The sequence below is a fragment of the Pantoea sp. EKM20T genome (genome assembly GCF_011800485.1).
GTDB classification, from domain to species: Bacteria; Pseudomonadota; Gammaproteobacteria; order Enterobacterales; family Enterobacteriaceae; genus Pantoea; species Pantoea agglomerans.
Map to the genome: position 1 here is coordinate 285,870 of NZ_JAALFW010000004.1, position 57,671 is coordinate 343,540.

Annotated in this window: 50 protein-coding genes (1 of these 50 only partly in view); 25 read left to right on the forward strand and 25 right to left on the reverse strand. The window is 53.3% G+C overall.

Going from position 1 to position 57,671, the window contains the following annotated elements; all coding sequences use genetic code 11:
- The 4 genes in view from HFD94_RS09630 to HFD94_RS09645 are tightly spaced (at most 47 nt apart) and all read left to right on the forward strand, a layout consistent with a single transcriptional unit that may run on beyond the window.
- A protein-coding gene (locus tag HFD94_RS09630; protein ID WP_022624300.1) for an amidohydrolase crosses the window boundary here: on the forward strand, positions 1–1,864 show its 3' portion. It extends 14 nt beyond the left edge of the window; 1,864 of the gene's 1,878 nt are visible here — the last part of the coding sequence; its start codon lies beyond the left edge, outside the window; its stop codon occupies positions 1,862–1,864.
- 2 nt (positions 1,865–1,866) lie between these two features.
- On the forward strand, positions 1,867–2,289 hold the full coding sequence (locus tag HFD94_RS09635) for a DoxX family protein (RefSeq protein WP_010670329.1): 423 nt from the start codon (positions 1,867–1,869) through the stop codon (positions 2,287–2,289).
- Positions 2,276–3,904, forward strand: coding sequence for an MFS transporter (locus HFD94_RS09640; protein WP_122889364.1), 1,629 nt, complete (start codon positions 2,276–2,278; stop codon positions 3,902–3,904). The genes HFD94_RS09635 and HFD94_RS09640 overlap by 14 nt, the downstream gene beginning before the upstream one ends.
- A 47-nt stretch (positions 3,905–3,951) precedes the next feature.
- Positions 3,952–4,773 (forward strand): alpha/beta fold hydrolase, encoded by an 822-nt coding sequence (locus tag HFD94_RS09645; RefSeq protein ID WP_010247190.1) that lies wholly within the window; start codon positions 3,952–3,954, stop codon positions 4,771–4,773.
- Between the two features lie 40 nt (positions 4,774–4,813).
- Here the strand turns inward: HFD94_RS09645 and HFD94_RS09650 are convergent, their stop codons facing one another.
- The 5 genes from HFD94_RS09650 to HFD94_RS09670 form a co-directional block, all read right to left on the reverse strand.
- The gene (locus HFD94_RS09650; RefSeq protein WP_031590637.1) at positions 4,814–5,539 is read right to left on the reverse strand and encodes a pirin family protein; all 726 of its coding nucleotides are present in this window, start codon (positions 5,537–5,539) and stop codon (positions 4,814–4,816) included.
- Positions 5,540–5,703: 164 nt separating this feature from the next.
- Positions 5,704–6,684, reverse strand: coding sequence for a LacI family DNA-binding transcriptional regulator (locus HFD94_RS09655; RefSeq protein ID WP_052271576.1), 981 nt, complete (start codon positions 6,682–6,684; stop codon positions 5,704–5,706).
- Positions 6,685–6,738: 54 nt separating this feature from the next.
- Positions 6,739–7,800 carry a sugar phosphate isomerase/epimerase gene (locus HFD94_RS09660; RefSeq protein WP_122889363.1) on the reverse strand — a complete coding sequence of 354 codons (1,062 nt, stop codon included), beginning with the start codon at positions 7,798–7,800 and terminating at the stop codon, positions 6,739–6,741.
- Positions 7,801–7,826: 26 nt separating this feature from the next.
- Positions 7,827–9,056: an MFS transporter gene (locus HFD94_RS09665; RefSeq protein WP_122889362.1), complete on the reverse strand. Its 1,230-nt coding sequence runs from the start codon at positions 9,054–9,056 to the stop codon at positions 7,827–7,829.
- Between the two features lie 144 nt (positions 9,057–9,200).
- Positions 9,201–10,112, reverse strand: a complete 912-nt coding sequence (locus HFD94_RS09670) for a DMT family transporter (protein ID WP_010247205.1) — start codon at positions 10,110–10,112, stop codon at positions 9,201–9,203.
- Between the two features lie 232 nt (positions 10,113–10,344).
- On the opposite strand from HFD94_RS09670, the gene HFD94_RS09675 reads away from it, so the two are divergent.
- Complete coding sequence (locus HFD94_RS09675; protein ID WP_010247208.1) at positions 10,345–11,361, forward strand: lipoate--protein ligase A; 1,017 nt, start codon at positions 10,345–10,347, stop codon at positions 11,359–11,361.
- 179 nt (positions 11,362–11,540) lie between these two features.
- Here the strand turns inward: HFD94_RS09675 and cspA are convergent, their stop codons facing one another.
- Positions 11,541–11,753 (reverse strand): RNA chaperone/antiterminator CspA, encoded by a 213-nt coding sequence (cspA, locus tag HFD94_RS09680; RefSeq protein WP_003855207.1) that lies wholly within the window; start codon positions 11,751–11,753, stop codon positions 11,541–11,543.
- Positions 11,754–12,177: 424 nt separating this feature from the next.
- Positions 12,178–13,374: an MFS transporter gene (locus HFD94_RS09685; RefSeq protein WP_122889361.1), complete on the reverse strand. Its 1,197-nt coding sequence runs from the start codon at positions 13,372–13,374 to the stop codon at positions 12,178–12,180.
- Between the two features lie 294 nt (positions 13,375–13,668).
- Between HFD94_RS09685 and HFD94_RS09690 the strand changes: the two genes are divergently transcribed.
- Positions 13,669–14,418, forward strand: coding sequence for an NAD(P)-dependent oxidoreductase (locus tag HFD94_RS09690; RefSeq protein WP_122889360.1), 750 nt, complete (start codon positions 13,669–13,671; stop codon positions 14,416–14,418).
- A gap of 139 nt (positions 14,419–14,557) precedes the next feature.
- Here the strand turns inward: HFD94_RS09690 and HFD94_RS09695 are convergent, their stop codons facing one another.
- On the reverse strand, positions 14,558–15,451 hold the full coding sequence (locus tag HFD94_RS09695) for an ABC transporter six-transmembrane domain-containing protein (protein ID WP_033773905.1): 894 nt from the start codon (positions 15,449–15,451) through the stop codon (positions 14,558–14,560).
- A gap of 104 nt (positions 15,452–15,555) precedes the next feature.
- Here HFD94_RS09695 and HFD94_RS09700 point away from each other — a divergent pair, with 104 nt between their 5' ends.
- The 3 genes from HFD94_RS09700 (at position 15,556) to HFD94_RS09710 (ending at position 19,470) form a co-directional block, all read left to right on the forward strand.
- The gene (locus HFD94_RS09700; protein ID WP_010670320.1) at positions 15,556–16,131 is read left to right on the forward strand and encodes a TetR/AcrR family transcriptional regulator; all 576 of its coding nucleotides are present in this window, start codon (positions 15,556–15,558) and stop codon (positions 16,129–16,131) included.
- A gap of 472 nt (positions 16,132–16,603) precedes the next feature.
- Entirely contained in the window at positions 16,604–17,989 is a 1,386-nt protein-coding gene (locus HFD94_RS09705; RefSeq protein ID WP_022624771.1) for a diaminobutyrate--2-oxoglutarate transaminase, read from the forward strand.
- A 14-nt stretch (positions 17,990–18,003) separates the two neighbouring features.
- A complete protein-coding gene (locus HFD94_RS09710) occupies positions 18,004–19,470 on the forward strand; it encodes an aspartate aminotransferase family protein (protein ID WP_167433079.1) in 1,467 nt (488 codons plus the stop codon).
- A gap of 143 nt (positions 19,471–19,613) precedes the next feature.
- Here the strand turns inward: HFD94_RS09710 and HFD94_RS09715 are convergent, their stop codons facing one another.
- Positions 19,614–20,489, reverse strand: a complete 876-nt coding sequence (locus HFD94_RS09715) for a LysR family transcriptional regulator (protein WP_124890558.1) — start codon at positions 20,487–20,489, stop codon at positions 19,614–19,616.
- 169 nt (positions 20,490–20,658) lie between these two features.
- On the opposite strand from HFD94_RS09715, the gene HFD94_RS09720 reads away from it, so the two are divergent.
- Positions 20,659–21,663 carry a nitronate monooxygenase family protein gene (locus HFD94_RS09720; RefSeq protein ID WP_167433080.1) on the forward strand — a complete coding sequence of 335 codons (1,005 nt, stop codon included), beginning with the start codon at positions 20,659–20,661 and terminating at the stop codon, positions 21,661–21,663.
- A 387-nt stretch (positions 21,664–22,050) separates the two neighbouring features.
- The gene (locus HFD94_RS23115; RefSeq protein ID WP_254920067.1) at positions 22,051–22,185 is read left to right on the forward strand and encodes a hypothetical protein; all 135 of its coding nucleotides are present in this window, start codon (positions 22,051–22,053) and stop codon (positions 22,183–22,185) included.
- A gap of 279 nt (positions 22,186–22,464) precedes the next feature.
- Here the strand turns inward: HFD94_RS23115 and HFD94_RS09725 are convergent, their stop codons facing one another.
- Positions 22,465–23,778: an MFS transporter gene (locus tag HFD94_RS09725; RefSeq protein WP_010247251.1), complete on the reverse strand. Its 1,314-nt coding sequence runs from the start codon at positions 23,776–23,778 to the stop codon at positions 22,465–22,467.
- Positions 23,779–23,985: 207 nt separating this feature from the next.
- Between HFD94_RS09725 and HFD94_RS09730 the strand changes: the two genes are divergently transcribed.
- On the forward strand, positions 23,986–24,297 hold the full coding sequence (locus HFD94_RS09730; protein WP_033761066.1) for a VF530 family DNA-binding protein: 312 nt from the start codon (positions 23,986–23,988) through the stop codon (positions 24,295–24,297).
- A gap of 73 nt (positions 24,298–24,370) precedes the next feature.
- On the opposite strand, the gene mqo is transcribed toward HFD94_RS09730, so the two are convergent.
- Complete coding sequence (mqo, locus tag HFD94_RS09735; protein WP_033760335.1) at positions 24,371–26,020, reverse strand: malate dehydrogenase (quinone); 1,650 nt, start codon at positions 26,018–26,020, stop codon at positions 24,371–24,373.
- A 351-nt stretch (positions 26,021–26,371) separates the two neighbouring features.
- Here mqo and dcuS point away from each other — a divergent pair, with 351 nt between their 5' ends.
- Together dcuS and dcuR are read left to right on the forward strand one after the other, a co-directional pair.
- Positions 26,372–27,961, forward strand: coding sequence for a DcuS/MalK family sensor histidine kinase (dcuS, locus tag HFD94_RS09740; protein WP_207712420.1), 1,590 nt, complete (start codon positions 26,372–26,374; stop codon positions 27,959–27,961).
- Positions 27,958–28,677: a two-component system response regulator DcuR gene (gene dcuR, locus HFD94_RS09745; RefSeq protein WP_009093030.1), complete on the forward strand. Its 720-nt coding sequence runs from the start codon at positions 27,958–27,960 to the stop codon at positions 28,675–28,677. The genes dcuS and dcuR overlap by 4 nt, the downstream gene beginning before the upstream one ends.
- Here dcuR and HFD94_RS09750 read toward each other — a convergent pair.
- Positions 28,671–29,633 carry an FAD:protein FMN transferase gene (locus HFD94_RS09750; RefSeq protein WP_167433082.1) on the reverse strand — a complete coding sequence of 321 codons (963 nt, stop codon included), beginning with the start codon at positions 29,631–29,633 and terminating at the stop codon, positions 28,671–28,673. The two genes, dcuR and HFD94_RS09750, sit on opposite strands and share 7 nt — an antisense overlap.
- A 63-nt stretch (positions 29,634–29,696) precedes the next feature.
- Positions 29,697–32,477, reverse strand: coding sequence for a flavocytochrome c (locus HFD94_RS09755; RefSeq protein ID WP_031592419.1), 2,781 nt, complete (start codon positions 32,475–32,477; stop codon positions 29,697–29,699).
- A gap of 589 nt (positions 32,478–33,066) precedes the next feature.
- Here HFD94_RS09755 and HFD94_RS09760 point away from each other — a divergent pair.
- Both HFD94_RS09760 and fumA read left to right on the forward strand, forming a co-directional pair.
- The gene (locus HFD94_RS09760) at positions 33,067–34,575 is read left to right on the forward strand and encodes an anion permease (RefSeq protein WP_010247273.1); all 1,509 of its coding nucleotides are present in this window, start codon (positions 33,067–33,069) and stop codon (positions 34,573–34,575) included.
- A gap of 156 nt (positions 34,576–34,731) precedes the next feature.
- Complete coding sequence (gene fumA, locus HFD94_RS09765; RefSeq protein ID WP_022624760.1) at positions 34,732–36,378, forward strand: class I fumarate hydratase FumA; 1,647 nt, start codon at positions 34,732–34,734, stop codon at positions 36,376–36,378.
- 154 nt (positions 36,379–36,532) lie between these two features.
- Here fumA and HFD94_RS09770 read toward each other — a convergent pair whose 3' ends face one another.
- The 5 genes from HFD94_RS09770 to HFD94_RS09790 form a co-directional block, all read right to left on the reverse strand.
- Complete coding sequence (locus tag HFD94_RS09770; RefSeq protein WP_235038343.1) at positions 36,533–36,964, reverse strand: Shiga toxin A subunit; 432 nt, start codon at positions 36,962–36,964, stop codon at positions 36,533–36,535.
- On the reverse strand, positions 36,961–37,329 hold the full coding sequence (locus tag HFD94_RS09775) for a DUF2778 domain-containing protein (RefSeq protein WP_062759225.1): 369 nt from the start codon (positions 37,327–37,329) through the stop codon (positions 36,961–36,963). The genes HFD94_RS09770 and HFD94_RS09775 overlap by 4 nt, the downstream gene beginning before the upstream one ends.
- Positions 37,330–37,339: 10 nt before the next feature.
- The gene (gene tssD / locus HFD94_RS09780) at positions 37,340–37,831 is read right to left on the reverse strand and encodes a type VI secretion system tube protein TssD (protein ID WP_159226783.1); all 492 of its coding nucleotides are present in this window, start codon (positions 37,829–37,831) and stop codon (positions 37,340–37,342) included.
- A gap of 997 nt (positions 37,832–38,828) precedes the next feature.
- On the reverse strand, positions 38,829–39,485 hold the full coding sequence (locus HFD94_RS09785) for an SDR family oxidoreductase (RefSeq protein ID WP_159226782.1): 657 nt from the start codon (positions 39,483–39,485) through the stop codon (positions 38,829–38,831).
- Positions 39,486–39,573: 88 nt separating this feature from the next.
- Positions 39,574–40,641: an SDR family oxidoreductase gene (locus tag HFD94_RS09790; RefSeq protein WP_167433083.1), complete on the reverse strand. Its 1,068-nt coding sequence runs from the start codon at positions 40,639–40,641 to the stop codon at positions 39,574–39,576.
- 100 nt (positions 40,642–40,741) lie between these two features.
- Here HFD94_RS09790 and HFD94_RS09795 point away from each other — a divergent pair, with 100 nt between their 5' ends.
- From HFD94_RS09795 to HFD94_RS09810, 4 genes are all read left to right on the forward strand, one after another.
- On the forward strand, positions 40,742–41,644 hold the full coding sequence (locus HFD94_RS09795; protein ID WP_010247278.1) for a LysR family transcriptional regulator: 903 nt from the start codon (positions 40,742–40,744) through the stop codon (positions 41,642–41,644).
- Between the two features lie 321 nt (positions 41,645–41,965).
- Positions 41,966–43,414: a sugar porter family MFS transporter gene (locus tag HFD94_RS09800; RefSeq protein WP_010670306.1), complete on the forward strand. Its 1,449-nt coding sequence runs from the start codon at positions 41,966–41,968 to the stop codon at positions 43,412–43,414.
- A gap of 98 nt (positions 43,415–43,512) precedes the next feature.
- Entirely contained in the window at positions 43,513–44,340 is an 828-nt protein-coding gene (locus HFD94_RS09805; RefSeq protein WP_305848818.1) for a TIM barrel protein, read from the forward strand.
- 9 nt (positions 44,341–44,349) lie between these two features.
- Positions 44,350–45,360 (forward strand): Gfo/Idh/MocA family protein, encoded by a 1,011-nt coding sequence (locus HFD94_RS09810; RefSeq protein ID WP_010670304.1) that lies wholly within the window; start codon positions 44,350–44,352, stop codon positions 45,358–45,360.
- Between the two features lie 158 nt (positions 45,361–45,518).
- Here the strand turns inward: HFD94_RS09810 and HFD94_RS09815 are convergent, their stop codons facing one another.
- From HFD94_RS09815 to HFD94_RS09830, 4 genes are all read right to left on the reverse strand, one after another.
- Positions 45,519–45,992: an OmpA family protein gene (locus tag HFD94_RS09815; protein WP_010670303.1), complete on the reverse strand. Its 474-nt coding sequence runs from the start codon at positions 45,990–45,992 to the stop codon at positions 45,519–45,521.
- A gap of 2 nt (positions 45,993–45,994) precedes the next feature.
- Entirely contained in the window at positions 45,995–47,203 is a 1,209-nt protein-coding gene (locus tag HFD94_RS09820; protein ID WP_010247285.1) for a diguanylate cyclase domain-containing protein, read from the reverse strand.
- 1 nt (position 47,204) lies between these two features.
- Positions 47,205–47,765: a YfiR family protein gene (locus HFD94_RS09825; RefSeq protein ID WP_033768499.1), complete on the reverse strand. Its 561-nt coding sequence runs from the start codon at positions 47,763–47,765 to the stop codon at positions 47,205–47,207.
- 147 nt (positions 47,766–47,912) lie between these two features.
- Complete coding sequence (locus tag HFD94_RS09830; protein ID WP_045140139.1) at positions 47,913–48,818, reverse strand: LysR family transcriptional regulator; 906 nt, start codon at positions 48,816–48,818, stop codon at positions 47,913–47,915.
- A gap of 400 nt (positions 48,819–49,218) precedes the next feature.
- Here HFD94_RS09830 and HFD94_RS09835 point away from each other — a divergent pair, with 400 nt between their 5' ends.
- Positions 49,219–49,512 carry a DUF1330 domain-containing protein gene (locus tag HFD94_RS09835; protein ID WP_010670299.1) on the forward strand — a complete coding sequence of 98 codons (294 nt, stop codon included), beginning with the start codon at positions 49,219–49,221 and terminating at the stop codon, positions 49,510–49,512.
- 263 nt (positions 49,513–49,775) lie between these two features.
- On the opposite strand, the gene HFD94_RS09840 is transcribed toward HFD94_RS09835, so the two are convergent.
- Both HFD94_RS09840 and hprR read right to left on the reverse strand, forming a co-directional pair.
- Entirely contained in the window at positions 49,776–51,134 is a 1,359-nt protein-coding gene (locus tag HFD94_RS09840; protein ID WP_045140140.1) for a heavy metal sensor histidine kinase, read from the reverse strand.
- Positions 51,127–51,807 carry a response regulator transcription factor HprR gene (hprR, locus tag HFD94_RS09845; protein WP_022624753.1) on the reverse strand — a complete coding sequence of 227 codons (681 nt, stop codon included), beginning with the start codon at positions 51,805–51,807 and terminating at the stop codon, positions 51,127–51,129. Before hprR ends, HFD94_RS09840 begins: the two co-directional genes overlap by 8 nt.
- A gap of 136 nt (positions 51,808–51,943) precedes the next feature.
- On the opposite strand from hprR, the gene uraH reads away from it, so the two are divergent.
- Positions 51,944–52,354 (forward strand): hydroxyisourate hydrolase, encoded by a 411-nt coding sequence (gene uraH, locus HFD94_RS09850; RefSeq protein ID WP_010247303.1) that lies wholly within the window; start codon positions 51,944–51,946, stop codon positions 52,352–52,354.
- 5 nt (positions 52,355–52,359) lie between these two features.
- Positions 52,360–52,851 carry a heme-binding protein gene (locus HFD94_RS09855; protein WP_010247306.1) on the forward strand — a complete coding sequence of 164 codons (492 nt, stop codon included), beginning with the start codon at positions 52,360–52,362 and terminating at the stop codon, positions 52,849–52,851.
- 188 nt (positions 52,852–53,039) lie between these two features.
- On the opposite strand, the gene HFD94_RS09860 is transcribed toward HFD94_RS09855, so the two are convergent.
- Positions 53,040–53,957 (reverse strand): AraC family transcriptional regulator, encoded by a 918-nt coding sequence (locus HFD94_RS09860; protein ID WP_010670295.1) that lies wholly within the window; start codon positions 53,955–53,957, stop codon positions 53,040–53,042.
- A gap of 98 nt (positions 53,958–54,055) precedes the next feature.
- On the opposite strand from HFD94_RS09860, the gene HFD94_RS09865 reads away from it, so the two are divergent.
- Together HFD94_RS09865 and HFD94_RS09870 are read left to right on the forward strand one after the other, a co-directional pair.
- Positions 54,056–55,123, forward strand: coding sequence for an aldo/keto reductase (locus HFD94_RS09865; protein WP_033760287.1), 1,068 nt, complete (start codon positions 54,056–54,058; stop codon positions 55,121–55,123).
- A 709-nt stretch (positions 55,124–55,832) separates the two neighbouring features.
- On the forward strand, positions 55,833–56,852 hold the full coding sequence (locus tag HFD94_RS09870) for a LacI family DNA-binding transcriptional regulator (RefSeq protein ID WP_167433084.1): 1,020 nt from the start codon (positions 55,833–55,835) through the stop codon (positions 56,850–56,852).
- Positions 56,853–57,671: the final 819 nt, after the last annotated feature.

A 57,671-nucleotide genomic window follows, 5' to 3' on the forward strand; every position in this document is an offset into this window, starting at 1 on the left:
TAAAGCAGAACTGATACTGACCCATGGCAAATTTCATACTGTTGACCGCAGCAATCCGGTGGCAGAAGCGGTTGCGATTCGTGATGGCAAATTCGTTGCGGTAGGCACACTGGCAGAGGCGATGGAGTATCACTGCGACGGCACCAAAGTGATCGATCTTAAAGGTCACACCGCCGTGCCGGGCCTGAACGATTCCCACCTGCACCTGATACGTGGTGGTCTGAACTACAACCTTGAGCTGCGCTGGGAAGGGGTTCCGTCGGTTGCCGATGCGCTGCGGATGCTGAAAGAGCAGGCGCTGCGCACGCCGTCACCGCAGTGGGTGCGTGTGGTAGGCGGCTGGACCGAGTTCCAGTTTGCCGAGCGCCGGATGCCGACGCTGGATGAGATCAACGAGGCGGCCCCCGACACGCCGGTCTTCGTGCTGCATCTTTATGACCGCGCCCTGCTCAACCGCGCAGCGCTGAAAGTCGTCGGCTACACCAAAGAGACACCGAACCCGCCGGGTGGCGAAATCCAGCGCGACAGCAACGGCAATCCCACCGGTCTGCTGATCGCCCGTCCCAATGCGATGATCCTCTACGCCACCCTGGCCAAAGGACCGAAACTGCCGCTGGAACAGCAGATCAACTCGACCCGTCAGTTTATGCGCGAGCTGAATCGACTGGGTCTGACCAGCGCCATTGATGCGGGCGGCGGCTTCCAGAACTATCCCGAAGATTACGAAGTGATCGCTGAACTGCATCAGAAAAAGCAGATGACGCTGCGTATCGCCTACAACCTCTTCACTCAGCGTCCGGGTCATGAACTGGAAGATTTTGAGAAGTGGACGGACATGCTGACGCCAGGCCAGGGCAGCGACTATTTCCGTCACAACGGCGCAGGCGAAATGCTGGTGTTCTCTGCCGCCGACTTCGAAGATTTCCTGGAGCCACGTCCGGACTTAGCGCCTGGCATGGAGGATGAGCTGGAGCGCGTGGTGCGTCATCTGGTGGAACATCGCTGGCCTTTCCGTCTGCATGCAACCTATGACGAGTCGATCAGCCGGATGCTGGATGTCTTTGAAAAGGTCAACCGCGATATTCCGTTTAATGGTCTGCACTGGTTCTTTGACCACGCGGAAACCGTTACTCAGCGCAATATCGATCGTATCAAAGAACTGGGCGGTGGCATTGCGGTGCAGCATCGCATGGCATTCCAGGGCGAATACTTTGCTGAACGCTACGGCATTGAAGCCACCCGCCATACCCCACCAGTTCAGAAAATGCTGGAAACCGGCGTTCCGGTCGGACTCGGCACCGATGCAACCCGCGTCGCCAGTTATAACCCCTGGACCGCGCTCTACTGGCTGGTTTCCGGTCGCACCGTGGGCGGCATGCAGATGTATGACGTCAATGCCCGCCTTGACCGCGAAACGGCGCTGATGCTCTGGACTCAGGGCAGCGCCTGGTTCTCCAGCGAACAAAATAAAAAAGGTCGGATTCAGGTAGGTCTTCTGGCGGATCTGGCCGTGCTGAGCAAAGATTTCTTCAGCGTGCCGGAAGAGGAAATTAAAGGCATTGAGTCAGTGCTGACGGTGGTGGATGGCAATATTGTCTATGCCGCCGGATCGTTCAGCGCGGATGCGCCGCCCGCTATTCCGGTTCTGCCTGAGTGGTCGCCGGTGGTGAATGTGCCAGGTCACTATCGGAGCGCTCCGCCGGTTGCGCAGAGCCGTGCGGGTATGATGCCCGCCGTGCATCACTGCAGCGGCCCCTGCGGTGTTCATCGCCACTCGCATGAGATCGCCCGTGGTTCCAGCGTTCCGGTCGCCGAAGATAACGCCTTCTGGGGCGCGCTCGGCTGCAGCTGCTTCGCGTTTTAATCATGAATAACGCTATCACTCAATCGCCCCGCATCAACGCGGGGCTGTTCTTCCTGCGCCTGACCGGCAGTCTTCTGCTGTTACAGGTGCATGGACTGCCGAAAATTCTGCATTTCAGCGAAGAACTGACGCGTATAGAAGACCCGTTTGGTCTGGGACCGATGATGAGCCTGCTGCCAGCGATAGTGGCAGAAGTCATCTGCCCGATCTTTATTATTCTCGGCTGGGGTAGCCGGATTGCCTGCCTGCCGATCATCGCGGTGCTGCTGGTCGCGATGCTGGTGGTACACCCTGGCTGGTCACTGGCGGAAGGCCAGTTCGGCTGGCTGCTGCTGATTATCTTTACCACGCTGGCGCTGACCGGGCCTGGCGGCTGGCGAATCGGCGCGGTGAAACATCAGGGGGTTCGTCATGGCGCAGGTTAATGATATCCACCAGCTGGAGCAGGAGCAGCCTGAGGTCCAGGCCGCTGGCGAGATTTCGCCGTTACAGCCGCTACGCAGGCCGGTGTTCCGCATGCTGTGGATCGCCACCGTCGTCTCCAATATCGGTTCATGGATGAACGATGTGGGTGTGAACTGGAGCATGCTGACGCTGAGTGCCGATCCGCTGGCCGTGGCGCTGGTGCAGGCGGCCAGCAGCCTGCCGATGTTCCTGTTCGCGCTGCCATCAGGCGTGATGGCGGATATCGTTGACCGCCGCAAATATCTGCTGTTTTCCCAGCTATGGACCTTTATCGCCGCCTGTGGACTGACGGTGCTCGCCTGGACCGGCCATGTCACTCCCGAGGTGCTGCTGGTGGCAGCCTTCTTGCTGAGCGCCGGTGCCGCCATGAGTTCACCGCCATTTCAGGCGGTAGTGCCGGATCTGGTGTCGAAACCGGAGCTGGGCGCGGCCATTGCCCTTAACTCACTCGGTATTAATATCAGTCGTGCCATCGGCCCGGCGCTGGGTGGCCTGATCCTCTCGTTCACTGGTCCCTGGATGGTCTTCCTGCTGAATGCGCTCTCAGTGCTGGGCGTCGCCTGGGTGCTCTGGCGCTGGAAGGCGGAGCCGAGCGTGCAGCGCCTCCCGCCCGAACACTTCTTTCCGGCGGTTCGTGCCGGACTGCGCTACGTTCACGCGGCACCGGTGTTGCGTAATGTGCTGGTGCGAACCTTTGCCTTCTTCCTGTTTGGCAGTGCGGGCTGGGCATTGCTGCCGCTGGTGGCGCGTCGTGAACTCGGCCTGGGCCCTGGCGGCTACGGCATCATGCTGGCCTGTATCGGTGTTGGCGCGATTACCGGCGCGGTGCTGTTGCCACGCCTGCGTCGTCGCCTGAGCTCCGATCGCCTGATGGTACTCGCCAGTCTTGTTTTCGCCATGACCATGCTGGCGCTGGCTTTTGTACGCCACTTCTGGCTACTGAATGCGTTTGAATTTTTTACCGGATTTGCCTGGATTGCCGTGCTCTCGACGCTGAATCTCGGCGCACAGCGCAGCGCCGCGAAATGGGTAAAAGCCCGCGCGCTGGCGGTCTATCTGACGGTGTTCTTCGGCTCCATGACCGCTGGCAGCGCACTCTGGGGACAGCTCGCCTCGCACTTCAGCATTCCGCTGTCGCTCTGCATCGCCGCACTGGGCATGGTGCTGGCCAGCAGCACCGTCTGGCGCTGGCGGCTCGACCAGGATCCCGACCTCAATCTCGATATGATTGGTGATGGCGTTAACGCGCCCGCACTGGATATTCGTCACGAACGCGGCCCGGTGATGGTGAATTACGAATACCGGATTACTATTAATGATGCACATGCCTTTACCGTCTGCATGCAGGATATGCGGCGGGTCAGGCGTCGCGGTGGCGCCATCAACTGGTCACTGTATGAAGATATTCTGCAGCCCGGCATTTTCGTTGAGACCTTTGTCGTCGGCTCCTGGGTCGAGCATCTGCGTCAGAAAGAGCGCTACACCATCAACGACAAAAAGATAGAGCGACGGGTTTTCGCTTTTCATCAGGGTGAACATTCACCCGAGGTTCGCTATCTGGTGGCGCCAGCATGACTGGCACACCATCTTTTCATCCATCACGTCATACAGAGGGCAATACCATGAGCACCTTTAAAACGACCGACGGCACACAGATCTACTTTAAAGACTGGGGCACCGGTAAGCCGGTTCTGTTCAGCCACGGCTGGCCGCTGGATGCCGATATGTGGGACAGCCAGATGAACTTCCTGGCGGAGCACGGTTATCGGGTTATCGCCTTTGACCGTCGTGGATTTGGTCGTTCTGATCAGCCCTGGACCGGTAATAACTACGATACCTTTGCTTCTGACATCAACGATTTAATCACCCATCTCGACCTGCAGAATGTGACGCTGGTGGGTTTCTCAATGGGTGGCGGCGACGTCACACGCTATATCGGCAGCTATGGCAGCGATCGCGTCGCGGCACTGGTGCTTCTCGGTGCCGTCACGCCAATCTTTGGCAAAACGGCAGACTACCCGCAGGGTGTCGATATGTCGGTGTTTGAAGGGATTCGTGATGGCCTGCTTAAGGATCGCGCGCAGTTTATCAAAGAGTTCGCTACGCCGTTTTATGGTACCAATGCCGGACAGACCGTTTCTGATGGCGTCATGACGCAGACGCTGAACATCGCGCTGCTCGCTTCGCTGAAGAGCACTGTTGATTGCGTCACCGCTTTTGCTGAGACCGATTTCCGTGCTGACGTAGCGAAAGTGAATGTGCCGACGCTGGTGATTCATGGCAGCAACGACCAGATCGTTCCGTTTGAATCCACCGGCAAAGTGGCGGCGGAGATGATAGAAGGTGCTGAACTCAAGGTTTATGACAATGCGCCGCACGGTTTTGCGGTGACACATCAGGATCAACTGAATCAGGATCTGCTGGCGTTTCTTAACGCGCAGTGATGCAAAAAAACTGCGCGGTGACAGCCGCGCAGTTTTCATTTTAACGGGTTGGATGATTCACTTCGTTGGGACGCAGATCGAATAACAACACCTCCGCTCCTTCACCGTGACTGAACGACAGGGTTTTCTCATTGCGAACCCGCGCACCGTCTCCGGCATTAAATTGCAGGCCATTTACCCTGACACTGCCGCGCGCCACATGAATATACGCATAGCGGTCGTCCGGCAGAGTGATTGTCTGCTGCTCATCCCCCTGGAACAGTCCCGCATAGATGCGAATATCCTGGCGCACCCGCAATGCCCCGTTTTCACCTTCCGGCGAAATAATCAGTCGCAGATTACCGCGTTTATCCGCTTCGCTGACGGAGACCTGCTGGTAGCCTGGCGGACTATTTTTCTCTGCCGGCACCACCCAGATTTGCAGAAAGTGAACACCCTCGGTGCCCGAGTGGTTGAACTCACTGTGAGTTACACCGCTACCGGCACTCATCAGCTGCACATCCCCGGGAACAATCACAGAGCCGGTGCCCATGGAGTCTTTATGCTCCAGCGCGCCCTCCAGGACATAGGAGATAATCTCCATGTTGCTGTGAGGATGGGCGCCAAAACCGCGACCTTTGGCTACCCGATCATCATTGATCACCAGCAGATCTGAAAAGCCCGCCTGCTTTGGATCCCAGTAATTTGCAAAAGAGAAGGTGTGACGTGAATTCAGCCAGCCGTGATCGCCCACGCCGCGTTGCTCTGACAATCTTTGCTCAATCATATTCTGCCCCTTCGTTGATTCGGGAAGTGCGAATGCCCTTCGATGGAAACAGCATATAAGTAAACCAGGTAGTCACACAATGGCGTGAACTGGCAATGACTGTCGCGTTTTAGTAGACAATAAAGACGAGGTTATGGCGGGGCCAGGTTTTGCGGATTAATCCTTCAGCTACTGGCTCGTACCACCAGCTCACCCTGCATGATCACACATTGTGGCGGAGAGTCGGGCCGGATGATTTTTTGCAGCACCAGCTCACAGGCACGACGGCCAATCTCCCTGGAGGGCTGAGCCAGAGTCGTCAGCGGCGGCGATACCATGTCGGCCAGTTCACTGCCGTCAAAACCCACCACGGCAATGTCCTGAGGTATCCGCAGACCCGCCTGCTGTATCGCCGCCATGGCACCCGCTGCCAGCGTATCTGAAACCGCAAACACGGCGTCAGGTCGTGTCTCGCCCGCCAGCAGCTGATTCATCGCGGCTTTTCCGGCGCTGAAGCTTAACTCACTGGCGTAAGCGATGGCCTGCCATGCCAGTTGTTGCTCTTTGAGTTGATGTGCGTAGCCCTGCTGACGCAGGCGGGCATATCGGTAGCGGAGGTCGTGATTGATCAGCGCAATGCGCTGACGTCCCTGTCCGGCCAGATAGTGCACCACTGACTGCGCAGCGACGTCATCATCAATCCCGACGCAGGAGATCTGGCCATTATCATCATGTTCGGCGCACTGAACCCAGGGTGCCTTGCCTATCAGCTGGCTCAGCTCCGGCAGCTTGCTGAAAGCATCCATGGTGATAATGCCATCCACCATCTTGCCGGAGAGCAGTTGCAGGCTGGATCGCGAACGGGCAATATCCGCGCCCGAGTTACACAACAGGATGCGATAGCCATTTTTCTCCGCCTGCTCCTCAATGCCTTTGACCACCTCTGCGCAAAACGGGTTAGAGATATCGGAAACCAGTACCAGAATCATCGAGCTGCGCGCCGTACGCAGCTGGCGCGCCAGCAGGTTAGGCTGATAGTTGCTCTCTTCGATTGCCTCAAGGACTTTCTGCCGGTTAGCCGGTTTTACGCTGTCGCTGTTATTCAACACCCGGGAAACGGTGGCAACCGAAACACCCGCCATCCGGGCGATTTTCTGAATAGACATAGCGATCCCTCTGTTTTTAACTTACCCGAAGAAAACTTTTGAATCCATGCCGCCTCAGACGTCGCGATCCAGACCCAGTTGATGGCGCACCGAAGGGGCGTTCTCTGATAAAGCAAAATCATCAAAAGCGCGGTCAGCCACCGGGATGATATGCCGGCGGATGAATTCTGCCCCTTCACGCGCCCCGGTCTCGCCATCCTTCAGACAGCACTCCCACTCCAGCACCGCCCAGCCGTCATAGTCGTACTGGGCAAGTTTGCTGAAAATGCGGCTGAAGTCGATCTGGCCATCGCCCGGCGAGCGGAAGCGTCCGGCGCGCGCCAGCCACGGCTGATAACCGCCATATACTCCGCTGCGTCCATTTAACTGGTACTCCGCATCCTTAACGTGAAAGGCTTTGATACGCGGATGATAGAGGTCGATGAACTGCAGATAGTCGATGTGTTGCAGAAGAAGATGGCTGGGATCGAACAGGATATTGCAGCGCGGGTGGTGATTCACCTCTGACAAAAAGCGCTCAAACGTGACACCGTCATGCAGGTCTTCGCCGGGATGTATCTCATAGCAGAGGTCCACACCGTGATGGTCAAAACTATCCAGCACCGGCAGCCAGCGGCGCGCCAGCTCAGCAAACGCCTCATCAAACAGGGCTTCGTGGTGTGGCGGCCAGGGATAGAACCAGGGCCAGGCGAGCGAGCCGGAAAAGGTGGCATGTGCGCGCAGGCCGAGTTTTTCAGAAGCAGCAGCCGCACGCTTTAGCGTAGCGATGGCCCAGTCGGTACGCCGGGCGGGATCGCCTCGCAGCGCGGCAGGCGCAAAATTATCAAAAGCGAGATCATAGGCGGGGTTCACGGCAACCAGTTGCCCTTCCAGATGCGTTGAAAGCTCACTGATCTCCAGTCCGAAACCGGCCAGTGTTCCCCGCACCTCGTCGCAGTAAGTCTGGCTGACCGCTGCCTGCTTAAGGTCGAAAATAGCGGGCTGGTGGCAGGGGATCTGCAGTGCCCGGTATCCCAGTCCGGCGGCCCACTCCGCCAGCCCCGCCAGTGAGCTAAAAGGCGGCTGGGTGGTAATGAATTGAGACAGGAAGATGCCGGGTCCCTTAACTGTTTTCATCTGTGACTCCTGATTTCAGTTACCGCTTAATCACGGTATTTGAATGAGAAGAAGAAAATAATCGCAATCACCGCAGCCGCCACGGCAGGGATCCACCAGAATATCGCCCAGCTCTCTGCGCTGGCGTTACCCGCCACCAGCTGATTGTAGAGCGCACCGGAGATTTGCGATCCCAGCAGCATGCCGATGCCGTAGGTGAACATCACCACCATGCTCTGCGCCTGCCCCTTGACCTTTTCACCGGCGATCCGATCGGTGTAGATGAATCCCACCACAAAGAAGAAGTCATAGCAGACGCCATGCAGCAGAATGCCAATGTAAATCAGCGTGCGCGTCTCATCACTCATGCCCAGCGCAAACAGTGCATAGCGGACAAACCACGCTGTCATCCCAATCAGCAGCATGACTTTCACGCCAAGACGGCGGAACAGCAGTGGAATGATCAGCATGAAAACAATTTCAGACATCTGACCCAGTGACATCAGGGTGCTGACTTCCCGAATGCCGGCATCCGCCAGCCAGGAGGCGGTAAAGGCGTAGTAGGTGCCGAGCGGAATAGAGATCAGGGTGGCACATACAGCAAAGACCAGGAAATGACGCAATCGCAGCAGTGCGAAGGCATCGGCGCAGAAGAGATCGCGGACTTTTAACGGCAATCCTTTGGCTGGTGCCGGCGTATGTGGCAGCGTCAGGCTGTAGATCGCCAGCAGTACCGAACAGAGCGCCGCCAGCTGGAACACTGCCACGCTGTCAGCAATGCCGGTTACGCCGATAAAGATCCCCGCCACGATCCAGCCGATGGTGCCGAAGACTCTGACGATGGGAAAGCTTTTCTCGCTGCTGGCGAGGCTGTGAAAGGCGATGTTATTTGAAAGCGCCAGCGTCGGCATAAAGCAGAGCGTATAGCCAAACAACAGTGCGATCAGCTGCGCCCCATTCTCCGCGATTAGCGCCTGGGGCACGAACCAGAGAATCGCTGCGCCCGCCAGGTTCATCACCGCCATTACTTTCTGTGAGGGAAAAAAGCGATCCACCAGCATGCCGAGCACAAACGGCGAGAGAATCGAGGCGATGGGCCCGGCCGAAAACGCATCCCCAATCAGCAACGGCATGTTGTGACGAGTCATTACCAGCCCCAGCGTCACCGACCAGCTGCCCCAGATAAAGAACTGCATAAACATCATCAGAGAGAGGCGCGGCACCAGCAGCTTATGCTGCATCTGCTGGCCTGCTCTCTCCTGCACTGTTGCAATCATGGGAACCTCACGAATAAGTAATCGATTACATTCTGATTGCTCACAACGTAAACGAATGCAGCCGACTGTTCCTTCGCCGCGATCACAAATTATTAACTCTGCGTTATCACTCTGTAAATAACAAGGCGATGCCGGGCGGGCCGATCAGCGACTGGCATTAACTATCCGCGCTTTACGGAAGCGGTAACGCTCATACAGCACCGAGTAAAGGCCGCCTGCCACCACCAGAATCGCACCCATCACCGTGGTGGAGGTTGGCAGATTGCCGAGCAGCAGATAACCCACCGCCACTGACCAGATTAAGGTGGTGTAGTCGAACGGGGCCAGCAACGACGCTTCAGCATAGCGCAGGCTCAGAGTCATCAGAATCTGAGTAATACCGCCCAGCAGCCCACATCCCACCAGTAATGCCAGCTGATTGCCATGCGGCACTTTCCAGCCGCCTGGCAGCGTGACCAGCGATGTTAAGGCCGTGGTAATAGCGAACCAGAAAGCGATGGCGCCCGGCTTCTCTTTGCCGTTAAGAAAGCGGATCTGCACCAGCGCACAGGCGGTACAGAAGGCCGCCATCAACGCCAGCAGAATACCCGCCGATGCAGAAAGGGAAAATGTTGCCTGACGTGTCAGTGTGAGATGCCCGGAGAACATCACCAGAATGCCACTGAAACCGGTAAAGACCGCGACCCAGCGATGGTGACGCACTTTTTCGCGCAGAAATAGCGCCGCCAGCAGCACGGTAAACAGCGGCGCGGCATAGTTGATAGCCGTGGCGTCGGTCAGAGAAATGTAGAGCAGCGACAGATAACTGAAATAGAGTCCACCGGTTCCGGCCAGCCCGCGCACAAAATGCCCCCGGATATTGCGGGTGCGAATGCCGTCCAGCACGCTGCCCTGCAAGCGCAGCCAGATTAACAGCGGCACCAGTGCCAGCAGCGAGCGAAAAAATATGACTTCGCCGACCGGTATCGCCCCATCGAGTTCTTTTACACAGGCCAGCATCAGCGTGCTACTTAATGCAGCGGTGATCTTCATCGCTATGCCAGCGGAAGCGTTCATACGATTTTTGTTCTCTCAAAAGGGAAAATAAGCAGGGGAATCAGCACACTCCTTATCCATATTGTCATAATGTTGTTCTCCAATCTGCCGCGATTACTCTGCAGACGGCATTTTATCTTTTTTTGCCGCAGCATCACGGCATGAAGAGGCATGTAGTCCCGTTTCCCGGCTGATACACTCTGCCTTCTGCCCTGCTTTATGGGCCTCTTCTCTTAAGGAACGGGAGTGACCGATGTCCACGCTGCGTTTACTGTTATCTGAATCCAACGATCCCTGGTTTAACCTGGCGGTAGAAGAGTGCATTTTCCGCCAGATGCCGGCCACCCAGCGGGTGCTGTTTTTGTGGCGTAATGCGGAAACGGTGGTGATCGGGCGGGCACAGAATCCGTGGAAAGAGTGCAATACCCGACGCATGGCGGAAGATGGCATCCGGCTGGCACGTCGCAGCAGCGGCGGTGGCGCGGTGTTTCACGATCTCGGCAATTGCTGTTTTACCTTTATGGCCGGCAAGCCGGAGTATGATAAAAGCGTCTCGACTGAGATCATCCTGCGCGCACTGACTTCGCTTGGCGTACCCGCGGAGGCTTCTGGCCGTAATGACTTAGTGGTGAACACCGCTGACGGGCTGCGCAAAATATCCGGTTCAGCCTACCGTGAAACGCCGGATCGCGGTTTCCATCACGGCACTATTCTGATGGATGCCGACCTCTCTCGCCTGGCGGATTACCTTAATCCGGATGTGAAGAAATTGCAGGCGAAGGGAATTACCTCAGTGCGCGCCAGAGTGACCAATCTGGCGGAGTTAACGCCGGGTATCAGCTATCAGGCGATCTGCTCCGCGGTGACGGACGCATTTTTCAACTATTACGGTGAGCGCTGTGAGCCAGAGAGGATCTCTCCCGACGCCCTGCCCGATCTGCCGGGTTTCAGAGAGCAGTTCGCAAAGCAGAGTAGCTGGGAGTGGAATTTCGGTCAGGCACCCGATTTCTCGCATCTGCTGGACCAGCGTTTTGTCTGGGGTGGTGTGGAGATTCATTTCGATGTAGAACGCGGCGTGATCAGCCGCTGTCAGATTTTCAGCGACAGCCTCAACCCTGCGCCGCTGGAAGCGCTGGCGCAGCGGTTGCAGGGTGTGACCTATCGGCCCGATGCCCTTGAACCGGTGCTGAATCAGCTTATTGCGGATTTTCCGGAGCAACGCGCGGAGCTGACAGAATTGCAGCAGTGGCTGGTCGCCAGCGTGCGCTGAACATTTTTTTACTGGCCCGCGCGGATATCTGGCGCGGGCAAAAAACATCGCGTAAGCATCTGGCAAACCATAAACGCAAAAAACCCGCACAAGGCGGGTTTTAATTAATTATCAATATCAGGCTTATCTGCTCAGGCTATTGCCATCACGCGTTGATAAGCACCATTGATAATTAAGGCTTACATAGGGACAACGTTTGCCGCTGAAGGACCTTTAGCGCCGTTTTCAATAGTGAATTCGACCTGCTGACCTTCGTCCAGAGTTTTATAATCGTTGCTCTGAATTGCAGAGAAATGTACGAATACATCTTTGCTGCCATCCTGAGGAGAGATAAAACCGAAACCTTTACCAGCGTCAAACCATTTTACTAAACCAGTCATTTTATTAGACATCGATAATTCCTTAATTTATGAGCCACAAAGTGGCGAAGATGGCCTGTCTTTCAGAAGGTAACTTACCAGGCTTTTAGGAGGAGACTCATGAATAAGGGTATCTTGTGATATCGCTTGCACTGAGGACTGCTTTACTAAAACTGCTTTGATAAGGTCTGTGTTCCAAACCGATGACGCTATTAAGCCACGCCTCACCGACATTAGCAAACATTATTTTAATTTACTTTTAACATCCAGACGTCCGGAGCGCCCTTGTTGATTTCCCGAGCATTTTGAAACTTCAGGGCTGGCAGAATGATAATTTTCACTGAACGGTCAGAGAGTCAATAATAGTGCGGTTAATCATTGCTGAAAAATTATACGGCGGCCATGTAGCGATAAAGCGCAGCGATAAACAGTATCGCTGCGCCCTGCTTTATAGAACTCAGGCCAGTTGAGTCTGCTGACGGGCAGCATGTCGCGCCGTGAGCACAAAGACCATCAGACCGGCCACGCCCAGCGCAACACCCACCCACGCTGTTGAGATCCAGCCATAGCCCAGCGACACCGTCAGGCCCCCAAGATACGCGCCCATCGCATTGGCAATGTTCAACGCCGAGTGATTCATCGCAGCCGCCAGGGTTTGCGACTCATTGGCGACATCCATCAGGCGAATCTGCAACGACGGCAGCAGCACTGAGCAGGTGCCGATCAGGAACGTGGCCAGCAGGCCGGTTGCCACATGCTGAACCAGCACCGGGAAGGCCAGCATCACCAGCACGTTCCATAACAGCGTCCAGCCAATAATATTCAGCACCGGGCCATCAGCCAGACGGCCACCCACCAGATTACCGATGATCATTCCCAGCCCAAACGCCACCATCGCCCAGGGGATCAGCGAGGGGGAGATGCCAGCAATGTTAATCAGCGTCGGCGCGATATAACTGAAGATAGCGAACATCCCGCCAAATCCTACCGCCCCCACCAGCAGGGTCAGCAGCACCTGCGCGTTTTTCAGCGCGCCCAGTTCCCGCAGCGGATGCGCATCCACATCGCCAGGCGTGTAAGGAACATAGCGGCCAATCAGCAGGCAGGTTAGCAGTCCTATTGCGCCCACAAAGGTGAACACCACGTGCCAGCTAAATAACTGCCCTATCCAGGAGCCCAGCGGCACACCAATCAGGGTCGCCACCGTCAGTCCCAGCATCAGTGACGCCAGCGCGCGGCCACGACGTTCAATCGGCACCAGCGAGGCGGCTACCAGCGATGCCACACCAAAGTAGGCGCCGTGAGGCAGCCCGGTCAGAAAACGCGCCACGAGCAGGCCGTGATAGCTTTCGGCCATCGCGCTGGCAACATTACCGATGCTGAACAGCGCCATCAGGATCAGCAGCAGCGATTTACGTGCCATTCGCGCCGCCAGCACCGCAATAAACGGCGCACCGACCACCACGCCCAGTGCGTAACTGGCGATGGCGTTGCCCGCCTGCGGCTCGGTAATCGCAAGGGAGCGTGAAACATCTGGCAGCAGGCCCATCATGATGAACTCACCGGTACCGATGCCAAAGCCGCCCAGCGCGAGGGCCAGTAATGCCCAGCGGACAAAACCGGCATCGTCGGTTTTATGATTTTTTCTTAACAAAATTGATTCCCAATGGCCAGAACTGAAAAAACTGAAGTGAGCCGGAGAGAGAAAGCAGAGCGTGTTCCCGTCCGGGTGAAGCGGGCAGACTATAAAAAGTCAGGCTGCGCTTAGCAACCCATTTATGTGATCTGGCGCACAGTGAAGGCTGCGGTAACGTAGGTCTTTATCCGTGCCACTCTGGCGCATAGCGACCTGTTTAAGATCACAATCCGGAAAGCTACGCAGGCCCGAGTCGGGAATCTCTGTTTAACTGACCTCTCAGCGCTTCTTTTGCATAACAGGAATGACCAGATGACGACCAGAGTTATCCTTCTTACCGGTGCCAGCGGGCGCATCGGGCGCACTTTCTTTGCGGCCAGCCAGAACAACTACCGTTTTATCCTGACCGATTTATGTGAGCCGGATTACACGATACTCGCACCCCATCGTTTTATTGTGGCGGATCTGTCACAACCTGGTGCGGCGGAGAAATTACTGGCTGAAGAGCCTGTCGATACCGTCATCCACCTCGCCGGTATCCCGGATGCGCAGGCCAGTTTCGACGAACTGCTGCCCGCCAATATTCTCTCTACGACCTGGATACTCAAGGCAGCAGCTGAGCACCGCTGTCGTCGTCTGGTCTTTGCCAGCAGTGCGCAGACCATTGAGGGCTACCCGGCGGATGTCCAGATACATCCCGGCATGGCCGTCTCTCCCGCGAATCTGTATGGCGTCACCAAATGTTATGGTGAAGCACTTTGCGCCTTCTATGCCAGCCAGCACGGGTTGAGCTGTGTGGCGCTGAGAATCGGGGCGTTTGAACCTGCACTGGATAACAGCCTGCATAATGCGAGGGATTACAGCGCATGGCTGAGTCCGGAAGATGCCGTCAGATTGCTGACTGGCGCCGTCGAGGCAGAGAAGATCACCTTCTTTATTGGCTACGGCATTTCCGATAACCGCTTTAAGCGCTTTGATCTGACACAGACGCGAGAAGTGCTGGGCTATACGCCGTCTGATAACGCATTCAGGGCATTTGCGCCAGGTGAACTGGATTATTAGCCCCTCCCTGAGCCGTAACCGCTTCCAGTCCCGAGTCGGCTCGTTATTCTTCATCTCCGTGCCGCCGGCTGGTCCGGCGGCTGCTTCAGCCCTCAACTGAGACAACGCCGAAAAGAAGGCAGCGGCTGAATCGGCCAAATCAGTGCGTGCCGGTATTTACCCGGCGACCTATGTCTTTCAGCTGGGAATATTTTTCCAGCAGCTGTGGGCCATCATCCAGGCTCATGGCAAACATCCACATATAGGTCATCACCGAATAGATGTGACCCGCATTGGTCCCGCCACGGTTCGACATTACCGCAATGGTGACAGCAAATAGCAGCGCTGCCACGCTACCGATGGCCAGATAACCCCAGGCTTCCCGATCGGAGAGACGGATCCGCAGGCTGGCCAGCACGCCATAATGACGGTCCAGTGACGCAGCGTTAGCGTTGCTGACAAAGCTCACCTCTTTCTCCAGCCGGTTATTCAGACGACCAAACAGCACATCGTTTTTGCGGGTAAATCCCGGCAGGAAACAGGCGAAGAACAGCAGGATCGCCAGACAGCCCGCGCCGGTCCAGAACTCGATAGCCAGCAGCATCACCGCGGCGCCGGTCATAGAGGCCAGCGAGGTAATCAGCACCGGCAGATGTTTCTCAAAAAAGTCGACAAACTCGCGTGACAAGGCCACCCGCGCGGCAATGGTGGAAGCGCTCTGGTTTTCGTTACGCTGTGCCACAATCACCGGCACGGCCAGCCCGGCGTAAATACGGGCAAAGGTGCGGGTATCGACGCTGCGTCGTGCCGCTCCGATGGCCCACATGGTAAACACCATCACCGCATAGAGCACCGCATGCCAGGTCCTGCCGGAGAGAATCGCATTAATAGCGAAGCCCGCCAGCAGCGGATAGAGGAGATACATGACATTTTCAGCCACCACCAGCAGCAGCGTGAGGAACAGCTTGCGGCTATGGCGACGGCCGAGCATTTTTAATGTCAGAATAGCGCTGCGGGGTTTTGCTACCGGCAGGATCGTTTTTGAGGAATGCATAGTTTCTGTTTCTGATATCATGAGTCTTGAGCGGTTGCTCAAGAACGAAAAGCAGTCTATTTGAGCAGTTGCTCAAAGTCAACGTGACACTCATTGAGAGAGAGATGAAAGAGTCAGCTGAAGCACTGAGAACCAAAATCCTGGATGCCGCGATAGTGTTATTTATCGAGAAAGGGATCGAAAAAGTGACCACTCGGGAACTCACTGAGTCGGTGGGCATTTCACGCAGTCATATTTATCACTATTTCAGCAACTGGCAGACGCTCTGCCTGGCAGCGCTTGAACGCTTTATGCACGTGGATTTAGAAAATTTTGCTGACTCCCTGACTCTACTCACACCCCGCCAGAGGTTGCTGACGCTGTTCGAAAGTCATCTGCCGAGCGCACCGGATGCAACCTGGCAACTTTATGCTTCATTCTGGCAGATGGCTGCGCATCACGAAGCCTATGCCGCGCTGGCAGAACAAATGACGGCAGCGTGGCAGGCGCTGGTGGAGGAGATAATTCGTGACGGCGTCACAGATGGAACGCTGCGTTGTGCCGATATACCGCGCACCGCCCGGCAAATCAGTGCGATGCTTAACGGCTATGCCGATTTGCTGACCATCAATCCGTCGGAGAAAAAGGCAAGCGAAGGGATGGCTGACTTAACGCAGTTTATTGATCATCTCCTGTCGTAACGTGGATCTGACGCGTTATAAAGGCTTTAACAACGCCAGATTTTAATTAAATGTTAATAAAAGGTTTATTATTTTAATTGGTCTGCGCTTTTAACCCGCTATAAATGCAGCTTCTTCAGTCAAACTGACTTATGCTTTTTCCATCTGAAAAGGCCCCTTTTTGATAGCGTTTTGCCCCGGAAACAGCTATTTACACAGATTATTATCATTGACTTAGCACGCCCCGCGCAGGGTAAGCTGGTGTTTTTACGCCACTTATTAACAACGGACTAGCGAAGCGGCAATAATGTATACGTTCACAAACTCACCAAATGATTGATTCCTATAGCAAAGAATCTGTTATCTGCCGATAAAATTAAACATTGAGTCGGACCTTAAAAACACCTATATTGGCCGCGCTTAAAACACATACCCCAATTTAAATACATTTATTCAACTGCGACGCTACGCCCGTCCCGGTTGTAGGAGAGATATGATGACGGATAAAGTCCGTATTGATAGTTTGAATGCACAGAACTTAAACGCAACCAATGAAACCTATTTAGCCCGTCAGGCTGAATTTGAATCAAACGTTCGAAGTTATCCTCGCAAATTGCCGTTCGCGATTGCGAAAGCACAGGGTGTCTGGATCACAGACGTCGAGAATAATCAGTATCTCGACTGTCTTGCAGGTGCCGGAACGCTGGCATTGGGTCATAACCATCCAGACGTTCTGCAGAGCATTCAAAATGTCATTACCAGCGGCTTGCCGTTACATACTCTTGATTTAACCACGCCGTTAAAAGATGCGTTTTCTGAGTACCTGCTCTCGTTATTACCGGGTCAGGGCAAAGAGTACTGCCTGCAGTTTACCGGCCCGTCGGGCGCGGATGCCGTTGAAGCGGCGCTGAAACTGGCGAAAAAACACACCGGTCGTTCCGGCATCATCAGCTTCTCTGGTGCGTATCACGGCATGACCCACGGCGCGCTTTCGGTTACCGGCAACCTGTCACCGAAAGAAGCCGTCGACGGCTTGATGCCGGAAGTGCAGTTCATGCCTTATCCGCACCTCTACCGCTGCCCGCTGGGCATTGGCGGTGAAGCGGGCGTGAAAGCGCTGACCTACTACTTCGAAAACCTGATCAACGACGTTGAGAGCGGCGTTCGCAAACCGGCAGCCGTCATTCTGGAAGCGGTTCAGGGCGAAGGCGGTGTTAACCCGGCTCCGGCTGAGTGGCTGCAGCGCATCCGTAAAGTGACCAAAGAGCATGGCATTCTGCTGATCATCGACGAAGTGCAGGCGGGCATAGCCCGTACCGGTAAATTCTTCGCCTTTGAGCACGCCGGTATTGAGCCAGACATCATCGTGATGTCAAAAGCGGTCGGCGGCGGTCTGCCACTGGCGGTACTGGGCATTAAGAAAGAGTTCGACGCCTGGTCTCCTGGCCACCACACCGGCACCTTCCGTGGCAACCAGCTCGCAATGGCGACCGGCCTGACTACGCTGAAACTGCTGAAAGATAACAACATCGCTGACAAAGTTGCTGCACAGGGCGAATGGCTGAAAGGCAAACTGGGCGAGCTGCAGCAGCGCTACCCGGTAATCGGCAACGTGCGTGGTCTGGGTCTGATGATCGGCATTGAGCTGGTGAAACCTGACGAAGCCGCTGATCACATGGGCAGCTTCCCGGCAGACGGCGAGCTCTCCGCGCTGGTACAGAAAAAATGTTTTGAGAACGGCCTGATTCTGGAGCGTGGCGGACGTCACGGCAGCGTATTACGTCTGCTGCCTTCCCTGCTGATCACAGATGCAGAACTGGACGTGTTTATGGATAAATTTGAAAACGCCCTGCTGTCAGCTGGCGTGAAACCAGTTTGAGTGGAGTGAATGCAATGTCCCGGTTAAACCCGATTCTGGCGGCCTCAGCACAGAGTACCGAGGCCTACCAGCAGGCGATTGCCCAGAGTAGCGCGGCCGTCGTGAAGTGGCTGGAACAACCTGAGATGTATCAGGGAAAAACCGTCGCAGAGCTGCGCGAGCGCATTAAGCTGGACTTCAATCCTCAGGGCCTGGGCAACCAGGCCGCGATTGAACGCGCCATTGAGTACTTCCTCAAAGACAGCCTGTCGGTTCATCACCCGCAGTGTGTGGCGCATCTGCACTGCCCGAGCCTGGTTATCAGCCAGGCGGCGGAAGTCCTGATTAATGCCACCAACCAGAGTATGGATTCGTGGGACCAGGCACCTTCAGCCACCCTGATTGAGATGAAGCTGATCGAGTGGCTGCGCATCCAGGTCGGTTATCAGTCCGGCGACGCGGGTGTCTTTACCAGCGGCGGCACCCAGAGCAACCTGATGGGTCTGATGCTGGCGCGTGACGCCTGGTTTGCCCGTCAGGGTCATTCTGTTCAGCAGGATGGTTTAACCGGCGATCTGAAGAAGATTAAAGTCTTCTGTTCAGAGAATGCGCACTTCTCGGTTCAGAAGAATATGGCGCTGCTGGGTCTGGGCTATCAATCCGTGACGCAGGTGAAATGCGATCGCTTTGCCCGCATGGATATGGATGACCTGCGCCACAAACTGGCAGCCTCCAAAGCCAACGGTGAAAACATTCTGGCGATTGTTGCCACGGCGGGTACTACCGATGCTGGTGCGATCGATCCCCTGCGCGAAATCGCGGCGCTGGCGGCCGAAGAGAACATCTGGGTGCACGTCGATGCGGCCTGGGGCGGCGCGCTGCTGCTCTCAGAAAAGTATCGTGACTATCTGGATGGCATTGAGCTGGTCGATTCCATTACCCTGGACTTCCATAAGCAGTTCTTCCAGACCATCAGCTGTGGTGCTTTCCTGCTGAAGGAAGCGCGCCACTATGAGCTGATGCGCTACCAGGCGGCCTATCTGAACTCTGAGTTTGATGAAGCGCAGGGTGTGCCGAATCTGGTATCCAAATCCCTTCAGACCACCCGCCGTTTCGATGCACTGAAACTGTGGATGGGCCTGGAAGCGCTGGGTCAGAAACAGTATGCCGAAATCATCGATCACGGTGTGACGCTGGCACAGCAGGTTGCACAGTACGTTGATGAGCAGCCTGCGCTGGAGCTGGTGATGAAACCGCAGCTGGCCAGCGTGCTGTTCCGCTATCGTCCGGCGCATCTGGCGCACTTCAGCAGTGCGGATATTGCGTTGCTGAATCAGCGTATCGGTGATGCCCTGCTGGAATCGGGCCGCGCCAACGTTGGTGTGACCGAGTTCGATGGCGTGACCTGCCTGAAGATGACCCTGCTGAATCCGACAGTGACGCTGGAAGATATCAAAGTGTTGCTGACATTGGTGGAAACCACGGCACAGCAGCTGGTGTAAATAGTGGCGTCAGGGTTACTATCAGAGGCGCCTCAGGGCGCCTTTTCTTTTTCTGTGTTTATCCCTTTCATTCATCGGTGAGGCCACAGCGCCTGTGCGCTGGTTTGCCGGACACCTCCGCCTCTGCCCCTTTTGTGTAGCCCCTAGCCGATCTTGTATTGACTTACCCATTCAGCACAAAAATCCAGATACGCGAGTGTGATGGCTGAAGGATGTTTGTGCCTGACATAGACCAGATGTAAAGGCATCGAGTGAGTCGGATAATCGGACAACAACCGCACCAGCTTCCCGCTCTCCACATCAGGTTTCACTAAAAAATCAAACAACAGCGATACTCCGGCACCGCTCAGTGCGTAATGGCGCAGGCCCTGCGTGTTGTTGGAGGAAAAAAACGGCTCAAACTTTACCTTCTCGTCTCCGGATACCCACTCAAAGGAACCACTGTTAAGCCCTTCCCAGCTGGCTATCGGACACGTCGCCAGCGCCGCCAGCGTCTGCGGATGTCCAAAGCGTTCAGCCAGTTCAGGCGTGGCAACAAACCATGCCTCGACATTCATAACCGGTTTCGCAATTACATCCTCGGTATGCAACTCGCCCAGCCTGAGTGCCACGTCAATGCCATCTTCAAACAGATCCACCACTCTTTCCCCTGAGTGGCAAAACACTTTGATATCAGGATAGCGTTGCTGAAACGCATGCAGTAACTCCCACCAGATAGTGAAGTCAGGCGGCACCGATATTCGCAGTTTGCCCGCCAGTTTGTGCGCAGACCTGACCGTTTTGGTGGCCTCTTCCAGCAATTCCAGGCCAGGTCGCGATTGCTCAAAGAACTGTTGTCCTTTGTAGGTCGGCCTGACCCCTTTCTTTGATCGCTCCAGTAACTGCACACCCAGTGCCCGCTCCAGCTCGTTCACTTTCCGCACCAGCGTAGAGATGGGGATAGCCGTTCTCTCACTTGCCGCTGAAAAGCTGCCTGCCTGAACGACTGCAATAAAGAGTTTTGTCGCGTTGAGATCCATTATCTTTCCATATCTGGCAAACACGTACCCAATTCTGACCGTTTACTTCTTATTTTCAACTATTAAACTCCCTGTTTTGGCTAAGAGAATAAAAATAAAACGGCCCGTAAAAAATTCTTATTTCTAACGAATAAGTCTGGCTACACAGTATCCGGATAAGGAAAAAGCGATGAAAAACCGTGTGACAGAAATTCTGAATATTCGCTATCCCATTATTCAGGCACCCATGTATTTTCTGACCAATGCAACGTTTGTTGCTGCGGTATCCAACGCAGGCGGATTAGGCGTAATTGGCCCCAACGCCGGGCAGGATACATTGCCGGACTCTCGTTTCATGGCGCTGGAGCGCATGCGTGAGCAAATCAGAAAAACCAAACAGCTGACGGATAAACCTTTTGGGGCAACCCTGATCAATGGGCCGGATATGAGTTTCTGGCGGCCAACAGCTGAAATGTTTGTTGAAGAGAAGGTAGAGGTCGTTTTAGTTAATGAAGTGCTTGATGCCGAAATATTCGATTTTCTGAAACAACATCGCATCAAAATCCTTTATCGTGCGCTGACGCCTGACGTAGCGAATTCTCAGCAGGCTGAAAAGCTTGGCGCCGATATCATTGTCGCCACCGGATTTGATGAAGGCGGCACCGTGCCATCACGCATTATCGGAACGTTCAGCATCGTGCCTATGATCGCTGACAGTGTGAAAATTCCGGTGCTGGCGGCAGGCGGGATTGGGGATGTGCGTGGCGTGCGTGCAGCCATGGCGTTAGGTGCAGAAGGCGTCTGGATAGGCAGCCTGTTTTTAACCGCGCAGGAGAACCCGGCGGATGAGAAGGTCAAGCAGCTGATTGTTTCATCGAGCGCAGAAGATCTGCTACTTTTTCGCACCCTGCCCGCTTATTACCGTACATTGCCCACGCCGCTCAGCCCCAGGCTGGCAGAACTTGATGCGCACGGCGCTGACCGTGAAACCCTGTTCACTGCAATGAATGGCTACCACTCTTTATGGCAGGCGATGCGACTGGGCAATTTTGACAAAGGCGTCGTTTCGACAGGCACCGGCATCTCGATGATCAAATCGGTGCGAACCGTTGCAGCCATCGTCGCCGATCTGGCACAGGATTTCATCACTCAGCCGGAGAAACAGAAATCTGACGACACCGTTCTCAGTCTGTAATCTGTTTAAAGTTAGTGATGACTGCCGCCACCCTCGGGATCCGGTTGTCGGATGAGTCCGGACCGGGTCCAGCGTGCTGCCCGCAGTGTTCAATTGTGGGCCGTTATTCAGCTTTTTATCTTCGCAGCCTGCTGCCATACAGATTCAACCCTTTTCAGTCAAACAGACACAAGATAAAATAACAGCTTTTATTCCCTCATTTAGATTTCGTTTATTTAAGAATTTGCATGACGGCTTTATTTCAGCAGAGTCTGGAAAACCGCATCGCGATCAATGAATAAAGATTTTACTTCAGCCATAATTAATCAACACTCACGTTAAGTCACTGATAAAAATGAATAACATATTACAGATAAGAATAGTTTAATTTCACAGGAATTAACGCTTATGCTCCTGCGTAAAATAGTTATCATTCTTCTCGGTATGATTATGGCTGCTGTCATCATTATTGCCGACAACCATGCTCATAAAGTTAATTGCCGTGATCAGGTTTTCAGTTTGCCATCATCGCAAAGTGAATGACCTTGTCTGAATCCTTCTCTCCAGCATCCTCTTTGGCTTCAGATCTGTTGGCGGTGTTGATGACGCGAGAAGGTCAGTGACGTTGATCCGGCTGAATCGCTTACGGAATAAAACCCTGTTACATCGGCCTGAACAGAGCGACACGTTACGCCAGTGATATTACAGCTGCATTTCTGATAAGCAGGCTTGTTTGTTGCCCTTCCCGGCAGACCTGTCAGTAAAAAAGGCTGCATAACACTTATGCAGCCTGAATTTCCCGCTCAGCTTGCTTGCCGACACTTAGCGCGACGGTGGCTCATCCAGTAGCCGCAGATGATCATCTTTGTTCAGGGTCATCAACGCAACAATACTGACCAGCGCAGTCGCCATCACATACCAGGCGGGGATATCGGGATTACCGGTCTGTTTAATCAACCCGGTGATGATCAATCCGGCACAGCCAGAAAACACCGCGTTAGAAAGCGAATAGGCCAGACCCAGTCCGGTATAACGCACCCGCGTCGGGAACATCTCTGCCAGCATTGCAGGCCCCGGTCCGGCCAGCAACCCGACTACTCCGCCCGCGATAAACACCACCAGCGCTTTCAGCAGCAGCCCGGTGCTCTCTGCCTGAAGTATGTTAAGCAGCGGCAGAGAGAGCACCAGCAGCAATACCGCCGCTGTCACCATCACCGCACGGCGGCCAATCCTGTCACTCAGCATGCCGGCCGGGATGATGGTGGCAGCAAAGCCCAGGTTCGATATCACCGCAATCAGCAACGCCTGGTTAAAGCCGGTGTGCAGCGATGCCTGCAGGTACGTCGGCATAATCACCAGCCAGGTGTAACCGGCCGCCGACCAGACCATCAGCCGACAGATACCGAGCAGGATCGTTTTCAGCGTATCGCCAAGGCTGGCGTCAACTTTTACAACGGGTTTTGCCTGCTGCTGAATAAACGCCGGGGTCTCCTCCATCTGAACCCGCAGCCAGAGCGCGATGACACCCAGCGGCAGGGCAATGAAGAACGGGATGCGCCAGCCCCAGCTCAGCATCTGCTCCGGCGACAGCAGCAGTGAGAGCAGCGCTACGATGCCCGCGCCAGCCAGTAATCCCAGCGCCACAGTAAAAGATTGCCACGCCCCATAAAGGCCCCGCTTACCGCGCGGTGCAAACTCGGTCATCAGCGATACCGCCCCGCCATACTCACCCCCCGCGAACAGCCCCTGCAGAATACGCAGACCGGTCACGATCAGCGGCGCCAGGATGCCCAACTGGGCATAGGTGGGTACCAGGCCGATAGCCGCCGTCGCCAGCGTCATCATGATTAATACAAAAATCAGCGTGGGTTTGCGCCCGATGCGATCACCCATCCGGCCGAAAATGATTGCTCCGAGTGGACGGAAGAAAAAGGCGATGGCAAATGACGCATAGGTCAGCAGAAGCCCGGTCAGCGCTGACTCCCCTTCCAGCCGGAAAAAGTTCTGCGCTATCACGGTGGCAAGAAAGCCATAGACGGCAAACTCATACCATTCAATGAAATTACCTACCGAACCGGCTATCAGAGCACGTTTACGGCTGGCGGAGCTGAGCAGATTATCGACGGGCACAGACATGGCAGGGGATCCTTTTTGAGCATCATCAGTCGCTTATGATTAGCACAATCGCCGCACGCCTGCGCACTCTTCTGCCTGTCACGTTAACTCAGACACAGAAATCTGCGCTTAACGCGCCACGGCACGCCCTTTTTCACCTTCACGCCTTGCACAACGGCTTTACGATTGTCAGGATGTGCGGCATTGAATGAATCAGGCGGATAGATGATGAACGCACAAACCTCAAAAGATCCTCTGCATGGCGTAACGCTGGAGATGCAGATAAACAGTTTAGTCGCGCAGTATGGCTGGGCGGAGCTGGGAAAACGGATCAACATTAACTGCTTTAAAAGCGATCCGAGTGTTAAATCAAGCCTGAAGTTTTTGCGGCGCACGCCCTGGGCGCGGGCTGAAGTCGAAGCGCTTTATCTCGCCTCGTTAAAAGAGAAACCGGCCTCCCGCGAAGCACCGTCTGAAGAGGCGGATCAAGCACCCGCAGAAGATCCCTGGGGCAACTGGCGCGGTAACCAGCCGGAGTAACGGGCAGACAACGCGGCAATAAAAAAGCCCGCGCAGGATAACCTGTGCGGGCTTTTTTTACGTCAGGTCGCTGTTACAGCGCCATGTCGTGCTTCGCTGAAGGCGCTGCCTGCTCAGGCTGTGCTGCTGGCGCCTCGGCTGCTTTGCCATCCATGTTGATAACCGGCGGTGTGGTCAGCTGCAGAGTCGCAGCGGTGTCATTCCATACCTGCTGGAGCATCGGCACGTTGTCATTCAGTTTCTGACCGTAGCCTGGGATCATCTTGTGGATTTTTGCCTGCCATTCCGCTGACTTAAACTCTTCCGGGAACAGTTTCTGCATCACGCTTAACGCGATAGGCGCAGCGGTCGATGCACCAGGAGAAGCACCCAGCAGTGCCGCCACGGTTTTCTGCTGATCGGTCACAATTTCTGTACCCAGTTTCAGCACGCCACCTTTGTCAGCATCTTTCTTGATGATCTGTACGCGCTGACCGGCCTGAATCAGTTTCCAGTCCTCTTTCTTCGCGTCCGGGTAGTACTCTTTCAGCGCTTCGAAGCGATCTTCTTCTGTCAGCATCACCTGGCCAACCAGGTATTTCACCAGGTCGAAGTTATCCATACCCACGTCGGTCATTGGCACGATGTTATGGGTAGTGGTGGTGCTCAGCAGATCAAACAGTGAACCATTTTTCAGGAACTTGGTTGAGAAGGTCGCGAACGGTCCAAACAGCACGACGCGTTTGCCATCCAGATAACGAGTATCCAGATGCGGAACGGACATCGGTGGTGCACCGGTAGACGCCTGACCGTAGACTTTCGCCAGGTGACGATCGGCAATCGCCTTGTTTTCGGTTACCAGGAATGAACCACCCACCGGGAAGCCTGCATAGTTTTCCGCTTCCGGGATGCCGGTTTTCTGCAGTAATTTCAGCGCGCCGCCGCCAGCACCAATAAAGACATATTTCGCGTCAACCGCACGCTCGTTGCCGTTTTTGGCATCTTTAATGGTGACGTGCCATGAGTTATCACCGTTACGTTTGAAATCGGTGACTTCAGACGAGGTTTCCAGACGGAAGTTGTCATTCTTCTTCAGGCTGCCGATTAGCTGACGGGTAATTTCACCGTAGTTTACGTCGGTGCCAACCGGCGTCCAGGTTGCGGCCACTTTCTGCTGGGGATCACGACCTTCCATCACCAGCGGTGCCCACTGCTCGATCTGCTTGTGATCGGTAGAGAACTTCATGCCCTGGAACAGCGCGGTTTTCTGTAACGCCGCATAGCGTTTAGTCAGGAAGTCGACGTTGTCGCCCCAGACGAAGCTCATGTGTGGCGTTGAGTTGATGAAAGAGCGCGGATCGTGCATCACGCCCTCTTTGACCTGCGAACTCCAGAACTGGCGTGAAACCATGAAAGCTTCGTTGATTTCCAACGCTTTCGTCACGTCGATCGAGCCGTCTTTACGCTCAGGCGTATAGTTCAGCTCCATATTGGCAGAGTGACCGGTACCGGCGTTGTTCCAGCCGTTAGAGGATTCCAGTGCCACACCATCCAGCTTCTCAACCATGATCTGTTTCCAGCCAGGCTGCAGCTCTTCCAGCATGGTGCCCATTGAGGCGCTCATGATGCCGCCACCAATTAACAGGACGTCGGTTTTTTCTGGTGAAGTTTCAGCATGCAGTGCTGAAGAAACTAACAAGGCCGCGAGGGAAAGAGTGGGAATAACTTTCTTTGAATTCATCATTTTAATCTACAGCTCAGACGGTACTGGTTAAAAAAAGTCCTTAAAGTTTAAAATAATGTTATTTGTGAGTTAATGTGAAAATAGTTATAAAATTAAAAATAGCAATTTAGCCTTAATTTAATTACAAAAGGCTTACCGAATTGCTCACATATTTTAACCACACATTAAGGGTGTCCTTTGAATTATACAATCCCCTAACACAAATATTGTTCTCCGGCGATTGCCCGCGCGAAGACCGCTAAAACTGTACTGATGCGGTCAGTTAGCGTATGTTTCCGGGCGATCTCCCACCCGTGCTGAACGCCAATGACAAGCCAACCACAGAACCGACATGCCGTGACTAAACGACCCATGAAACTCAGTACCCTGACCACCCTGATGATGACCGCGGTTATCGTCACCGTGCTGCTCGCTGTCCATCTGCTCTATTTTGTGCAGATCGATAACTTTGCTCAGTCGCATCTTAAAGATAAGGCGATGGCAGTGGCACGCACTCTGGCAGACAGCCCTGAAGTGCAGCGTGGGTTACTGTTACCGGACGGCAGCAGCCAGATTCAGCCACTGGCTGAAGCCGCGCGCAAACGCAACGGCCTGCTGTTTGTGGTGGTGACGGATATGCGTGGCATTCGCTTTTCACACCCGAACGCGGCGGTGATTGGCAAACATTTTGTCGGCAACGATATCTATCCGGCCCTCAGCGGGCGGGAAAATGTGGCGGTAAATCACGGCGTGCTGGTAGAGGCACTGCGGGTATTTACCCCGGTTTATAACGCAGATCATCAGCAGATTGGTGTGGTGGCGATCGGCATTGCGCTGAATGATGTGGCGGCGCAGATTGCCAAAAGCCGCTGGAACATCGTCTGGACTGTCTTATTTGGCGGCCTGGTTGGCCTGCTGGGGATTCTTATTCTGGTCAGGCGCCTTAAGAGCATATTGCTCGGGCTGGAGCCGCACGAAATTTCCAGCCTGTTCGAGCAGCGTCAGGCGATCCTCAATTCTATTAAAGAGGGTGTGATTGCGGTAGATGATGAGTCACGCGTCAGCCTGATTAACCACGCGGCGCAGCAGCTGCTGCATGAGACTACCCGCAAGATGCCGTTAAGCGGCGATCTGATTGCTGAAGAGAGCGTAATGCACCGCCATCAGCAGGATGCGCTGCATGCGGGTAAAGCCTGGCACGATCAGGAGCTGACGCTGGGTAATCGCATCCTGATCAGCAATACCGTGCCGGTTCGCAGTCGTGACCGCATTATCGGCGCGGTGACCACCTTCAGGGACAAGACCGAGATCAGCCAGCTGATGCAGCGTCTGGACGGCATGGTAAACTATGTAGACGCGTTACGTGAACGTTCCCATGAGTTCATGAACAAGCTGCATGTCATTCTGGGCCTGCTGCATATGAAAAACTATGCGCAGATGGAAGAGTACATCCTGAAAACCGCCAACGCCTATCAGACGGAGATTGGTTCGCTGCTGCAAAAGATCAAATCGCCCATCATTGCGGGTTTCCTGCTCAGCAAAATCAACCGGGTGACCGATGAAGGCCATCAGCTGATTATCGATGAGGCGAGTTTTCTGCCCGACTGCGGCAGCGAGGAGCAGAGCGCGGTACTGATTACGGTGCTGGGCAATTTAATTGAAAATGCGCTTGAGGCGCTGGACCCGGAAACCGAAGGGGAGATCCACCTCATGCTGCATTATCAGAATGGCTGGTTAGCCTGTGAAGTGAGTGATGACGGACCCGGGATCGACGGTACGCAGCTCAGCGCCATTTTTGAGCGTGGCGTCTCGTCAAAAGGCGAAGATCGCGGTGTCGGATTGTTTCTGGTTAAGCAGCAGACCGAAAGCCTGGGCGGCAGTGTCAGTGCCGAGTCGGAACCGGGTGTATTCACCCAATTCTTAGTACAACTTCCGTGGGAGAGAGGAATGATTACCCAATGATCAATGTGTTAGTTGTCGATGATGACGCCATGGTAGCCGAGCTGAATCGCTGTTATATCGGGCAGATCCCAGGCTTTACCTGCTGCGGCACCGCCTCAACCTTACAGCAGGCCAAAGAGCGGCTGGCGCAGGCCGAACCTCAGGTTGATCTGATCCTGCTGGATATCTATATGCAGCAGGAGAACGGTCTCGACCTGTTGCCGGAACTGCGCAGCGCAGGACGTCCGGTTGACGTGATTATTATCTCGTCAGCAGCAGATGCCGCCACCATCAAAACCTCACTCAACTACGGTGTGGTGGATTATCTGATCAAGCCTTTCCAGTTTGCCCGCTTTGAAGAGGCGCTGACTGGCTGGCGACAGAAAAAATCGCTGATGGATAATCATCAGTTCTATCAGCAGTCGGACGTTGATCAGTTGTTGCATGGCAATCCGCCGGGGGCCAGCGAGCAGAAGCGACTGCCGAAAGGATTAACACCGCAGACCCTGCGCACCCTGTGTCTGTGGATCGACGCCCACCCGGGTACCGAGTTCTCCACCGACGAACTGGCAACCGAGGTGAATATCTCCCGCGTCTCCTGCCGCAAGTATCTGATTTGGCTGGCGCAGATTAATATCCTGTTCACCAGCATTCATTATGGGGTCACGGGCCGTCCGGTTTATCGCTATCGCCTGCAGCCGGAGTATCACACTTTACTCAAACAATATTGTCAGTGAACCAGCCGATAATCGGTGTCCAGTAACTGAAAAGAAAAGTGACGTTGTGACGAGCAGATCACCTGCCTGTCACGGGTCACAAATATCGCTTCAATGCCCGGTTGCTCTGCCAGGCAGGCAATGCCCTGTTCAACGCCGAGGCCGTAAAGCAGTGTGGTGTAGATGTCGCCATCCAGTGACCGGTCAGAGATCACAGTGACGCTCAGCAGGTCATTATCCAGCGGATAACCGCTACGCGGGTCGAGGATGTGGTGATAACAGACGCCATCCAGCTCGAAATAACGCTCATAGATACCGGATGTCACCACCGAGCGATTATTCACCCCGATCACCCCGATCAGCTCATCGGCCTCACCAAACGGTTTTTTCAGGCCGATTGCCCAGCCCGCCTCTTCTGGCGGCGCACCCACTGTCTGCACATTTCCGCCCAGATTAATCAGCGCACTGCTGACCTGCTGCTGGCGCAAGAATGCCTGCACAACATCGGCGATATAGCCTTTGGCGATGGCGCCCAGGTCAATCTCCATCCCCGGCTGGGCCAGCATGACACTGCGGCTTGCGTCATCAAGAATAACATCATGCGGATTCGTCAGCGCCATGCGCGCCTGAAGTTCTGTCTCTGATGGAACACGGTGGCCCTGAAAGCCGATTTTCCAGCACTTCACCAGCGGGCCGATAGCCAGATTAAACAGGCTGTCGGGCAGCAGGCTCACCGCATGCGCGCAGGCGATCAGGTCAAACACCGGCTGACTGACGACCACCGGATGCTGCCCTGCCGCGTGATTAATCGCCATCACTTCCGACGCCGCGCGGTTAACCGTGAAGAGATTCTCCTGCTGTTTAATCAGGCGGAAGACCTGTCCGGCCAGGGTCTGATTATCGTCGAAGAGTTTGAGCAGGATGGGTGAACCCATTAAGACAGCGGAGTAAGCATAGACACGCGCATCAGTTAACATAGGCGACTCTGCTTTAAAAAGAAAAGAGCGGCATCCGCAGAGCGCGGATGCCGGAGACGACCCTTAACGTCGGGCGTAAGCGGCGGCGTTACCACCGGCCAGAATGCCGAAGATAATGATATCGGCGACTGCGTTACCGCCGATGCGGTTCGCGCCGTGAATGCCGCCAACCACCTCGCCACAGGCCCAGGCGCCGTTAATCACCTGTTTCTGGCTGTCCAGCACCGCGGTGGTGGTGTCGATGGTGACGCCGCCCATGGTGTGGTGTACGCCCGGTGCAACACGAATCGCGTAGAACGGTGCTTCACTCAGAGGATGACGCAGCGCGGTCTGACGACCGAAGTCTTCATCTTTCTGCATGATAACGAAGTTGTTGTAACGGGCCAGCGTGGCTTCCAGCGTATGATGCTCACTCATGTTGAGTTTCACCGCCAGTTCTGCCACGGTTGGCGCGCTGACCACAAAGCCTTTGGCGATATATTCGTCAGCCGCTTTGTTATTCATCCGCACCTGCTCGTCAAACACAATCCAGGCACTCTTCTCTGGCAAGGCGATAATCTGCGCCGAGACTTTATCGCGGGTTTCCATTTCGTTGTAGAAGCGCTCACCCGCCTGACTGACCAGGATAGCACCGCCGCCACGAATGGATTCGGAGACCAGATAAGAGGTGGTCTGTTCAACCGTTGGGTGAATCTGGATTTCGCCCATATCCACGGTACCGGCACCAATTTTTTCCAGCATGGCAATACCGCTGCCGGTGGCACCTTTGTGGTTGGTGGTGACAAAGCCATCGAGTTCAGGGCGATATTTCACTACCAGTTCACGGTTCGCACTGAATCCGCCGGTCGCCACAATCACGCTTTTCGCGTTCAGGATACGGCTGTCGTTGTACTCATCGACCACTCTCACACCCGCTACCGCGCCGTTCTCATAAAGGATTTCTGAGACTGAGGTTTCCAGCAGGACTTCGATGTTGCGGCTGTTGATGTTTTTAACCAGACCGCTGATCAGGAAGCCACCCACCGCTGAACGATCCGCCGGACGGTGGGTACGATCGATGCTCATCCCGCCGGTGATGGTGATGTCGTTAAGCTCAATGCCGTGATTCGCCAGCCACTCAATCGCCTCCGGAGCCAGCTCTACAAACTCACGCAGCAGCACCGGATTATTTTTAAACTGACCGCCTTTCAGCGTCTCCTCGTAGAACAGCTCTTTGCTGTCTTCGATGCCTTTGAGTTTCTGGAAACGGGTTTCCGCGGCGTTCATGCCCACTGAGGCTTTAATGGTGTTACCGCCAATGGTCGGCATCTTCTCGATGATGACCACGCGCGCCCCTTCATCGTGCGCCTGAATCGCCGCCGCAAGGCCGGCACCGCCGCTGCCCACAATCACCACATCGTAATTCTGCGGTGCGTTAGGGTTGCCGCCCTCTTCAATCACATGCTCTTTGCTGGAGGTGGTCAGCGCGCGTGAAACCGCTTTTTTCAGCGCCTCACTCTGGGTCGTCGCACCGGTAATCGCATCGACGTGTGGGCTGTTGGCCACCAGGATGCGGCTACGCAGGCTTTCAAAGGTAGTAGTGAAGTCCACATCCAGGGTGTCATCCGGCACCAGCGAGATGTCAGTGATACGGTCAGTATCCAGCGTGACGTTGATTTTCAGTTTCAGCGCTTCGGCTTCGACTTTTTCCTGATAGACGCCCGCTTTGTATTTACGGCCCGATTCACTCATGTCGCGGATCATCGCATCGACCAGGGAGAAGCGCCACAGCGGTTCCGGGATCTGCAGCTCTTCACGTTTGTTGCTGTCGATGTAGAGATCGAGGTGTTCGTTATTGATGATGCGGTCAGCCCAGTTCGGATAAGCGATACAGGCTTTACCAATCGCCACCAGATCGTAGCCTTTCTCCAGCGCCAGCTCGGCATCGGCTTTATTGACGACGCCGCCAACACCAATCACCGGCACTTTTGCCAGCACAGGCGAACGCATCGCGACGAATTTCTCAATCAGCGGCGTCGGGTCCTGGGTATCGACAATTGACGGACGCAGCAGCTGACCTACCGAGAAATGGACGTAGTCGAGGCCGCGCGCCGCCAGTTTTTCCAGCAGATAGAGCGTGTCGTCAAAGCGAATGCCGGGCACTTCGATCTCTTCCGGCGAGAAGCGATAGCCGATGATGAAAGAGTTATGGGCGAAGCGCTCAGCCATCTTGTGGGTGATTTCCAGCACTTCCAGCGGGAAGCGTGCGCGGTTATCGCGGCTGCCGCCCCACTTGTCATCGCGCTGGTTAGAGTTCGGCGAATAGAACTGCTGAATCAGGTAGGTGTTAGCACCATGAATTTCGACGCCATCGAAACCGGCCTTGATGGCGCGGTTCACCGCATCACCAAATTTGGTGATCATGGTTTCGACTTCTTCGGCGCTCAGCGCCAGGGGTTTGGTTGCCCCTTCACGCGGTGCCGCGATGGCGCTTGGCGCAACCGGCGTTTTGCCGCCAATCAGCTCCGGTTCGACCATACGGCCGCCGTGATAGATCTGCAAAATGGCCGTAGAGCCTTCAGATTTAATCGCGTCCGCGATGCGTTTCAGACCAGGAATTTTGTTGTCGCTGTCGATAGCAATGGCACCCGGAAATGCCGGGCCACGGTTGTCAATAAAGCAGCATTCAACGATTACGGTTCCGATGCTGCCTGCACGTGCGCGGTAGTACTCGACCAGCTCACTGGTGACCGTACCGTCATAAAAACCGGTACAGGTGGTCATCGGCGCCATTACCAGTCGGTTTTTCAACACAGCGCCATTAGGCAGGGTCAGTGGATTAAGGATGGGGGTGAGAGATTTCATTGCGATAAACTCCAAGATTTAAAAGTCTGGAAATTTTTTAGCGGACGCAAATTATCGCTTAATTAAGTGGTCCGATGTCATGAGACTAATATACCCTTTTCTTTGCTTTCATAAGCGATAAATTTACTTTTTTAACTTTTAAATGATTTAGAGTTTTTATTTGCCGAATGCATAAAGTGAAGTTATATTAATTGTTAACCATGGGTAACCAAAAATCAACCATTCGTTTACATAAAAAATAAATCGTTTATCATCATGCGGTTAAAGCAAGACATTCAGTTTACGTGAGCTGATGATTTGTCGACCAGCTTCACAAAACTGTCAAAATTTCGATGCAGAAAATATAAATTAAAAATAAATGTTAAAAATGGAGAATAATGAATTAATTTCTTTGATCTGGATCAAAATCTATATTTGCAAAAATCGCATCATATTTACATGGATTTAAAAATGCAGCTCAGTAACTAAGCAGCAGATTAAAAAAATCAGTGCATCGCGGTTTATTCACACTATTAAGAATAAGAAAGAAAGTCATCAGTGAAGGTCCGGGGCGCAAATCGCATTCTTCTTAACTTGCAGATAAAATACTATGAAACCACTCTCAGCTGTAACTGAACCCCCAAAAGTCGCACCTGCGGCGCCGGGTAAAAAGAAAGCTATCATGCTTGCTCTGCCGGTGCTCGTTGCCGTGTTGCTGTTGCTGGTGCCCACACCAGCCGGACTCGAACCCTACGCCTGGCACTTCTTCGCCATCTTCGTCGGCGTGATTGTCGGGTTGATCTTTGAACCCCTGCCAGGCGCGGTGATCGGCCTGACCGGCGTGGTGGTCATCGCGCTGTTCAGCCAGTTTCTGCTCTTCAGCCCGGCTGAACTGGCTAACCCGAAATTCAAAGTCGCCAGTGAGTCGTTCAAATGGGCGGTCAGTGGGTTCGGCAACTCCACGGTCTGGCTGATCTTCGGTGCCTTTATGTTCGCCGCGGGTTATGACAAAACGCAGTTTGGTCGCCGCCTGGCCCTGATTCTGGTGAAGTATCTGGGTCGCCGCAGTCTGACGCTGGGTTATGCTATTACCTTTGCTGACCTGCTTCTGGCGCCCTTTACGCCGTCAAACACCGCGCGCAGTGGCGGTACCATCTACCCGATTATCGCCAACCTGCCGCCGCTTTACGGCTCTAAACCTAATGACCCGAGCGCCCGAAAAATCGGTTCCTATCTGATGTGGGTAGCGATTACCGCGGCCTGTATTACCAGCTCCATGTTCCTCTCTGCGCTGGCACCCAACCTGCTGGCACTGGCACTGGTAAAAAGCATCGTCGGTTTTGATATCTCATGGGGCATGTGGTTCCTGGCCTTCCTGCCGCTGGGTGTGCTGTTGATTCTGACCATGCCGCTGCTGGCTTACTGGTTCTACCCACCTGAAGTTAAAATCAATGATGAAGTGCCGAAATGGGCCATCGCTGAACTGGAAAAACTGGGCAGACTGACCCGCAATGAAATCCTGCTGCTGGTGTTTGTAGTCTGTGCCCTGCTGATGTGGATTTTCGCCACCTCGTGGATCGAACCTGCCATGGCGGCGCTGCTGGTGGTAGTTCTGATGTTGTGGACCGGCGTACTGACCTGGAATGACATCACCAGTAATAAACCGGCCTGGAACACCTTTGCCTGGTTCGCCACCCTGGTGGCACTGGCCGATGGTCTGGCCCGCGTCGGCTTTATTACCTGGTTAGGTAAAGAGGGTGGCATGCTGCTGCAGGGTTATGACCCACAGGTTTCGGCCGTGGTGTTGTTAATCGCCTTCTTCCTGCTGCACTATCTGTTTGCCAGTACCACCGCACACACCACCGCGCTGTTACCGGCCATGCTGACCATTGCAGCCTCCATTCCAGGCATCAATATGCCGGTCTTCTGCCTGATGTTATGTACCTCTCTGGGTGTGATGGGCATCATCACGCCATATGGTACTGGTCCAAGCCCGATTTACTACGGCAGCGGTTATCTGCCTACCAAAGACTACTGGCGTCTGGGAACCATCTTCGGTGCCATCTTCTTAGGCTCCATGATGCTGATTGCCTATCCGTGGATGGTGTGGTTGTTCTGACGGATACAACATGCAGATCAACGCGTTATAAGATACCATTCCTGCACTTCCCCACCGCACCCGCGTTGGGGAAGCATAATAAACAATTAATTCGCCTATGATGTTGCGCCCCGCAGCCTGTCCGCGGAGGTTCAGCCGGTCATTAAGTGAGAAAAAATGTCGAACAAGCCTTTTGTCTATCAGAACCCTTTCCCGCTGTCCCACGAAGATACCGAATACTATCTGCTGAGTCGTGAGCATGTCTCCGTCTCCGAGTTTGAGGGTCAGGAGATCCTTAAAGTCGATCCTCAGGCGCTGACGTTACTGAGCCAGCAGGCGTTCCACGACGCCTCTTTTATGCTGCGTCCGGCCCACCAGCAGCAGGTCGCCTCCATCCTTGATGACCCGGAAGCCAGCGACAATGATAAATATGTCGCCCTGCAGTTTTTAAGGAACTCTGAAATTGCCGCCAAAGGCGTGCTGCCAACCTGTCAGGATACCGGCACCGCGATCATCATGGGCAAAAAGGGCCAGCGCGTCTGGACCGGCGGCGGTGATGAAGCTGCGCTGTCACAGGGTATCTACAACACCTATATCGAAGATAACCTGCGCTATTCGCAGAATGCCGCTCTGGATATGTATAAAGAGGTGAATACCGGCACTAACCTGCCAGCGCAGATCGACCTCTACAGCGTGGATGGCGATGAGTATAAGTTCCTCTGTATCGCTAAAGGTGGTGGTTCCGCCAATAAAACCTATCTCTATCAGGAAACCAAAGCGCTGCTGAGCCCGGGCAAGCTGAAAAATTACCTGGTGGATAAGATGCGTACCCTCGGCACCGCAGCCTGTCCGCCCTACCATATTGCGTTTGTCATTGGCGGCACCTCGGCAGAAAGCACACTGAAAACCGTGAAGCTCGCCTCAACTCACTATTACGACGGGCTGCCCACTGAAGGCAACGAGCACGGTCAGGCGTTCCGCGACGTTCAGCTGGAGCAGGAACTGCTGGAAGCGGCGCAGCAGCTCGGTCTGGGTGCGCAGTTTGGCGGCAAATATTTTGCACACGATATCCGCGTGGTGCGTCTTCCACGTCACGGCGCCTCCTGCCCGATCGGCATGGGCGTCTCCTGCTCGGCTGACCGTAACATCAAAGCGAAGATTAACCGTGAAGGTATCTGGATTGAGAAACTGGAAGCCAACCCAGGCCGCCTGATCCCGGAAGCACTGCGTCAGCAGGGCGAAGGTGAAGCGTTGCAGGTTGATCTCAACCGCCCAATGGAAGAGATTCTGGCGCAACTGTCCGCTTATCCGGTTTCAACCCGCCTGTCACTGACCGGCACTATTATCGTGGCGCGCGATATTGCGCATGCAAAACTCAAAGAGCGCATCGATAACGGCGAAGGATTACCGCAGTACATCAAAGATCATCCGGTCTATTACGCTGGCCCGGCGAAGACGCCTGAAGGTTATGCTTCTGGTTCACTCGGCCCGACCACTGCCGGTCGTATGGATTCCTACGTGGATCTGCTTCAGGCACACGGCGGAAGTAAGATCATGCTGGCCAAGGGCAATCGCAGCCAGCAGGTGACGGATGCCTGTCATAAACATGGCGGCTTCTATCTCGGCAGCATTGGTGGTCCGGCAGCGGTGCTGGCGCAGCAGAGCATTAAAAGTCTGGAATGCGTGGAGTATCCCGAGCTGGGAATGGAAGCGATCTGGAAAATCGAGGTGGAGAACTTCCCTGCCTTTATCCTGGTTGATGACAAAGGTAACGACTTCTTCCAGCACATTGAGCGCGCGCACTGCGCGAAATGCGTTAAGTAACGAAAAAGACCTTTAATCGAACAGCCTCCGAAAGGCAGGACGCAGGAGATTTTAAAAATTTCCCCGGCTAATCAATTTCAGGTTGGCCGGGGAACTCAACATAAATTCGCAACTCTTTTATCTGACAACTTTTCCCGGGATAGCTAACCCCCCTTCAGAACTCACGGGAAAGTGTCAAATATCCGTTGAATCGGACAGAGCACTCATCGTTATTTAGTATACTGGAGACAATATATACATTTTTTGCGCCTTTCACGTTGGTATAGGTGTATTTAACCGTCAGGTTCATTGCGCCGTTATTGTGGTAAATATCGAAGTAATCTTTGAGCAAGAGACCTTTACCTGTTTTAGCGTCTTTCTGCGCAAACTGATGCGCTAACGCATCGGAAACGAGGGAAAGATTTAGCACTTCAACTGTTGTTTTATCTCGCTCAATCCCATTAACACCTTCTTTGGTTATAGCAGATAAGAGCATCTCCTCCGCATAATGACCCCGAGCGGCGCATTCACTGCCAGGTGTATCTGCTGTGTAACCAGCGAACGGTAACAGGGCCAGGGCCAGACTCAGCACATAATGATTAATCACCGCACCACCTCCAGAATTGCGCCGTAATCTTTACTAACCAGTAAGCGTGTTGATGGTCCCATAATTATGCAGCCAGCAGAGGCAAAACCTCTGATGCCGTGGCGTTTGTCTCCGTGCATCCTGAATGTACCCATATCACGCTCATAAGCGTTGACGCTGAGCGGAACCAGGGTAATTGTGAGCGGGCCTTTGCTGGTTCCGGTACTGCCGATTCTCCAGGTTCCTCGCGGGATTGGACCCATACCACGAACCTGCTCGCGATCAGGATTATTTTTGTTTGTAAGAATACCAGAGTAGCCTGTTTCAATTAACTTGCCATCGCGATATAACTCACCCGTACTTTGTTTATAAATCCATTTAGCCATTGTGATTTCCTTATGCTGTTTTCTGCTCTTCCAGGCTATCGGTGTGTTTAATATTGCCATCTGTATAATGCCAAGCTATTTGTTCATAACGCAGCCCGACATGCTCTACGTGACCGTGCCTTTCAAAATCCGGGTCTTTGGTATCGAACATAACCGTCACGACGTGACAAACCTTCACACACTCGAGTTTCGTTACGAAATACTCCTCTTCCTGACCGTTGTAATTGATGCGGTAGAAGCTGAACACCGCTTTTGCTAGCGTTTCCCCTGTTGTTAGCGCTTTATACAATTGCGGCGATGCGCTATCAATAGTTTTTTCAAAAGTATAAGCCTCATGTTGCCGCGCGCCTGTCACTGCACCTGTTGTGTCGTCCGTGGAAATAAATAAATTATGCTGCATCCCAGTTACCTCAATGCTTCCTTCGCGTTCAGTGACATCGACAGAGCCTTTTATTAATTTCCCTTCTTCATCGTAAAGCCACAGATATACTGGTATAGCCATTTAACACACTCCTTTGTCATATGAAGAGTGATAGTATCCTCCGCCTGCGCTCCCATTATGAAATGCTGAATGACATTTAATTAATGGCAATCAATAAAAACGCATATATTCCTCCATTTTCGGTCTGCTCACGCATCCTATCTTTGCCCTCAGGACACCCTCTTTTATTGTAATCTGAACTTAACCGGGCTGAAGCTATTGAGACGCAGACTGATGCGTTCAGAGTTATAGTGGGGAGCCCAGTGTCTATGACCTTCCTCTGCACAACTAATACTATCTGACTCCTCCAGAATGAAGTCCAGGGATTAAAGCGTGACGAAAAAGCTTTCAGCTATAGCGTTATTAAAGCAGTTTCACTTACACGAAGGAATCTGCACCACATATGCTGACCGAAGCTTTTAATGATAAGTTGTCATCTGGATCTGCAACCGCAGATTGATATGAAGCACAGGTGAATCAGCCGCTGATAGCCGCGTAAATGCCTTGACTGACATTTATTAACTCGCGCCGTGGCGGGATTTTCTGAACGACATTCGGACATGACTTCAGTACTGAAGGGGTAAATTATCGGAGAGAGTTAACGCTTTTCGCCGCTAACATAAAATTCAGCTACCTCATTGCCTTCTTTTGATTAACGCTGCCACCGGTGCAGTCACGCTGTAAAATGCCTACGACCGGCCATTTCCATGAGCGATATTTTCAGACGGGATAACTATATGGCATATCATCGGCGTTCAGCCTTCAATTTGGCATTTGGCTGTTTTTCAGATAAATAATTGATGAGTAACGGCGTGGGATTAACAGTCTAATAATGAGCAGAGATTCGGCGACCAACAACCTTACGCCAACGACATGACGGGCAGCAGCTTCACGGTAGCCATCCCTCTTATTCCTGGTAATGTCTGACTACCGTAAAACGTTATTCAGGAAAAGAGCCTGGACTCTTCCCTGAACTGCATCTGAATAAGTTGAGTTTCCAACTTTTTGAGGCAGTTTTTTAGCCTCGCTGCAGCCGCTGCAACGCCACATCAATCTGCACATCACCTTTGGTGAGTTCGATGATCTGATACTTAATTTCCGGATTTTCAATCAGGCCGACCAGTGTCGCCGCCACATCTTCGCGCGGGATCTCACCATACGGAATCGCCAGATCGGCATGAACCCGACCGGTACCGGCTTCATCGGTCAGCGTACCCGGTCGCAGGATCACCCACTCCAGCTTACTCGCTACCAGTTCCACATCTGCCAGACGCTTCACCCGCATGTAATTCTCAAATCCCTCTGAGGGAGTTTTACCGCGGCCCGCATCCGGGAAAGCGGAAACCAGCATAAAGCGTGATACCCCCGCCTGTTCTGCTGCGGCAACCGCCAGCTTCAGCCCTTCTCCGTCAATGGCATTGGTCAGCTCGATCCCGGCACCGCCCGCACCCGCCGTGAAGACAGCCACATCGTGACCGGTCATCAGATCTGCCAGTGCCGTCACGCTCAGCTGCTGAATATCGCCAGCCACCGGTTTAGCACCAGCGGCCTGCAGCGTCTCTGCCTGCTCCGGTTTGCGGTGCAGCGCCGTCACTGTATGGCCTTTACTGCTCAGTTGACGAGTCAGCTTTTGGCCCACTTTGCCCGCTGCGCCGATAATGAAACATGTCGCCATAGGATCCAATCCTCCATTTACTGATTGAGTGCCAGAGTATAGCTATCAGTCAGAAACAAAACAGGCGCCTGATGCGGCGCCTGCTGGGTTATTGCGGGATCACTTTTTCCGCTTTCAGCTTATCAAACAGCTGAATAAAGGAGTCGAGCGTGCTGCGATAACCGGTGAAGCCCGCTTTGCGGCTCTTACTCATATCAGTAAAGGCTTCCATCGGACGTCCCAGGTCGGCATCGGTATGCCACCAGGAAGCCAGTCTGGTGACATCCGATTCACGCAACTGATGCTGCTCTGCAATCGCCTGCCATGCACTGGCGGCTTCCTGCATGCGATCTTCCAGCGGCATCATCTGCGCCGGGTATTCCGCTGCTTCAATGCCGAAATAGTCAGCCAGTTTTGGCCACATCCAGTTCCAGCGGAACACATCGCCGTTTACCGCATTGAAATCCTGATTAGCGGCATTAGGTGAGGTCGCCGCCCAGTGTAGCTGCTCAGCCAGCAGGCCCGCATCGGTCATATCAACGACACCGTTCCACTGCTCAGGTGAGCCAGGGAAGATAAACGGCCAGCCTTTCTCTTTACACAGCGTTGCGTAGACCGCCAGTGTCTGCCCCATATTCATCGCATTGCCTACGGCATAACCGATGATGGTGTGTGGGCGATGCACACTCCAGCGGTAGTCATACTTCTCTGCACCAGCGAACACTTCATCTTCCTGCGCATAGTAGAAGTTATCAACAGGCTGACGGCCCTGCTCTTCACGGAACGGCGTGACAGGCACAGCGCCTTTGCCGTAAGCTTCAAACGGCCCCAGGTAGTGCTTCAGTCCGGTTACCAGTGCCACGTGCGAACCCTGTAAGCGGTCACCGAGTGCTTCAATCACATTCCGCACCATGCCGCCGTTAACGCGGATATTCTCTTTTTCATTTTCCTGACGCGCCCAGACGCTAAAGAACAGCGCATCCGGTTTCTCTGTTTTCAGCGCGTCCCGGACGGCATCCGCATCGGTCAGATCGGCCGTCAGGCTGGTGACACCTTCAGGTACCGCGCCACGTCCGCGTGACAGACCGCTGACCTGCCAGCCTTCTTTCTGTAATTTATCTGCCAGTCCGCGACCAATAACGCCACTGATGCCCACAATCAAAGCATGCTTTTTCATTTGATTTCTCCTCGTTTTGCGTAATGCTAAGCCTAATAGAGAATTCAGTTCTTATCTCTGGCATTTATTCACAGCATTCTCAACCTGAGTTCATTAATCGATGCACGATCATCGCCTCAAAGATATTCTGCCGTTTGTTGCCAGCGTAGAGTGTGGCAGTTTTACCGCCGCTGCGGAGCGTCTGCACGTGACCGGATCGGCGATCAGTAAAAGCGTCAGCCGCCTGGAGACACGATTAGGCTCGCGACTGCTGGAGCGCACCACACGGAGCCTGCACCTCACCGACGCGGGCAGCGCCTATTACCAGACCTGCCTGCGTATTCTGGAGGATCTGGCCGAAGCCGAAGCGGTGCTGGCGGCACAGCGAACGATTCCTTCCGGTCGCCTGCGCCTGGCGGTGCCCACCACCTATGGCCGCCTCAATGTGATGCCGCTGCTGATGCCCTTTTGTCAGCAACACCCGGAACTGGCACTGAGCCTGAGTTTTTCTGACCGCTTCGTTGACCTGTTTGAAGAGGGCGTGGATGTGGCGGTACGGATCGGCGGCGCGCCCGACCTGCCTGCTTCGCTGGGCTGGCGTAATATGGGCCGCGAGCAGATGCAGTTCTGTGCCTCACCCGCTTATCTGGCACGTGAAGGACGACCTGAAGATGAGGCGGCGCTGCTGAACCACCGCGCCATCCTTTATGAGCGTGTAGACGGCAGCACCAAACCCTGGCTGTTCACCACCGAAGATGGTCAGCCGCACTGGCGCGAGGTGCCGTACCGGCTGGCACTGGGCGACGTTGATGCCCAGCTGCAGGCTGTCATCGCCGGGCTGGGCGTGGCACAAATGCCCTCGTGGCTGATTCAGCATGCCGTGAAACAGGGCGACCTGGAGATAATTTTGCCGCAGTTGCAGCCCGAGGGGCTGACGCTGAGCGTGGTGTGGCCACGCCGTAAACAGTTCCTGCCTAAGGTCGATGCGCTGTTATCGGCGCTCACCGCGCTGGAAATCCGCTAACCCGCCCTGCTATCTGTTTATCGCGGTTGGGATGTTTCATCCTGACCGCGATCATTTACTCTTTACAGCCGCTGATTTCCCGCTGTTCCGCCCTGCCTGAACCGCCGGTAACTTATCAACCTCACCTATAACCCGCTTAAATTTAATGTTTTTATTTTTGCTCTGATGGAATCCCATCAAAATAAAAATGGCGGAAGGGTTGAGCTCACATAATGAAAACTAAGTTTCAAATATAATTTAACCCGAAATAAAAATATCAGTAGGGTGATGTCTTCTTCATGTTCTGACGTTTTGTCTTTGCCGTTATTACCAGGAGTATTCATGGAAAAAGAACTTTATATCTCGTCGAACCCGGCATCCGGTCCAAATAGCACCACCCGCACCGAGCCTTTTGTGAAGATTATTGCGCTGGTCGCCACCCTGGGTGGATTGCTGTTTGGTTATGACACCGGTGTAGTCTCAGGCGCATTACTGTTTATGCGCGGCGATTTGCATCTCACCCCATTTACTACCGGGCTGGTCACCAGCTCCCTGCTGTTTGGTGCAGCCTTCGGCGCGCTGGCAGCCGGTCATCTGGCGGATGGCCTCGGCAGACGACGCATTATCATTGCGCTGGCGCTTATCTTCGCTTTTGGCGCTGTCGGCTCGGCGCTGGCGCCTGATGTCACCTGGATGATCGCTTCTCGCCTGTTCCTGGGCTTTGCCGTGGGGGGTGCTGCCGCGACCGTGCCGGTCTACATCGCAGAAATCGCACCCGCCAATAAACGTGGCCAGCTGGTCACCCTGCAGGAGCTGATGATCGTCAGCGGTCAGTTGCTGGCGTACATCTCCAACGCCACCTTTAACGATATCTGGGGCGGCGAAAATACCTGGCGCTGGATGCTGGCGCTGTCGATTGTCCCTGCTGTTCTGCTCTGGATCGGCATGATTTTTATGCCTGAAACCCCGCGCTGGCACGTCATGAAAGGCCGCAGTCAGGCAGCGCGCGAGGTCCTGGAAAAAACCCGTGCCGCCGAAGATGTCGAGTGGGAGCTGGAAGAGATTGAGGAAACCATTGAAGAGAACCGTCAGCGTGGCAAAGGCCGCCTGCGCGATCTCGCCACACCCTGGCTGATGAAAATCTTCCTGCTGGGCGTGGGTATTGCCGCCATCCAGCAGCTGACCGGGGTGAATACCATTATGTATTACGCCCCCACCATGCTGACCGCCGCCGGACTGAGCAACGATGCCGCGCTGTTCGCCACCATCGCCAATGGCGTGATCTCCGTGGTGATGACGCTGGCGGGTATCTGGCTAATCGGCAAAGTGGGACGCCGTCCGCTGGTGTTAATCGGACAGATGGGCTGCACCTGCTGCCTGTTCTTTATCGGGCTGGTCTGCTGGTTGATGCCGGAATACCTCAACGGCACGGTCAACCTGCTGCGGGCTTATCTGGTGCTGGCGGGAATGCTGATGTTTCTCTGCTTCCAGCAGGGCGCATTGTCACCCGTTACCTGGCTGCTGCTGTCGGAAATCTTCCCCGCCCGGATGCGTGGCATCTGTATGGGTGGCGCTGTCTTCTCGCTGTGGATCGCCAATTTCGCCATCTCCATGGCCTTCCCGCTGTTATTAGCCGCATTTGGTCTGGCCGGAGCCTTCTTTATATTCGCGGCTATCGGCATCGGCGGTTCTGTTTTTGTTGTGAAGTTTATTCCCGAGACCCGGGGAAGAAGTCTTGAGCAGGTCGAGCACTATTTCTATGCGCTTTATAACGGCAACGGCAAAAAATAGTGCCTGAAACGTCCGTATTGAAAAACTCACGGCCCGCAGCATTACGCTGACTACCCGATTGCTATTAACACTGTACCCCTACATTCAAGGAAATTGTTATGAGCCTGAATATTCCCAACGCGCGCTTTTGCATCAACCGTAAAATTGCGCCCAGCCTCACCCTTCCGCAGTTTTTTAAACTGGTCAGCCAGCTCGGTATCCATAATGTCGAACTGCGTAATGATATGCCCAGTGGCCGCGTCACCGACGATCTCAGCGGCGACGAGGTAAAAGCTCTGGCACGTGAGTCAGGCATCCGGATTGTGACCATCAATGCGCTCTATCCCTTTAATCAGCTGAATGAAGAGGTGCTGCAACGCACCCGCCAGCTGTTAAGTGATGCGCAGGCGGTCGGCGCTGAATCGCTGGTGCTCTGCCCGCTTAATGACGGCACGCCGATCAGCGCTGCCGACACCGTAAGCGCGCTGAAAACCCTGGCCCCGCTGTTCGCTGAGGCAGGTATTCAGGGGCTGGTGGAGCCGCTGGGCTTTCCGCAAAGCTCGCTGCGTTCGGCTACTCAGGCTCAGACGCTGATCCATGAAGCGGGTGTGCCATTCAGATTGCTGATCGATACCTTCCATCATCATCTGTTTGAAGATGCGGAACAGACTTTCGAACAGGAGATCGATATTCAGCAGATCGGTCTGGTTCACCTTTCCGGCGTCACCGACCCGCGCCAGGTTAATCAGCTAACCGACGAAGAGCGCATCATGCTCAGCGCGGAAGACCGCTTGCGCAGTAAGCAGCAGGTCGAGCGACTGGAGAAGATGGGTTACACCGGCCTTTACGCCTTTGAGCCGTTCTCCTCAGTGATGAACAGCTGGCAGGAAGCGGACATTGCCCGCGAAATCCGCGACAGCATCCAGCTGTTAAACCACTCAGCTTAAGGAATTATCATGACTATTAATATTGGCGTCATCGGCACCGGCGCAATCGGTCGCGAACACATCCGCCGTTGCAGCACCGTGTTACAGAATGCGCGCGTGGTGGCGCTTAACGATATCAACCGTGAAAACTGCCAGCAAATCGTTAACGAGCTGACGCCGGAAGCGCGTATTTATGACAATGCTATCGATCTGATTAACGATCCGCAGGTCAATGCGGTGCTGGTCACCTCCTGGGGCCCGACGCATGAAGCCTTTGTGCTGGCCTGCATTGAGGCGGGTAAAGCGGTGTTCTGCGAAAAACCGCTGGCGGTTACCGCGCAGGGCTGCATGAACATTGTGGAAGCAGAAATTAAGGCAGGACGTCAGCTGGTGCAGGTCGGGTTTATGCGCCCTTATGACAGCGGCTATCGCGCACTAAAAGCGGTGATCGACAGCGGCGAAATTGGTGAGCCTTTGATGCTGCACTGCGCACACCGCAACCCGGAAGTGGGCGACAGCTACACCACCGACATGGCGATCACCGACACCCTGATCCACGAACTCGATGTGCTGCGCTGGCTGCTGGATGATGATTATGCCAGCGTGCAGGTGATCTTCCCGCGTAAAACCCGTAAGGCGTCGTCACATCTGCGCGATCCGCAAATCGTGCTGCTTGAGACCACCAAAGGGGCGCGCATTGATGTCGAAATCTTCGTGAACTGTGAATATGGTTACGACATTCAGTGTGAAGTGGTGGGTGAAAGCGGCATTGCTCGTCTGCCGGAGCCGGTCTCTGTGCAGCTTCGCAGCGCGGCTAAGCTCTCCACCACCATTCTGACTGACTGGAAAAAGCGCTTTATCGATGCGTATGACGTGGAGTTACAGGCATTTATCAACAACGTCATCAGCGGTGAGATGACCGGTCCCTCCGCCTGGGATGGTTACGCCGCCGCGGTGGCCGCTGATGCCTGCGTCGCGGCCCAGACTTCCGGTGAGATTGTGCCGGTCACTATGCCAGCAAGACCGGCTTTTTATCGCTGATAGCAACGCTGCACGGCGGGTTCCGCCGTGCATTTCCTCCTCCGTTTCATCTTTTCCCGCGGCTCTTCACGCATCATCGGTAACCGAATAAAGCCGCCAGGCAGGACATTGAGTCATACCGGCCTGAGCGCGCAGCACAGCCCACTGTTAACTCATTATCACGGCGCAGTAATCACAATTGCCACACGCCGATTTTGCGCGCGTCCCTGTGCACTATTGTTACTGGTAACCGGTGCACTCATGCCTAATCCACGTGTGATAATATTTTCGCGCGGTATAGCAGCCCCTTCCGCCCACTGTGCCGCGACTGCGTTAGCTCTTTTTAGCGACAGCTGTTGGTTATAATCCGGTTTGCCGTAATTATCGGTGTGCCCGTCAATTCGCACATGCTTAATACCGGTCGACGCCAGGTTTTTTGCCATCCCCTGAATGTTACTTTTGCTGGAGGGTGTAAGTTCTGATTCGTTTACACCAAACAGGATCTTATCTGATAAGCCTAATCCCCAGCCTTCCATATTTTGAGTGAATCCCGCACGCTTCATCGCTGCGATCTGCGCCTCACTAAAACGTTCTTTAGACTGACAACCGACCAGCGCCAAAATAAGCAGCATCAGGGAAATATTTTTTTTCATCTTTAAGCCTTATTTGTTCGCTTATTTTTGTACATATTCATGTCAGCGCGTTCGAGAATAGACTCAACCGTATCGCCGTGTTGTGACCAGGCGTAGCCAATGGTAACCGAGGTATTTATCGGCGTACCTTCTGCAAGGATGATTTTTTCCATGATGAGGTCATGGATGTCCTGCATGAGTTGCTGTAATTGCTCCTCACTGACCTGACTGCTCACCAGCATGGCAAATTCATCCCCACCTAACCGGGCGACTAGATCCTGTTCAGATGCCAGTGATAACAGCCGTGCTGCTATCGCTTTTAATACCTCATCCCCGGCGGCATGGCCCCAGTTATCATTGATACTTTTAAAGCGGTCGCCATCAAGAAAGAGTAAGGCAAAACGCTCCTCAGCATATTGCTGGTCGAGAAGCCGGGAAAGGTGAGCAGCAAACGCGCTGCGGTTTGCAAGACCGGTTAACGGGTCCTCCAGCGCTTTGGCTGCCAGCGAGCGATTATCTCGGATAAGCGAAGCCTTTAGCGATTGCATTTCCCTCAGCAACGAATTGAGATCATCTGAAAATAGCTGAAACTCACTCGTCGTGCTCTCCGGTATACGCAAGGAAAAATCACCGGAATGAATCACATAGTGAATCGAGCTGGTAATGTTGCGCAGTGTAGCGAGCATACCCCGATGCAGAAATTCACTCAGCAAAAGGGAGATAATCAGTACACATAGCATACCGCTGGTCAGAATCATGAAGGAGTATCGAATGAAACTCACCGCGCCGGTCACGGTGCCTTCCAGCGTTAATGTACCGACAGCAACGTCAGAGTGAATGATACTAACGTTAAGCGGTTTAAGATAAATCCATTCACGTAATAACCGCGAATACCAGCCCGTCTGCTCCTGCTGAGCATGCCAGTTGACCAGAACAATTTGATCTTTAGTGACCAGTTTCGCAGACGCGTACATCCCTTCATTGCCGAGCCGTGCAATTTTATTGTGCGCATCGTAACTGTCGGAAAAAACGGTCGCAGCGGTTAGCGTGGTGCTGAGGGTTGCGCCGATTAATTCAAGGTTTCGCTTCTCGTAATTTTTAATAAATAGCAGCGACGTCGAGGAGAGCAACAGCCAGCACAACAGTAATATCACCGCAGCGTTGATGGTGCTTATTTTTCGCAGTTTATTGCGTATCGATGATTTGTCATTTCTTAATTTATCGAATTTCATTTTATTCGCTTCTCTCGCGGGACAGCAAAAGCACGTCCGGACTCACCCTGACACCGCTTCTGGCAAGCGAATCAAGGTTAACGGAAAAAAGCGTGTGGCCCGGATGAAAAATCAGGCAAAACGCGGCGCCCCGCGTGCAATCCGCATTGTTCTCCGCGAGGGTAAGGACGGCTCTGCCCTTAAACTGCTGAATCAGGTCCACCTGCTGTTGTGACGTCTGATCGCCGAAATAGACGGCGTCGCATCTGTGCGACGGCAGGTCGCCTGCGCTGGCAAGATAAACAACGGTGAATGTGGCTGCCGCCGAGGAGGCAGAGTCCGGCAAGGAAAGATGCCGGGCTGAAGAAAAAATACATAATTGAGGCGGTTGTTTTAAGCCCGTCCACTGGGTGAAGCTGATAATACCACTGACGATATCATTGGCTTTGCCATCTTTTATTTCGGCACTGGCAATATGAGGAATAAGCAGCAGCAAAATAAGTCCCGTATAAACGAGTTTGCAGATGTGGCGTATGAAAAGCAGCACATCGACGTCATGATGAATTTGATATTTATCGATCATACTGCGTTCCCAAAAATTCTACGCATGGCAGGACGCCTTAATAAGCGCGGAAATATTAGCATAGCGGTGATTAAATTTGTACTTCTGGTTTGGTTTGCCACATACCCTGTTGGTGTACTTTTATCTGGCGTAAGAATCACTGTGCTATCAGTCAAAATAAGGTTTTAAAATTTCTTCGGTCCAGTGCATAAAGGCTCTGACACGCCGCGACAGATTTCGTCGGTGCGCGACAACAAAAGAGGCACTGAGCGGCTCAGGACACAGATCGGTAAGGACTTCAACCAGCGCACCGCGTTCAATATAGGGCGCCAGCGTGGAGTAACCGCCCTGAATCAAGCCCAGCCCGGCCAGTCCCGCCTCATGATAGGCCGGTACGCTATTTACCCTTATGGCGCCGGGTAACATCAGCAATTGGTAGCCGCCATCCACCGGATACTCCCAGCCATCTGGCTTCGAACCAAAGCTCCGCTGGTAATGGACCATCTGGTGGCCATGATTGAGCAGATCATCAATCGTCTGCGGTACTCCGAAGCGCGCCAGATAGCCCGGACTGGCTGCATTGATCATGCGCAGCTGCCCCAGCGGGCGAGCAATAAGCGTGTCATCAACGATTGGCCCCAGACGGATAACAAAATCAAACCCTTCATGAACTAAATCAACGCGCCGATCGGTACTTGAAAGCTCGATCTCCAGTTCAGGGTGTGCCTCCAGCAACTGAGGCAGCGCGGGGATCACCACGCATTGTGCCAGCACGGCAGGCATATCAACGCGTATCCGGCCCCGCAATGACATCCCCTCGTGAGAGAACATGGACTGTAATTCTTCGGCTTCCGATAACAGATCGCGGGCGCGTGAGTAAAAAGCCCGTCCATCTTCCGTTAACTGCACTGTTCGCGTGGTGCGATGCAGAAGCGTGGCGCCTGTCTCCCTTTCGAGTTCGCGCACCACTAGTGAGGCGCGTCCTTTCTGAATACCCAGGCTTTCAGCTGCCTGAGTAAAACTCTTCATTTCCGCCACGCGTGCAAAAATAATCAGCGCCTCAAGGTTTTTCATTTATTGTTCCCCTTCAGAGTAACAGTGCGTTATTTCTTACGTTATTTATCACCATATTAATGGGTAATAGACTGCTTTCACACCGCGGATATTACAGAACGCGATCTGAACGTTATGAAGGTGAATCGTCTCTCGGAAGGCTCAACGCCGTTGCGAACTGCCATGCAGGTTTGTGTACATAAGCACTGGTTCAGATCCCCGCATCATTCAGAGCACTGTCGGTTCGCGGCAAACATTGCTCAGGGTATCGGGAAGCACTCAGTGAAAAGGTTGTTACTCACCACTCAATCCGTTGACCCGAAGGAAGATTTGAAAACTTAGCCCCCATTCCGGATTTGGTTAACGCCAGTCGCGCTGCCTTACGCTGGATTTCACCCCCCTGTCAGGAAGGAAAAGAGAAATGAACAAAGGTTATTTAATCGCTCACGTGACCGTATCGGACCCTGTCGCATACGCTGACTATGCCAGAGCTGCAGGCGAAGCCATGCAGGCGTTTAATCCGAAGATCGTTGCCTGGTCAGGGCAGTATGAAAATCTGGAGGGAGAGGCGCATGAACGGCATGTGGTATTTGAGTTCGAATCTTTTGCCGAAGCCAAAGGTTTTTATGAAAGCCCTGCGTATCAGGCTGCCAGGCTGTTGCGTGCAGGGGCTGCGCACGGGACGTTTGTGCTGGTTGAAGGGGCCAGCCTTTAAACACTTCTCCGTCATGTGCCGCTGCAGACTCCAGCGAACCTGGGGCCCGCAGGATGTCACCAGTATGCTCAGTGGTGCCGGGATTTACCCGAGAAAGTGACAAGGGATATTCTGGTAATTGACGCTACCTGACCACCGTGCCGGTTAGGTAGCGTGTAACTGGCAAGGGGGTGGCTGTGTCTGACTTTATGACTTCCGCAGATCGCTTCCATCCCCTTCTGCTTTCATTAAAGCAGCACGGATGAGGTTTTTCTTACAGACGCTCACTTTCGGGGCAGGCGCAGGCCAAAGATAGTGTGCCCGTTCTCATGCCGGTAGTAAGCACTTCCGCCATGTAAAGCGGCGATTGCGCGCACCAGCGACAGTCCCAGCCCGCTTCCGGCCGTATGACGGACGTTATCGCCCCGCCAGAAGCGTTCAAATAATTTTTCAGGCTCCTCCAGCGCTTCGCCCGCGTTCAACACCTCAATCTCAACGTAGTCAGCGTGATGACAGGTACTGACCTGAATCGTGCCTTTTTCTGGCGAATAACGAATGGCGTTGATCAACAGATTACTCATCGCACGCTGGAACAGCATTTTATCTGCGTTGAGGCTGCCTTCGGCCCTCAGCTCAATGGCCCTCTCCTGCTCTTCCGCAACCGGTTCAAGAAAGTCGATCAGCGCTTCCAGCGCGTCCTGCAGCAGGAAGTCCTGTTTATTGAGTCTGATATTGTGGTGCGTGGCGCGAGCCAGGAAGAGAATGTTTTCAGTGAGACGCGACAGACTCTCCAGCTCTTCAATGTTGCCTTCGAGCAGCCTCTGATATTCAGCGGCTGAGCGTTCATGACCCAGCGCGACCTGATTCTGGCCCAGTAACACATTAATGGGCGTGCGGATTTCGTGGGCCAGATCGTCGGCAAACTGGGTCAGACGGATAAAGTCCGTGGATAAGCGCTGACGCATAGCGTTAAGCGCATTGCCAATCGGTAGCAGCTCCTGCGGGATAGCCTGAAGCGGCACGGGCTGATTTAACCGGTCACTGGCCGTTTCTGCCACGATCTTACTTAACCGGCCGATCGCCCTTAGCCCTCTGCGAATCAACAGCGGACTGACTGCGGCGCACAGCAATATGGCCGCCAGTGAAACCAGAATACTTTGCTGGCGATAACGCTCCAGCATCAGTGCTCGCTCCCGCGCGACCCTGGCAAGCGTAATGGTTACCGGCCCGAGCGAGGAGTTTGCCTGCAGGCTTAACGCCGACGCTTCCGTCTTATCCGCATTGATCCAGCGGTGCAGCTGTTTCTCACTGGGTGGCGTGCTGACCGGCGTGGGCGAGATCGCGGGCAACGTTATCCCGGTATGATTAATACTGACGTTTTGCTCATGCTGCGAGCGGATGCTGAGAATGTCCTGATGGATATCGACCATCCGATTGAAGTAGAGCGGCAGCGAGCTGGGATGGGCACCATCTTCAAGTAGTTGTCTTAACTGCGCCGCCCGATTAATCAGCGTTTGATCGTCCCGCCAGACCAGTTCACTGCGTAACGCTTTATACAGAATCAGGCTGATGCCGCCACAGGCCATCGCCATGATCAGCGTAAAAATTGCCGTCAGCCGCAGCGTCAGAGAAGGGCTAGTCACCCTCGCCTCCTTTTTCTGACAGGCAATATCCCATGCCCCTTACCGTAGTGATGAGCTTTTTAGGAAAGGGGTCGTCGACTTTACGGCGCAGGCGGCGGATAGCAACATCGACGATATTGGTTTCACTGTCGAAATTAACGCCCCATATTTCGCTGGCCAGCAGCGTCCGCGGCAGAATCTCACCGTGACGGCTGGCGAGCAGCCATAACAGCATGAACTCTTTGCGCGTCAGTGCAAGAGTGACACCGTCACGCAGAACCTGAAAGCGCGCTGAGTCCAGCACCAGATCGCCCACCCGTAGTACGCTACTGTGCGGCTGCTGCTGCCGGAGCTGATTTCTTACCCGAGCCAGCAACTCCGCAAAAGAGAACGGCTTAACCAGGTAATCATTGGCCCCCAGTTCCAGCCCTTTCACCCGATCATCCACCGAGTCTCTGGCAGTCAGGCAAATTACCGGAATCTGACTGGCGGTACGCAGGGTTTTCAGCACCTGCCACCCATCCATCCCCGGCAGCATAATATCCAGTATCACCAGGCTGTAGGGATGTGACAGCCCCAGATGCAGGCCATCCCGGCCGTCTGCGGCGTAATCCACGATATAGCCCGCTTCTTCCAGCCCCTTACGCACCCAGGCGCTCGCCTTCTGGTTATCTTCAATCAGTAATAGTTTCATCGGCGCAGTTTGCCATGAAATTTATGACCGCCACAGTGTTTCAGCGACAGATGACAATATGGTCATCTTTCTGACAGGCAGAACGAACAACCGTACAGGTATAACAGCGGGGTGATTAACACCGGAGTATTAAAAAATGAAAAAGAGTCTCACTGCCCTGGCCCTCACTACGCTGCTTGCCGTTCCCGCGGTCACCTTCGCGGCCAGTAAAAATCCGCTGAGCGTTCACGTGCTGAACCAGCAGACCGGGCTGCCGGCCTCAGAGGTTGAGGTAATGCTTGAGCAGAAACAGGGAGAAAGCTGGAAAGTACTGAATACCGCCAATACTAATCAGCAGGGTCGGATTGATGCCCTTTGGCCAGCAAAGCCCTTTGAGGCGGGAGACTATCGGGTGATTTTTAAAACCGGTCACTATTTTGCGGCACATCAACAGCAGAGTTTCTTCCCCGAAATCCCGGTGGAGTTCCATATCACCAATACCACGACCACCTATCACATTCCGTTGCTGCTGAGCCAGTACGGATATTCCACCTATCGCGGGAGCTGAAATAAATGAAACGTTTACTGCTGGCATTGATGCTGACAACCGGACCTGCCGTGGCGCTCGCTGCTGAGCCAGCCTCTGTCTATGACATGACGCAGGCGCTGAGTAATCAACTGGCGACGGAGGCTTTGTCCGCCTGCCATAACATGAATCGTCAGGGCGTAGTCGCCGTGGTGGATCGGGGTGGAAACCTGGTCACGCTAATGCGGGATGACAACGTGGGGCCGCACAACACCCAGGCGGCATGGCGTAAAGCGTTTACTGCGCTCTCCACCAAAACGCCGACCAGACAACTGACCATAAAGGCGCAATCCTCACCGGAAAGCGTCAACCTGAATACGGTTAATGAGCTATTGCTGCTTGGCGGCGGCGTGCCGGTGCAATATCGCGGCCAGTGGATCGGCGCTATCGGCATGGCGGGCACCGGCGGCGCGGAATCCGACGATCAATGTGGGACCGAAGCGATTAACAAAGTGCTGGGTAACAGCAAGCAACCGTAATCATGATGAACGCGCGGCGGGTATATTCCTGCCATACATGGGGAATAAACTGTTCCCCATGTTGTTTAGATAAGTCGCCGCCAGAACGGCTGCTTTGTGCCAGAAGCGAACATTGTATATTTGAATACTGCGATAAATTTTTGATAATTATGCATATGCATTAAAAAGACAATTATCGGAGTGGCCTGTTAACAGTTCTTATGCAGATTACGATAGCCTCCTGGCGTTCTTCCGGTATGACGTTTGAAGGCCAGAGAAAAAGAGGGAACAGATTTATATCCGGTTAATCTGGCTATCTCAGTAATACTTAAGTGATGCTTTCTGAGTTCAGCGCATGCCAGCTCCATTCGCCATGACGTCAGATAATTCCCGGGCGTTGAACCGGTAAGCTGATGAAACCTACTGGCGAACGCACTGCGGGACATAGCCGATTTTGCAGACAGACTTGCCAGCGTCCAGTCTGCAGATGGAGAAGAATGTATCAGTGTCAGTGCGGGTCCTATTTTCCTGTCACCGAGGGCATTCAGCCAGGATGTCCCTTTCTGATTAATCTCTAAGTATTCCCTCAGCATCTGCACCAGAACAAGTATTGCCATGCTACTGGCCACAATGTCGTGTCCGGGACGAAGCGCTGATGTTTCATGCGAAAGCAAAGTGATAAGGGCGGTGAGTGCAGGAGAAGAACTTTCCTCTCGTCGTGAAACCAGCACCTGAGGCAGATGTTTTAAAAGCAGCGGGCTGGAAGCCTCCTCAAATACGAATCTCCCCCCAATCCCCTCACTGATAAGTTCTCCCTGTCCGTAGCGGACCACACCATCCGCTTCACGGTGAGAAGAGAAAATCTGCCGTCCGTCACTTACCATCAATGCCGGACTTGAGCCACAGCAGTAAGCGTCACCCGAAGTCAGAAGATAGAAGTCCCCTTTTTCAAGCAGCAGAGGCTGCATTCCGTCCATCCAAAGCCAGAATTTCCCCTCAAGCACAGTGCCGAACTTAATGTGTTTATAAGAGGGAAACCGCATTGCCCAAGGGCCACGTGCTTCCATACGGGCCGTAAGGATGGCCTCTGCCTTCAGAAGTGAAAGAATATCAGACAACGGATCCATAACTTCCTGGACGAATGAATAATAAAAAAGGGATTTCTATAATAAAAGAAAGCGTTTGTCTGCGTCATTATCATTTGAAGCTTAACGGAGAAAACAAAATGAAATACGCAGAACTGGGTAAAACTGGGATTTATGTTTCACGCATTTGTCTCGGGACGATGACATTTGGCGGGGCGGATAATGCCGCCGGTAATGCCATCGGCCGCCTGACGGGCAAAGAGGCGGACATTATCGTTGGTGAGGCGCTGGACGCCGGCATCAATTTTATTGATACCGCGGATATCTACGGTATGGGGGGCTCTGAAAGCGTGCTGGGCGAAGTGCTGGCACAGCGACGCAGTCAGGTTTTTCTTGCAACAAAAGCGCACAGCAGAATGAATGCGGGCGCAAACGATGCAGGGCAGTCGCGCTATCACCTTATGCAGGCGCTGGAAGCCAGCCTTAAAAGGCTTAAGACCGATCACATTGACCTTTATCAGGTCCACAATTTTGATACCGTAACACCGATTGAAGAGGTTCTGCGGACACTGGACGACATGGTGCGTCAGGGCAAGGTTCGCTATATAGGCTGTTCGAATTATGCCGGCTGGCAGATTGCCAAAGCTTTGGGTATTTCAGGTGAACATAAGCTGGAGAAATTTGCCAGCGTACAGTCTTTTTATTCACTGGCCTGCCGCGACATTGAACATGAACTCCTTCCGGCAATTAAGGATAGCCAAACCGGACTGTTATGCTGGAGCCCTCTTGCAGGAGGCCTGCTTTCAGGCAAATTTGACCGCAGTGGTAGTCATGAGGCCTCTGCAAGACGCGCAAAAATTGAATTTCCACCCGTTGATAAAAGCCTGGCATGGGACATCGTGGATGTTCTCAAAACAATTTCTGAAAAACACCGCACTACTCCTGCCAGCATCGCAATAGCCTGGCTGCTGTCTTCTAAGCAGGTGACGAGCGTCATAGCGGGTGTGCGCAATGTGCATCAGCTCAGAGATAACCTTAGCGCGCTGTCTGTTAATCTCAGCGAGGAGGAAAAAGAAATGCTGGACAAGGTCAGTCATCCGGGTACACGTTATCCCGGATGGATTCAGTCATATAATGCCGCGAGCCGCTATCCGGCAGGCTTTCCTGATACCGGGCCTAACTGGATATTAGGTGAATCCCCTGTTTAACACGGGCTCAGAGCTATAAAAATAACTAAGCTTTTAATAACTTTGCTGAGTCCGGGTTCCTGACGGGCTCTGCTGACTCAGGCAGTGAACATTATGGTTAGCATCTATTGCTGTTAACATCTTCAATTTAACTCACTCATGCTGTTAGTTCCTTACGCCGGCTGAAAACTTTCGTAGAGAGTAAAATTTTATCCTATCAAACTATTATTAAGTATAATCTAATATAAAAGCTGATTGACATGGTAAGGCTGAATATTAATGTTTTTCATATGCATCTATTTGTTGCATGAAGAAAGGGTCTATATTTAAATCGCGTCAAAAATCCAGAGTAAATAATACTTTAAATATTGCCATTATTTATTGTGGCAAATAATTCTACTCATTGTTTAATGATATGATTCTGTTAAAAATTAAATGCCATTTTGGTCAAACTTAGAGTCGGCTGATTTGTTCGTAAGGAATGCGATGTCTCGCAGCGTTGCTTTTGAAAAAGTTCTATAAGTTCAAGTTAATTTTTATGCGAGTAAGTTTTATGTATTTCTTAAAGTAGAGTTTTGTTGGAGTGTTACTCTTAATTTTAAGTGAAATTTATTTGTCTTTTATGTGAAAAGAATATAAATTGAAGTTAAGATTGTAACGCTGGCAGTGTTATAGATTACTTACTATAGTTTGATAGTGACGAAACCTGTTAAAGTAAATACGATAAAATATGAAAAAATTAACTATTACTGAGTTTGCAAAGAAAATAGGTGTAGGTGTTGCAACAGTTGATCGGGTGCTTAATGATCGGGGTGGAGTATCGCCGGCCATGGAGAATCTAATACTCAAGGCCGCCCGTGATGCGGGACTTAAGCGTATTCTGCCGGAAAAGCATAGACCCTCCTGGCAGCTTGAGGTCCTGTTGAGCAGTAATAAATCTTTTTTTTTCGAACAGCTTGCTAAAGATTTTTCCATGCTGGCGGATAACTTAGGCTATCGCAGAATAACACTTTATAAAACTTTATTCTCTGAAGCTTCTCCGGAAAAAATGGCAAAACACATTGAAGCCAGCAGTAAAAAAATGGACGCTTTGATTATATTTGCACATGAGAGCCCACTTATTTATGAAATGCTGACCCTGTGTAAATCTCGCGGTGTCCCGGTAATAACCCTTGTGGCAGATTTACCAGGATCTGATAGATTGTGCCACGTAGGAATTGATCAATATAGTGCAGGCCGTACATCAGGCTTTGTACTTGGTGGTATGCTACCATCACATGGGGACGTGGTGATAATTAGCGGCCGTACGCAATACGCAGTCCATCGTCAGCGTGTCGATGGCTTTATTTCAGTAATGCAGAAATTTTATCCTAAAATCAATGTGCGCGAACCTATTTACAGTCAGGATGAACGGGAGCTTATCAGTCTTTTATTAAACCGAACCCTTGCATCTGATAAAGATATTGTCGGAATTTATAATACAGGCATGGGTAACACTCAGGTTAGTGAGATTTTGAATGATTATAATCTTAGAGGTAAAGTAGTTTACGTCACTCATGAACTTTACAATACAACACGGCAATTACTCGAACAACGAGTGCTGACATTGACCATAGATCAAAATACGTTGAGGCATGCTCAGCTGGCAATAACACTGGCGCTACATTATCTTGAAATGGGTGAGCAGCCTGATGAATATAAGTCAGGAAAGGTTGATTTTATGCTGTACACTCCTGAAAATTATAGGTGATATAAAATTGGTTACGATTGATTCAGAATAATGGCCCCCTCATTAGTACTCTTAATCTTCCGCTGGTTGGTAAAACCCCTATAACTCTGAATGTCGGACCGCAACGAGCTGTCGCAGATACAATATGTTGTAGTTTTCTAAGCTACTATCGATACTATACATAGTAGATTCAAGATAAGCGGCAAGCCAACACCAGGCCAGGGATTCAGGAGTTTTCAGCCACTGCACGTCTTCGGCCCCCTGCGGTTTTTTTTTGCCTAAAGCGGGTTATTTATCCTGCAGATACCGTGGGATCCGTCCGGAACGCGGCCCGAGATACGCTTGCTATCTTGCCGATGCCTTTTATCATTAAGCTCAAACGGCGGCTGCTCCGACCGGCCACGATAAGAGCAAAAGCCACTGAATACCTCTTTGAACCGCCTGCACGGCGGTTTTTTTATTCTTCTCTCGGCGTTACGTGATCGGCAGCACATGGTTTGTGCCGTTCGCTTTTTTTTAGCAAGGCTTACAGGTGACAGAGTTCGCTGAACGCCGGATTTTCCGGGATGCATAACCTTTTCTCCCCGGCTGCTTCCGCAGCTGACCCACTCAGATGGCGGTTTTTTGCCTGTCGCCTGCATGTGCGATAGGTATGTTATGTCTATTTTGGCAAAACTACACTGTCATCGTACATTTGACGGCCGCTTTTCGCTCAAAGCGGACCTTGCAGCACGTATGTCCGCTTTGTGCCAAAGTTACGTAAGGAAGGAATTAAGCCATCCCGTAGGATGGCTTATGAGATACTGTTACTGAGATGACAGACCTCAGAAATGCGCCGAC

Excerpts from the sequence above, each read along its gene's own strand:
- HFD94_RS09635 (WP_010670329.1), top strand. The coding sequence starts at position 1,867 with ATGAATAACGCTATCACTCAATCGCCCCGCATCAACGCGGGGCTGTTC.
- HFD94_RS09640 (WP_122889364.1), top strand. The coding sequence starts at position 2,276 with ATGGCGCAGGTTAATGATATCCACCAGCTGGAGCAGGAGCAGCCTGAG.
- HFD94_RS09645 (WP_010247190.1), top strand. The coding sequence starts at position 3,952 with ATGAGCACCTTTAAAACGACCGACGGCACACAGATCTACTTTAAAGAC.
- HFD94_RS09650 (WP_031590637.1), bottom strand. The coding sequence starts at position 5,539 with ATGATTGAGCAAAGATTGTCAGAGCAACGCGGCGTGGGCGATCACGGC.
- HFD94_RS09655 (WP_052271576.1), bottom strand. The coding sequence starts at position 6,684 with ATGTCTATTCAGAAAATCGCCCGGATGGCGGGTGTTTCGGTTGCCACC.
- HFD94_RS09660 (WP_122889363.1), bottom strand. The coding sequence starts at position 7,800 with ATGAAAACAGTTAAGGGACCCGGCATCTTCCTGTCTCAATTCATTACC.
- HFD94_RS09665 (WP_122889362.1), bottom strand. The coding sequence starts at position 9,056 with ATGATTGCAACAGTGCAGGAGAGAGCAGGCCAGCAGATGCAGCATAAG.
- HFD94_RS09670 (WP_010247205.1), bottom strand. The coding sequence starts at position 10,112 with ATGAACGCTTCCGCTGGCATAGCGATGAAGATCACCGCTGCATTAAGT.
- HFD94_RS09675 (WP_010247208.1), top strand. The coding sequence starts at position 10,345 with ATGTCCACGCTGCGTTTACTGTTATCTGAATCCAACGATCCCTGGTTT.
- cspA (WP_003855207.1), bottom strand. The coding sequence starts at position 11,753 with ATGTCTAATAAAATGACTGGTTTAGTAAAATGGTTTGACGCTGGTAAA.
- HFD94_RS09690 (WP_122889360.1), top strand. The coding sequence starts at position 13,669 with ATGACGACCAGAGTTATCCTTCTTACCGGTGCCAGCGGGCGCATCGGG.
- HFD94_RS09695 (WP_033773905.1), bottom strand. The coding sequence starts at position 15,451 with ATGCATTCCTCAAAAACGATCCTGCCGGTAGCAAAACCCCGCAGCGCT.
- HFD94_RS09700 (WP_010670320.1), top strand. The coding sequence starts at position 15,556 with ATGAAAGAGTCAGCTGAAGCACTGAGAACCAAAATCCTGGATGCCGCG.
- HFD94_RS09705 (WP_022624771.1), top strand. The coding sequence starts at position 16,604 with ATGATGACGGATAAAGTCCGTATTGATAGTTTGAATGCACAGAACTTA.
- HFD94_RS09710 (WP_167433079.1), top strand. The coding sequence starts at position 18,004 with ATGTCCCGGTTAAACCCGATTCTGGCGGCCTCAGCACAGAGTACCGAG.
- HFD94_RS09715 (WP_124890558.1), bottom strand. The coding sequence starts at position 20,489 with ATGGATCTCAACGCGACAAAACTCTTTATTGCAGTCGTTCAGGCAGGC.
- HFD94_RS09720 (WP_167433080.1), top strand. The coding sequence starts at position 20,659 with ATGAAAAACCGTGTGACAGAAATTCTGAATATTCGCTATCCCATTATT.
- HFD94_RS23115 (WP_254920067.1), top strand. The coding sequence starts at position 22,051 with ATGCTCCTGCGTAAAATAGTTATCATTCTTCTCGGTATGATTATGGCT.
- HFD94_RS09725 (WP_010247251.1), bottom strand. The coding sequence starts at position 23,778 with ATGTCTGTGCCCGTCGATAATCTGCTCAGCTCCGCCAGCCGTAAACGT.
- HFD94_RS09730 (WP_033761066.1), top strand. The coding sequence starts at position 23,986 with ATGAACGCACAAACCTCAAAAGATCCTCTGCATGGCGTAACGCTGGAG.
- mqo (WP_033760335.1), bottom strand. The coding sequence starts at position 26,020 with ATGATGAATTCAAAGAAAGTTATTCCCACTCTTTCCCTCGCGGCCTTG.
- dcuS (WP_207712420.1), top strand. The coding sequence starts at position 26,372 with ATGAAACTCAGTACCCTGACCACCCTGATGATGACCGCGGTTATCGTC.
- dcuR (WP_009093030.1), top strand. The coding sequence starts at position 27,958 with ATGATCAATGTGTTAGTTGTCGATGATGACGCCATGGTAGCCGAGCTG.
- HFD94_RS09750 (WP_167433082.1), bottom strand. The coding sequence starts at position 29,633 with ATGTTAACTGATGCGCGTGTCTATGCTTACTCCGCTGTCTTAATGGGT.
- HFD94_RS09755 (WP_031592419.1), bottom strand. The coding sequence starts at position 32,477 with ATGAAATCTCTCACCCCCATCCTTAATCCACTGACCCTGCCTAATGGC.
- HFD94_RS09760 (WP_010247273.1), top strand. The coding sequence starts at position 33,067 with ATGAAACCACTCTCAGCTGTAACTGAACCCCCAAAAGTCGCACCTGCG.
- fumA (WP_022624760.1), top strand. The coding sequence starts at position 34,732 with ATGTCGAACAAGCCTTTTGTCTATCAGAACCCTTTCCCGCTGTCCCAC.
- HFD94_RS09775 (WP_062759225.1), bottom strand. The coding sequence starts at position 37,329 with ATGGCTAAATGGATTTATAAACAAAGTACGGGTGAGTTATATCGCGAT.
- tssD (WP_159226783.1), bottom strand. The coding sequence starts at position 37,831 with ATGGCTATACCAGTATATCTGTGGCTTTACGATGAAGAAGGGAAATTA.
- HFD94_RS09785 (WP_159226782.1), bottom strand. The coding sequence starts at position 39,485 with ATGGCGACATGTTTCATTATCGGCGCAGCGGGCAAAGTGGGCCAAAAG.
- HFD94_RS09790 (WP_167433083.1), bottom strand. The coding sequence starts at position 40,641 with ATGAAAAAGCATGCTTTGATTGTGGGCATCAGTGGCGTTATTGGTCGC.
- HFD94_RS09795 (WP_010247278.1), top strand. The coding sequence starts at position 40,742 with ATGCACGATCATCGCCTCAAAGATATTCTGCCGTTTGTTGCCAGCGTA.
- HFD94_RS09800 (WP_010670306.1), top strand. The coding sequence starts at position 41,966 with ATGGAAAAAGAACTTTATATCTCGTCGAACCCGGCATCCGGTCCAAAT.
- HFD94_RS09805 (WP_305848818.1), top strand. The coding sequence starts at position 43,513 with ATGAGCCTGAATATTCCCAACGCGCGCTTTTGCATCAACCGTAAAATT.
- HFD94_RS09810 (WP_010670304.1), top strand. The coding sequence starts at position 44,350 with ATGACTATTAATATTGGCGTCATCGGCACCGGCGCAATCGGTCGCGAA.
- HFD94_RS09815 (WP_010670303.1), bottom strand. The coding sequence starts at position 45,992 with ATGAAAAAAAATATTTCCCTGATGCTGCTTATTTTGGCGCTGGTCGGT.
- HFD94_RS09820 (WP_010247285.1), bottom strand. The coding sequence starts at position 47,203 with ATGAAATTCGATAAATTAAGAAATGACAAATCATCGATACGCAATAAA.
- HFD94_RS09825 (WP_033768499.1), bottom strand. The coding sequence starts at position 47,765 with ATGATCGATAAATATCAAATTCATCATGACGTCGATGTGCTGCTTTTC.
- HFD94_RS09830 (WP_045140139.1), bottom strand. The coding sequence starts at position 48,818 with ATGAAAAACCTTGAGGCGCTGATTATTTTTGCACGCGTGGCGGAAATG.
- HFD94_RS09835 (WP_010670299.1), top strand. The coding sequence starts at position 49,219 with ATGAACAAAGGTTATTTAATCGCTCACGTGACCGTATCGGACCCTGTC.
- hprR (WP_022624753.1), bottom strand. The coding sequence starts at position 51,807 with ATGAAACTATTACTGATTGAAGATAACCAGAAGGCGAGCGCCTGGGTG.
- uraH (WP_010247303.1), top strand. The coding sequence starts at position 51,944 with ATGAAAAAGAGTCTCACTGCCCTGGCCCTCACTACGCTGCTTGCCGTT.
- HFD94_RS09855 (WP_010247306.1), top strand. The coding sequence starts at position 52,360 with ATGAAACGTTTACTGCTGGCATTGATGCTGACAACCGGACCTGCCGTG.
- HFD94_RS09860 (WP_010670295.1), bottom strand. The coding sequence starts at position 53,957 with ATGGATCCGTTGTCTGATATTCTTTCACTTCTGAAGGCAGAGGCCATC.
- HFD94_RS09865 (WP_033760287.1), top strand. The coding sequence starts at position 54,056 with ATGAAATACGCAGAACTGGGTAAAACTGGGATTTATGTTTCACGCATT.
- HFD94_RS09870 (WP_167433084.1), top strand. The coding sequence starts at position 55,833 with ATGAAAAAATTAACTATTACTGAGTTTGCAAAGAAAATAGGTGTAGGT.